This window comes from Lampropedia puyangensis, assembly GCF_004833285.1.
Lineage (GTDB): Bacteria > Pseudomonadota > Gammaproteobacteria > Burkholderiales > Burkholderiaceae_C > Lampropedia > Lampropedia puyangensis.
In genome coordinates, this window is sequence record NZ_STFG01000015.1 from 1 (window position 1) to 57,671 (window position 57,671).

Sequence of the window (57,671 nt, forward strand, 5' to 3'; positions counted from 1 at the left end):
AAAGCCGCCATACAAGGCCACGCCATTGCGCAGTTCGAACGTGGCGTTGCGCTCATCGTCCGTGACGTTGGTTAGATTGCTCGGCACCACAGGTTTGTACACCCCTTGGGCCACCCAAATCTCCACCGTCGGTTGTTCTGCCGTGCTGCGCAATGCTGCGGCTTGTGCCAACGCGTCTTGCAAGTTGCGGTAGGCATTGTCCCAACTGCTGCCATCGTCATTACCGCCTGCATGGGTGTTGGCGTTGACATACAAGCGCTGGGCTTCGGTTTGGGTTTAGGTTTGAGCGTTGCCCAGCACGGCGCACAGGCTGGTAGCCAGCAACACCGCAGACCATGGGCGCCCCAGTGGGGCAAGGAGCAATGAATGGGGTATAGGCATGGTGGTGAGCAGTAAAGCATGCAGAAATGCACGCTGATTAACATTTATACATACTCATTGCGCCGCAGCATTGGGGGTTTGTCTATCCCTGAAATCAGGTAATTTGCGCTGTTTTGGGGTGAAAACCATAAAAAAAAGCCTGCATGGGGTATGCAGGCTGGGCAGGGAAGGCACAAAGCTTCAGAAAACAGGCGGTGTTCATAAGCGCGACGCAAGCGCAAGGGCGCTAAAAGCGCATTGCAGCAAGAGCTGTCTTGGATATGCTCTTTTTGTGCTCCGTGTGACTGTGTGGAGATCGCCAACACGTTTTTGCCATATCAGTATGGGCACTGCCCGGCATTGACGAGTGGGCAATTCAGGCATCATTCCACGGTGACGCTTTTTGCCAAGTTTCGGGGTTTGTCAACGTCGGTGCCTTTTCCCAAGGCGGTGTGGTAGGCCAATAGTTGCAGTGGGATGACGTGCAAGATGGGGCTCAAGGCGCCGTAGTGCTCAGGCATGCGAATGACGTGGATGCCTTCGCTATTTTCAATACTGGTGTGGGCATCAGCCAGCACATACAGCACACCGCCACGGGCACGCACTTCTTGCATATTGCTTTTGAGTTTTTCAAGCAAAGCATCGTTGGGCGCCACCACTACTACCGGCATAGCGCTGGTCACAAGTGCCAGCGGGCCGTGTTTAAGCTCCCCTGCAGGGTAGGCTTCGGCGTGGATATAGCTGATTTCCTTGAGTTTGAGTGCGCCTTCCAAGGCGATCGGATAGTGTGCGCCGCGGCCAAGGAAGAGGGCGTTGTCCATGCGGATGAAAGAGCGTGCCCAACTGATGATCTGCGGTTCGAGTGCCAGTACGGCTTGTACTGCGGCAGGAATATGGCGCAGGCTGTGCAGGTGTTGCGCGATAGATTCGTCGCTTTGAGTGTGTTTGTTTTGTGCCAGGGCCAAGGTAAGCAGGTATAGGCCTGCAAGTTGGGTGGTAAAGGCTTTGGTGGAGGCCACGCCAATTTCAACGCCCGCACGGGTGATGTAGGCCAGTGCGCATTCACGCACCATGGTGCTGGTGGCCACATTGCATACGGTCAAGGTGTGCACGTGGCCTAGCGATTTGGCGTGGCGTAAGGCGGCCAATGTATCGGCAGTTTCGCCCGATTGGCTGATGACGACGACCAGAGCCTTAGTGGTAGGGACAGATTCGCGGTAGCGGTATTCGCTTGCAATCTCCACTTGGGTTGGGATTTTTGCAATCGCTTCGAGCCAGTATTTCGCCACCAGTCCACTGTAATAGCTAGTGCCGCAGGCCAAGATCAGAACGGAGTCGATGTCGTTGAAATGGCGGTGCGCAGCATCGCCAAACAGCTCGGGGCTGATTTCCAGTACATCGGTCAAGGTGTCGGCCAGTGCGCGCGGTTGCTCAAAAATCTCCTTTTGCATGTAGTGCTGGTAAGGTTCGAGCTCGGCGGCGGCAGCAAAGGCTTGCACGGTTTGTACAGGGCGCTGTTCGGTGTTGAGGGGGCGACCTTGTGCGTCGGTGATCCAGTATTTCCCCGCTTGCAGGTCGACAAGATCGCCTTCTTCCAGATAGATGATTTGATCGGTCACACCAGACAGGGCCATTGCGTCGCTGGCCAAGTAATGCGCGGGCGCATCACCAGTCACAACGCCTAAAACCAGGGGCGAGCCTGCGCGAGCACCGACGAGACGGTGTGGTTCATCACGGTGCATAACAGCCAAGGCGTAGGCGCCATGCAGGCGAGTGGTGGCTTCTTTCAAGGCGTCGAACAGGTCACCGTTGTAGACGCTGTCGATCAAGTGTGCGACGACTTCGGTATCGGTGTCGCTGGTGAAGATATAGTTTTTGGCCTCCAGCTCACGGCGCAGAACTTCGTAGTTCTCGATGATGCCGTTGTGCACCAAGGCAATGTGTGCGGCCGATTCAGGCATTTTCTGCTCTTTAGGATGCGGGCCAAAGCTGAAATGCGGATGGGCATTGTCGACCGATGGCGCGCCATGCGTAGCCCAACGTGTGTGGGCAATGCCGGTGGCCGCTTGCAGGTTTTCGGCGTCAATCTGCGTTTGCAGTTGTGCCACACGGGCGGTGCTGCGGGTGCGGTGCAGACCCTGGTCGGAAGTGGGGTTGAGGCTGGCTGTATGCACGGCCAGGCCGCAGGAGTCATAACCACGGTATTCCAAACGCTGCAAGCCTTGCAGTAATACGGGGACAACGTCTTGATGGGCGACACCGCCAACAATTCCACACATGGCAAACCTTTCATCGTGAGGGGGCACGACAGCATGGCCGTGCAGAGGTGTGCGTATCGTATGGGTTTGAATGAAAATGTGCTTTCATATTTTTTATTTATTTGAAATAAAATTTCTTAATATTTGTTTTTTGAAATATTAATCCAAATTTATTGTTTTTATGATTGAAAATTTTGATGAAATAGATCGTAAGTTGCTCAAACTGGTCCAGCACGATGCATCCTTGAGCAACCAAGCTTTGGCAGCCTTGGTGCATGTCTCGCCAGCTACGTGCTTGCGGCGCATGCAGCGCCTGCGTGAGGCGGGGGTGATTGAGCGGCAGGTGGCATTGCTCAACCCGTGGAAGCTGGCGCAGGCGACCGGGCAGCCCGCCGCCTTGGTGTGCATTGTGGAAGTGAGCTTGGACCGGCAGGATGCTGAGTCCCTGCAAGCGTTTGAAGAGGAAGTGGCTCAGCATGAAGAGGTGCAGCAATGCTGGCGCGTGGCTTCTGGGCCGGACTTTGTCTTGGTCGTGCAGACCTTGAATATGGCGCATTACCAGCAATTGACGCAGCGCGTCTTGAATCAGTCACGCCACGTGCGCAACGTGAAGGCGTACTTTGCGACTAAACGGGCGAAATTTGCGACACAAGTGCCTTTGCCTGAAGTGACCAACTTACGCTGAATGGCATGAAAACTGATGACATAAAAAAGCCGTGAGAAATCGGGCAGCATGCCCAATTTCTCACGGCTATCGTGGCCCTTGACCCACTGCTGCATGAATGCGGCAGTGGGCTGGACGTTTACCTATCAGCGGTTTTGTTTTCGACGTTTGATGTCGTCCTCAGTCATTTCATACCACATTGCGTTCAACACCGCAAAGAACGCGGCAACTGGAAGGCCTAGAAGCCAGGCGAAATACCACATAGTTGTAATCCTTTCGTATTGGTTGCAGGCTGCTTAGTAAGCGTGGCCGCGACCTTCTTTGATTTCATCGGTTGTGACTTTGCCGCGCATGACGGAGTACACCCAGCTGGTGTAGGCCAAGATGATGGGCAGGAAGATGATGACGCACACCAGCATGATGAACAAAATCATATGGCTTGATGATGCATCCCATACGGTCAAGCTGGCGTTAGGCAAGATTGACGAAGGCAGGATGAATGGGAACATCGAGACACCGACGCTCAAGATGATGCCTGCAATGGCAACACCGTTGGCCAGCAAGGTCAGGATTTCTTTGCGGTTCGCAAAGCCCCATGCGGCCGCCAGCGAGCCCAGCACACCGATGGCAGGAACCAGCCACAGCACCGGTGCTGCAGCATAGTTGGCAAACCACATTTGTGCGATGCCGCCTTCTGCCGTTTTCATCATGGGGTTGGATGGACCTGTGGTGATGATTTCGCTGGTGAAGCGGTAGCCGTCAACAAACAAATACATCAACACGCCAGCTAGGATGTACAGCACAGGCGTTGCCAGTGCTGCGACCAAGCCAGCTTTGCGGCTGCGGGCTTGTACTGCATCGGTGGTTTTGAGCTGCAACCATGCGGCACCGTGGGTAACGAGCATGGCAACCGACACCAAACCGCACAGCACTGCAAACGGATTGAGCAGGCCGAAGAAGGTGCCGTCGTAGTAGATTTGCATGTCAGGAGCAAGACGGAATGGCACGCCTTGTAATACGTTGCCGATAGCAACACCGAAAATCAGTGATGGCACAAAACCGCCGATGAACAGGCACCAGTCCCAAGTGCTGCGCCATGTGGGGTTTTCAATCTTGCTGCGGTATTTGAAACCCACGGGGCGCAAGATTAAGGCGAACAGAATCGCAAACATGGCCAGGTAAAAACCTGAAAAAGAGACCGCGTACAGTTGAGGCCAGGCAGCGAAAATGGCGCCGCCACCCAGAATCAACCAGACTTGGTTGCCTTCCCAGATTGGGCCAGTGGTGTTAAGAACGACGCGGCGTTCGGCATCGTTTTTGGCTACAAAAGTGCCTAAGGTGCCCACGCCCAAGTCAAAACCGTCGGTGCAGGCAAAGCCGATGAGCAAAATGCCCAGCAGCAGCCACCAGATGACGCGTAGCACGTCGTAGCTTATGAGTTCATGAAGAATCATGGTGTGTTACTCCGTTTCAATAGGGATGTTCAGGCAGTCACTGGTTGTTGGGGCAGGGCGTATGGAGAGGTTTTGTTCTCTTCAATGTCCTGTGCGTCCAGCTGAGGACCCTTGCGGATAGCCTTGAGCATCAGCTTCATTTCAACGATCAGCAGTACGGTGTAGATCACCACAAAGCCCAGCAGTGTGGTCAGCACGGTGGATGCGCTGAGGTTGGAGACGGCAACGGCCACAGGCAGTACGCCTTCAATGGCCCAAGGTTGGCGACCAAACTCGGCCACGAACCAGCCGCATTCAGCTGCAATCCATGGCAGTGGAATGCTCCACACCGCGACTTTGAGTAACCAAGGGTGGGCGTCAAGGCGGTGTTTAGCGGACAGCCAGAAGAAGGTTGCAGTCAGCAAGATGAAGAAGAAGCCCAAGCCAACCATGATGCGGAAAGTCCAGAACAACGGTGCAACTTGTGGCACGGTGTCCCAAGCGGCTTTGCCGATTTGTTCAGCAGTTGCTTGGCGAGGATCGTCTACGTAGCGCTTGAGCAAGAGGGCGTAGCCCAAATCACCGCTATGGGCTTCAAATCGGGCCTTCAATTCTGCGGGAATGGCGTTGTGGCCATAGGTGCGAATTTCTTCCAAGGCATCGTAAGCCAGCATGCCGTTGCGAATGCGGCCTTCAGCTTGTACCACCAGATCATTGATGCCGGGGATTTGAGTATCCAGGCTGCGAGTGCCAATCAAGCCCATTACCCATGGGATATGGACCGCGTAGTGGGTCTCACGTGCTTCTTGGTCTGGGAAACCAATGGCAGTGAATGAGGCGGGAGCCGGTTGTGTTTCCCACATCGCTTCGACGGCTGCGAGCTTCATGCTTTGGTGTTCACCAGAGAGGTAACCAGACTCATCGCCTAGCACCACGACCGACAGCGACGCAGCCAAACCGAAGGAGGCTGCCACTGTCATCGAACGTTTGGCTAAGTCGGTATGGCGCCCTTTGAGCAGGTACCATGCAGAAACACCCAGCACAAAAATGGCTGCCACGGTGTAGCCGGCCGAGACAGTGTGCACAAACTTCGCTTGTGCCACGCTGTTGAACAACACTTCTGCAAAGCTGGTCACTTCCATGCGCATGGTTTGTGGATTCAATGCTGCGCCGGTGGGGTTTTGCATCCAGCCGTTGGCAATCAAAATCCACAAAGCCGAGAAGTTGGTGCCCAGTGCCATGAACCAAGTCACCAACAAGTGCTTGACTTTAGACAGGCGCTCCCAACCAAAGAAAAACAGGCCAACCAAGGTCGCTTCCAGGAAGAAAGCCATCAAGCCCTCAATCGCCAAAGGCGCGCCGAAGATGTCACCGACATAGTGGCTGTAGTAGCTCCAGTTCATGCCGAACTGGAATTCCATCACGATCCCGGTGGAAACGCCCAATGCGAAGTTAATACCGAAAAGCGTTCCCCAGAATTTGGTCATTTGCCGCCAGATGGGGCGCTTTGTCATGACGTAAACCGTCTCCATGATGGCCAGCATGATCGACAAGCCAAGGGTGAGAGGGACGAATAAAAAATGGTAGAGCGCTGTCGCTGCAAACTGCAGCCGCGATAAACCAACAATGTCTAGATCCATGGGGGAGACCTTTCAATACTAAAGAACGAAACGAAAGCAAAAACAAACAATACAAAGTGAGAAACAATGTGAGGCACTAGGTTTACCCATCCCGCAGGCGCGCCAGAATGGCGTTGAATTGCGGCGTGCCACGCACGACTTGTTGAGTAACGCGGCCAGCCTCAACCACCAATAAGCGCGAGGCCAGAGCGGCTTCGCGTTGCATATGGGTAGCAATGACCGCGGTTTTTCCTTGCAGGGTGTAAGCCAGCCGCTCCAGCACATCGCCTGCGGTATCGGCATCCAGCCCATCAGTGGGTTCGTCGAGCAACCAAAAATGGCTCTCGGTTAAGAAAAGACGAGCCAAGGCCAAGCGGCGACCCTGACCTTTGGAGAGTCCAAGGCCTGCTTCACCGAGTGTTTCATCCAAGCCTTGGGCGCGTGCAGCAATGACGTCACGCAGGCCTGCAGCCTCTAGTGCGGACCATATGGCGTCATCGCTGACATCGCGTTGCTGCAAGTTCACGTTAGCCCGCACACTGTCGTTAAACAGTGCTGTTTGCTGTGGCAAGGCTACGCAGGACAGGGCGCGCACTTGACCTTCAGTTGCGGCCAGTTCGCCAGAAATGAGTGCCAGCAGACTGGATTTGCCACTACCACTTGGCCCAACAATGGCGACGATCTCGCCGCGCGCAATGTCTAGTGAACAATCGTGCACGCGCGCTGCACCGCGCTGGCTCGCCACATGCACGTTGCGAAGTTGCGCTGCCAAGCCTGGGGCAGGCTCCGGCAAATGGGCCAAGGCGTAATTGGCTTGCTGCGTTAGTGGCTTGTGCAAGCGTTTGGCTGCCAAAAAAGTGTGTGCCCATTCCATTGCGCCACGCCGTAAGGATGCAAAAGGCTCCATTCCAGCCATGGCCATCAAGATGAAAAAGGCTGCGTTGGCTACGCCCATCATGCCTTGCAGAACCAGCCACGCAGCAACCAGAACAGCTGCGGCCATGGTGAGGGAGTGCAGGCCTTGCCAAGCGGCAGCGGCCATGGCATCAGTGCGTTGCAGTTGGGTGTCCAATTGCGCAACTTGGGCTTGTTTGGTGTTCAAGCGTTGTTGCCATGCATCCAACTGGCCAGCCATGACCAACTCAGCTTGGCCGCCAGCAATATCCAATGCTTGTTGGCGCATGTGTTCAGCTTGGCGAGATTGGGTCAGAGCTGCGGCTGTGGTGTTGCGCACTAGCCACCAAGTGATGCTAATACCAGACACCATGAACCAGGCAAATACCGCGATACCCAACCAGAGGTGATGGAAGGCGAGCCAGATGCTGATCAGCAGGGTGCTGACAAAAGCAGTGCAGCACGGCACTATCAATCGCAAGTACAGCGATTCGGCAGCGTTGAGGTCACGGGTTAAACGAAGCAGCATGCGGGCCGGTTGCAGGCGCCATTGCGAGTTGGGTGCGTCTTGCGGCGCAGCTGCAAAAGCACGGAAAACGCGTTCACGCACATCTACCAATGCGTTTAAAGCTGCTGAATGGGTGGTCACACGCTCTCCGTAGCGTGAGGCAGTCCGGCCCAGAGCCAGTAAGCGAATACTGGCAGAAGGGGTGAATACATCAAAAGCGATAGCACTGGTTGCGGCCAAACCTGCAATGGCAGTTGACGTGATGAACCAGCCAGAGATACCAAGCAGCAGGGCGCCCATCAAAACGGTAGCGCAAGCCAAACCGATACCCAGTAGCATGCTTTGCAGGCGGTTGGCACTGAGGGCCTGAAACAACACGGCCAATGCTTGCCAGTGCGCTTGGTTGGAATTGCTGTGGTGCGTTTGCGTATGGTTCATGCGTGGGCCTCCACCGCGTGGTTTTGCCATGTGGCTCCGCCTTGACCGTCTAGTGTGATGGTGTGCTCAAGGGCTGCAATCAGGGCAGGGTCGTGGGTGACCACCAACAAAGTTTTGCCTTTGGCTAAGTCTTTAATCGTGCGAATGATCTGTTGCGCAGTCTGCGAATCCAGATGTGCCGTGGGTTCATCCAGGAGCAAAAGCCCGGCTCGTTCGGCTACGGCTAATCTAGCTAGGGCGAGGCGGAGCGCTTCTCCGCCGGAAATGCCGCTGCCACCTTCGCCTAAGCGTTGCGCGTGCTGTTGCGAAAACACGTCACTTAGACCCACTTGGCCCAGCAATTGCGCCTCGTCAGTGGGCAAATACGTGCGATGCCTGCCTAAGTAGAGGTTGCGTTGAAGACTGCCCGTGAAAAAGTGGGGGGTCTGTCCCATCCATGCCATACGCTGGCGCAATTGCGCAGCGTTCTCTGGTGTCATCGCCTCTTCGTCAAGCAGAACTTGGCCTGAGCGCAAAGCCACTAAGCCAGCAACCATGGCCAACAACATGCTTTTGCCGCTGCCGCTGGGGCCGGTAATAGCAACATGCGCACCCGCTGGAATCTGGATGTTCAGTGCATGGGCTGCGGGCGTGGAAAGGGTGTTGGGTGCACTCTCAAGTTGTGGGGTCGCGTTGACAATACGGACGCTTGGCGGAGTTGACTCAGCTTCTGAGAGTTCTTGCTGGGCAATGGGATATTCCCCAGTGGCGTGGGCATGTACCATCGGGGCCAAGTCTTCCAACATGTCTGTTAAGCGCTGCATGGCTGCTTGCCCATTGGCGCGATCGTGCCAGACTGCTGACAACTCGCGCAGTGGTTCAAAGAAGCTAGGGGCAAGCATCAAAATAAACAAGCCGCTGTGCAGGCTCAGTTGCGAGCCCCATGCGCCAAAGGGCAGCTCTCCTAATAGATGAAAGCCAATATAGACAGCAACAAGCGCAACCCCCAGCGCGGAAAATAACTCCAGCACGGCAGAAGAGAGCATGGCTACACGCAGCACCTTCATAGTTTTCTGGGCAACGTGCCTTCCTTGGGCGCTTAGGCGTTGTGCGGTGGCATCGACGGCATGCATGGCGCGCAAGGTTGGTAAGCCACGCAGGCGCTCCAGCAAATGCCCGTGCATGCTCCCGAGGGATTGCATCTGCTCTTCGCTGATTGCCTGTGCACGCCAACCGATGATGGCCATGAATAATGGGATTAAAGGGGCAGCCATCAGCAATAACAAAGCAGCTATCCATGAGTGCCACGCCACCACGATGGCAATAATGGGTGCGGCAATCATGACGCGCCATTGCGCTGCTTGGTAGCGAGCCAGCCAAGGGACGACAGCTTCAGCCTGTTCCATCCAAGCGCTGGTGATCTCGCCTGAGGGTGGGCGTCGCGCATCCAGTGGAGACGCCATGCGTAAGCGATCCCCCAATGCTTGGCGCAACGAGGTCAGAACCTGGCGCGCGTACCCGTAAGTGGTTTTGGTGCCCCAATACTCCAACGCGGCGCGAATCAAACCGAGTATTGCAACCATGGCAACAGCCAGGAGGACAGAATGCATCAGTGATTGGGATTGAAGAGCGTTTCTTCCCTCGGTTTGCCAAAGCATCAGCGAGGAAACAACCGAGGCAATGCACCACGCTTGGCCGATCCATACCAATGAGGCTATGCCTTGTAAGGCATAGCTCCAGTGGCGGCCAGCGCGCGGTTTGCGAGGGTTGTGGGATTTCATGTATTTAATGTAATTTCAGTAATTTCTGAAATTGTATCAATCCATGAAGAGATTTCACGCTTTTATTGCTTCGAACGTGTAGTGGTTGACTAAATTAGGATGGCAAGGATTGACCTTTGGTTTTGAGTTTGTGTCAAAAAGTATGTTTTTGTGGTTTGAGTGTGGCTACAAGTCGTAGGGTTTGAGTTGTGTGGCAAACCGTGCGTGTTGTGTTCAAGCAGTTGTGCTGTGTAAGAGCGCTCGTGGCACGTTGATGGTTTTTAAGTGTTTTGTGAAAAGGGGTATTGCGGTGGTGCCGAACGTGCGCAATGACAAAACAGGTCCGCGCGATATTGAGCGATATGGATATGGGCTAGCCAATTTGTTTTTGTATGGCTATAATGCGCGGTTTGCAGCGATTTTGTCCCGCGGCAAATAGTGCATGCAAACAGCTTTCTAGGTGTTTACATGCGCGCAGTACCACCTAAGAGGCTCCCGTACCAAGAAGAGCACCGACCGTGGCAGTAGGGCAAGTATTTTGTATTTAGGAACCCGCATGTCTACATTCAGCGCAAAACCCGCTGAGGTGCAACATGAGTGGTTTGTGATTGACGCCACCGATAAGGTGCTCGGTCGGGTAGCCAGCGAAGTTGCCCTCCGTCTGCGCGGCAAACATAAAGCCATTTATACACCTCACGTCGATACAGGCGATTTCATCGTGATCGTCAATGCATCGAAGCTCCGTGTCACAGGGAATAAAAACCTGGACAAGGTGTACTACCGTCACACTGGTCACCCAGGTGGCATTCGCTCCATCAATTTCCGTGATCTGCAAGCCAAACACCCTGGCCGCGCACTGGAGAAGGCTGTTAAAGGCATGCTGCCTAAAGGCCCACTCGGTTACGCCATGATCAAGAAGCTGAAGGTTTACGGCGGTGCAGAGCATCCGCACACTGCCCAACAGCCTAAAGTGCTGGAAATCTAAGGAGCGACGAGATGGCAATTGGTGATTGGAACAATGGCACAGGCCGCCGCAAATCCAGCGTGGCTCGTGTTTTCCTGAAAAAAGGCTCCGGCAAGATCGTCGTGAATGGCAAGGAAATTGAGGCTTATTTTGGCCGTCAAACCTCCATCATGATCTCTAAGCAACCTCTGGTGTTGACCAACCATGTCGAAACTTTCGACATTCAAGTTAATGTCCATGGTGGCGGTGAGTCTGGCCAAGCTGGTGCAGTGCGTCACGGCATCACACGTGCTCTGATCGACTACGACGAGACACTCAAGCCAGCGCTCAGCGCAGCAGGCTACGTGACTCGCGATGCTCGTGAAGTGGAACGTAAGAAAGTCGGTTTGCACTCTGCTCGCCGTCGCAAGCAGTTCTCCAAGCGTTAATCGCCTGCAGACTGTTTGTCAAAAAGCTCCCCGTACCTTCAAGGTACGGGGAGCTTTTTTTATGTGCCATCAATGGGGTGATTGGACGCTGGTTCGAAGTTTATTTTGGCGCTTTGAGTGGTACGGCTGCTTCCGCGGTGAGCATGCGAAACGTGAGGGTTTCTTTGAGGTAAAGCTGCACCTTGTGTTGGTCGTGGCTGGTGTAGCCAATACTCAAATCACAGCCTAAATGCAAAGCATAGTCACCGCCACGCATGCTGACAATACAGCCTCCTTCAATCGCAGAAGACCAAAATATCTCACCATTGATGAGCTTTTGAAGGTGTGAAATCACGGGGTAGCCTTGGTCGCTACCTTCGCTCAGTGCGGTGTAGGCATCTGAACCAAGTACAACAGCGTAAGGTCCATCAACGCCTTCAAGGCGCAACTGCTTAAGCGCTGCTGCTACAGCATCGGGATACAGACTGATATCTTTGCTCAATTGCAGGCTTTTGTTGGATGAGCCGTTGCGAATGCCGGTGATACCTGCGGCCGCGTAGCCATCAAAAATGGCAGTATCTTCTGCAAATGCCAATTGAGTGGCGGCATCTTTAGCGGGTTGCCAATCGGAATCTTCAGAGCCGCGCTGCACATCGTCAATTTGTTCTCGTGATAGTTCAAAGGGCACGCGCAACTCGACTAACGGCATGACCTCACGTTGCTTTGCAATGACCCCTTTGATGGGGCTTGCTATGGAAATTTGATGACCGGTACCAATGCTGGCGCACTGGCTGCCTTCAGGCCCGCGCACATCGACCACACGCCGTCCTGCCACAGAGCGTTTGAAGGTGCGGGCTACTTCTTCTTCAATATCTTTCCAGGCCGCATCTGAGATGGGTGCAAGTTCTCGGTGCAGGTTATTCATGTTGCGATTCTCCTTTGAGTGATCCGATGCTCAGTGATCCATCGTGACTCACGGTTAGTGCTGGCTTGAAGGCGTTGATATTTTCAGCTTCATCCAGACTGGGGCGTTGTGCCAATGTCTCTAGAAGTGGCAGCGAGGGGATGAAAAACAAGCCACCTGTAACCGCTGTACTGAAGTCCAGCAGACGGTCGTAGTTGCCAGGTGGATTGCCGACAAACATATTCTCCATCATGCGCTCAATTGGCGTGGGGCTGCTGGCATACCCAATGAAATAGGTGCCAAACTCGCCGTGCCCCGGTCTGCCAAAAGGCATGTTTCCGCGCATGATGTCGATTTCTTCGCCAGTATCATCTTCTATGACTGTCAGTGCATTGTGCGCCCAGCTTGGTTTGGTGTCTTCATCGAGTTCAATATCCGAGAGCTTGGTGCGACCAATAATGCGCTCTTGCATCTCGGTGGAGAGGGCATTCCAACCGATCATGTCATGCAGGTATTTTTGAATGATGGCATAGCTGCCGCCGGCAAAAACTGTTTGCGTGTCTGGGATGACCGTGGCCTCCAGCGCATCTTGCCCGCTGGGGTTTTCGGTTCCATCCACAAATCCGATAATCGAACGCATATCGAAATGGCGAAAACCATGCACCTCGTCAGCAATTTCAAAGGCGTTCCCAAATGCCGCAACCAGGTGGGTTGCGAGCTCTATGCAAAGATCCATGCGTTGGGCGCTAATATGGAGCAGTACGTCGCCAGGGGTTGCAATCGCTCTGCGTTCAGCGGGGCCGTATTCGATGAATGGATGGAGCAAGTCTGGCCGTGGATGCCCGAAAATGCGGTCCCAAGCCGAGGAGCCAAAGCCTACGACACAGCGTAATTGGCCTTCTGGAGCCCTATGCCCGACAGCACGAATTAATCCAGAATAAGCCGCGCACCATTGGCGGACATTCGCATGACTTTCTGGGGTGTTCTTGAATGTGCCTACTATGAAAATAGCGGCAGCTTGGGGGGCTTGGTCTACTGGTTGAGGCTTGAGGCCGAGGGAGCAGGTGTTGCGCATAAGACTAGGGTCAATGGGTGTGGCAGCTTCCGCTGGGCTGCTGATGCTTGCCAGATGGGGCAAAGTGTAGTCTCTGATGAATGCCGCATCAAATGCCTGTAATGTGTTTTGCTTTTCTTCAAAAGAAAGAAAAATGTCCAGCACTTCTAATCTGAGAGGATTTTTTTGTAAGAATAGTTCGTTGAAACTCTAAAAGCCTGCGCTTAGGCTGGGGAGTGAGAGACCGTATTGCTTGCAGTGACAGAATCACTGTAGGCAGTCGTTTTGATGGGGGAGCATCAACACCAATAAGTTGGTTTTGATCTGCTCAAGCGTATAACTGACATTGATTGGCGTGTACCAAGAAGGGCTTAAACATATGACTATCCGAACAACTGCAATGTGCAATAAATGGACCATGCTGGCCGCAGCTATCGTCCCTTTTTTAGTGGCGTGTCAGACTGTTGAGCCGCAATCTGGGGTGGCTGAGCAGCAAGTTTCTGTAATTGCAGTCAAAGACATCCCTGTGGACGTGTTGGGCAAAGATGCCAAGGGGCAGGCCATCATTGCTTATTTCGGTGCGCCAGATACGGAGCAGGAGGGCGAATCGTTTGCACAAGCCCAGCAAGATGGGTTTTATCGCATTTATGCAGGAAAAAACAGTGCTGGTCAGCACGTGATTCAAGATTTTTATCAAGCCAATGGTGCGGCACAAACGTCCCCATTCTTTGTTGATCCTGTCGGTAATGTTCTGGATTGGGCAGTGCTTCCGCAAGATGGAAAAATCACCTTCTACCGCCCCAATGGAGCCGTCCGAGGTGTTACCGCATACCGTGATGGCATGCTTGATGGTCAAGACATCTACTACAACGATGATGGTTCAGAGCGCTCGGTTTATACATGGAAGAATGACTTACTGGATGGTCCTTTCTTTGCGAAAGATCCAGATTCCAAGAGTCAAGTCGAGGGGGTGGCTAAAGAGGATGCCGTTGTAAGCATTAAGGCCAATGATGACAGTGGCCAGGTGCTGACCAAAGACGAAGCAGAGCGCTTGCTGGAGGCATCCATGCTCTATTGGTATCAAGACATTTTCAAGTAATTGAACATACTGCACGCTGCGGCAATGCAGTTCGGTATGCAGTTGATGGCTGTGCTTTGCGAGCGAATGCTTGTGAGCACAGCTTTTCTGTTTTAAAGCGCTGCACACCAGGGTCGCCCATGGTTGTGCAGCGGAGGGGTTTTCATTTGTGATCACCGTTGCTCGCAGTCGGTAGGTTATACGGGGTTGCCGTTGTGGTGTTGATCGGCGTGCTACCCTAGCGCCCTTTGCAACGTATCGAGGGTTTGTTATATGCGCCAGATTATTCTGGATACTGAAACGACTGGTTTGTCTGTCACTGAAGGCGACCGCGTGATTGAATTGGGCTGTGTTGAGTTGCTCAATCGCCAGTTGACGGGCAATAACCTGCACTTCTATTTCAAGGTTGATCGCGATAGTCACCCTGATGCGCTGCGTGTGCACGGCATCACCAAAGAGTTTTTGAGCGATAAACCTCGATTTGAGGAATTGGCTCAAACCTTTATCGATTTCGTGCAGGATGCTGAAATCATTATTCACAATGCCGCCTTCGACGTTGGCTTTCTCGACAACGAGTTGGCATTGGTGGGGAAGGGGCGGTTGCAAGACTATGCCTCCACCATTACCGATAGCCTGCTGTTGGCACGGGAAGCATTTCCGGGGAAGCGCAATTCTTTGGACGCGTTGTGTGACCGCTTCGCCATAGACAAAACCAATCGAACACTGCATGGCGCCTTGCTCGACTCGGAGTTACTGGCGCAGGTGTATATCCACCTCACTCGTGGCCAGAACGCGTTGCTCAGCGATGATGAGCAAACCGAGTCAAATGATGAACAGGGCAATGTGCAACGCGCTGATCTCAGTGGCCTGAAGCTGATTGTGTTGCCAGCCAGTGATGCTGAGCTGGAGCAACATGAGGCTATTTTGAGCAGTATCGATAAAGATTCTGGTGGGAAAACCGTGTGGCGGCCATCACCTGAATCGGCTTGATCACAAGCTTTCGTTGTCTTGCAGTTTGGGGCGACGTAGTGATTGAGCCGCAGCGGAAAAACGATTGCAGATATCGTCAGCAGAGGCACTGGGAGGTTGCTAGAATTCTCACAATGAATTGCACCAACGCCTCCAACTCTCCCGCGCAGCCGCCTCATCCCCCTGTTGTGCTTCCCCTTCAAGAGGAGGGGGCTGTTGTGGTCGAGCGCCAAACACAAAAGCCCAAGCCGCCACCGATGTGCCAAGTGTTGATGCTCAACGATGATTTCACCCCCATGGAGTTTGTGGTGGCTGTTTTGCAAGAGTTTTTTGGAAAAACACTAGATATGGCGACTCAAATCATGTTGTCCATTCATAACGAGGGGCGCGGAGTGTGTGGCGTCTATCCCCGTGAAATTGCGGAAACCAAAGTGGCACTGGTGATGGATGCTGCAGCCCAAGCGGGCCATCCACTGCAATGCGTATGTGAGCCGCTGTCCGATTGACGGCAAGGTGTAAATCGTTCAATATGAATTCAATGGTGCTATGCAGCATGGCGGTGTATTTGGAATATTGATGGTTTCCAGAAAAACTATTGATTTTTTCTAAGAGCCCCCCAACTGCAAGGCATTCATTCAATTCGCAAGCACAAGGAGTCCGTATCAATGATTGCTCAAGAACTTGAAGTCAGCTTGCACATGGCTTTCGTCGAGGCGAGACAACAGCGCCATGAATTCATCACAGTGGAGCATTTGTTGTTAGCCCTGTTGGACAACCCCAGTGCTTCAGAGGTGTTGCGTGCATGCAATGCCAATATGGATGAGTTACGTGCTGCGCTGACAGGATTCATCAAAGACAACATGCCCCAAGTGGCAGGCGAAGATGAGGTTGATACCCAGCCCACACTTGGTTTTCAGCGTGTGGTTCAGCGCGCCATCATGCATGTGCAGTCCACAGGCAATGGTAAGAAAGAAGTGGTGGGAGCCAATGTGCTGGTCGCCATCTTCGGTGAGAAAGACTCACACGCCGTTTACTTTTTGCACCAACAGGGTATTACCCGCCTGGATGTGGTCAACTTCATTGCACATGGCATTCGCAAAGGCGACGCAGGGGCAGAGAAGTCTTCTGGGCAGGAGGCTACTGCAGAACAGGAAGAGGGGCAGCAAGCAGGTGAACAACGCAGCGAAAAGGCCACGCCTTTAGAGCAGTTCACCGTCAACTTGAATCAGGCCGCGGCTGAAGGTCGTATCGACCCCTTGATTGGACGCCAGCTTGAAGTGGAACGCACGATTCAAGTGCTGTGCCGCCGTCGCAAAAACAACCCACTGTTGGTGGGGGAGGCTGGCGTGGGTAAGACAGCCATTGCTGAAGGTTTGGCATGGCGCATTACCCAAAATGACGTGCCGGAAGTGTTGGCTAATGCCGTTGTGTACTCACTGGATATGGGCGCTTTGCTTGCGGGCACGAAATACCGCGGTGATTTTGAACAGCGCCTCAAAGGCGTGCTGAAAAATTTGCGGGAAAAGCCTGAAGCGGTTCTTTTTATTGACGAAATTCATACCTTGATTGGCGCAGGTGCTGCATCAGGCGGAACCTTGGATGCGTCCAATCTGCTCAAACCAGCTCTTTCGAGTGGGCAGTTGCGCTGCATTGGCGCGACGACATTCACTGAATACCGAGGCATCTTCGATAAAGACGCCGCGTTGTCTCGTCGATTTCAGAAGATTGATGTGGTCGAGCCCAGCGTTGCGGAAACAGTCGATATTCTGAAAGGCTTGAAGTCACGCTTTGAGGAGCACCACAGCGTGAAATACGCACAAGCAGCTTTACAGGCTGCGGCTGAGTTGTCGGCTCGTTATATCAATGACCGTCAGTTGCCTGATAAGGCGATTGACGTGATTGATGAGGCTGGTGCTGCACAGCGTATTTTGGCGCCATCCAAGCGCAAGAAGACCATCAGCAAAAGCGATATCGAAGATATCGTGGCCAAAATTGCCCGCATTCCGCCTGCCGCTGTTTCTCAAGACGACCGCAGCAAACTCAAAACACTTGAGCGTGATTTGAAAAGCGTGGTGTTCGGTCAGGATGGAGCATTGGAGGCGTTGGCCAGTGCCATCAAAATGGCGCGTTCTGGTTTAGGCAAACCTGATAAGCCGATTGGTTCGTTCCTGTTCTCCGGCCCTACTGGGGTGGGTAAGACAGAGGCTGCACGCCAGTTGGCCTATATCATGGGCATTGATCTGATCCGCTTTGATATGTCTGAGTACATGGAACCACATGCGGTTAGCCGCTTGATTGGCGCGCCTCCTGGCTATGTGGGCTTTGACCAAGGTGGATTGTTGACTGAAGCGATCACCAAGAAGCCACATGCGGTGCTACTGCTCGATGAGATTGAGAAAGCCCATCCGGCGATCTACAACATCTTGCTGCAGGTGATGGACCATGGCACGCTGACAGACAACAATGGCCGCAAAGCTGATTTCCGCAATGTCATCATCGTCATGACCACCAATGCTGGTGCTGACACGATGAATAAAGCCTCGATTGGTTTTACCAATCCGCGTCAGGCTGGGGACGAAATGGGCGACATCAAACGGATGTTTACGCCAGAATTTCGTAACCGTTTGGATGCGATTGTCAGCTTCAGACCGTTGGATGAACAAATCATCTTGCGTGTGGTGGACAAATTCTTGCTGCAGCTTGAAAGCCAGTTGGCTGAGAAGAAAGTGGAGGCAAGCTTCACAGACCAGTTGCGCGCATACCTTGCCAAAAAGGGCTTTGATCCGCTCATGGGTGCCCGCCCGATGCAGCGTTTGATTCAAGACTTGATCCGCAAGGCCTTGGCTGATGAGTTGCTGTTTGGTCGTCTGGTGGATGGTGGCCGTGTTGTGATTGGCTTGAAATCAGTCGATGATGGCAAGGGTGGCCAGAAAGAGGAGATTGATTTGGATATCTCCTCTTTGAAGAAAGAGTCCAAAAGCAGTAAACCTGAAGAAGAGGAAACGGCTGCAGAGTAAGTGCAAAGGCACTGAGCAGCTAAACCTCAATGCGAGGTTCGACTCTAAAACTGCGAAAGTTGAAGTGCCTGCCACAAAGCGGGCACTTTTTTTATGATTGGAGCGCAGCTTTTGGGCGGCGATAGCAATGAATACCAAATACAAAGCCTTTTGTGACGATCCCGACTGCACGCATGCGCACCATTCCTGGTTGGCTGCGGACAATGCGTTGCACGAAGGTGGCCACGAAATCAGGCAGCGACGCGTTTATGTCTACTCACCTTCTGGTGCTGTGCAAGACAAAGTGGCTATTCGGCGTGGTGCACGCTACCTGACTAAAGCCGGTTACGACATGGTGTTGGATGAGGCCGTATTTGCTCGTCAGACCCGCTTTGCGGGCGACCATGCGACGCGTTTGGCGGCGATAAAGCGTGCTGCAGACAGTGGCGCAGATGTGGCACTTATTAGCCGTGGTGGCTATGGGTTGAACCATTTGCTTCCACTGATTGACTATGCCCATGTGGCGCAATCCATTGATGCTGGTGTGCAATGGATGGGGTTCAGTGACTTCACCGCATTGCAACTGGCTGTTTTGGCGAAAACAGGGCGTGTGACTTGGGCGGGGGCCAGCTTAGGGGTTGACCTGGGCCATGCAGATGGACCCGACGAGATCACCTTAGCTTGTTTTGAAGATGTGGCATTTCGTGTAGGTGAGGGTGCTGGGTGGCGTATCGGCAAAGACAACGCCGAGTACGCAGGGCTTGACCTGCAAGGCGCTACGCTTTGGGGAGGCAATTTGGCTGTATTGAGCGCCATGGTCGGAACGCCGTATTTCCCACAGGTTGATGGAGGTGTTCTTTTCTTGGAGGATGTCGCTGAGTCGCCCTATAGGATTGAGCGGATGCTGATTCAACTCGAACAGGCCGGTGTTTTAGGCGCACAGAAGGCGCTTGTATTAGGGCACTTTACCCATGCTAACGTGACCGCACATGACCGTGGTTTTAACCTGAAAACCGTGGTGCAAGCGTTGCGCGATCGACTTCAAATCCCCGTGCTAACCCAGCTGCCATTCGGCCATATTCGTACCAAAGTGTGCCTGCCTGTCGGAGCCAAAGTGGACTTGCAAGTAGGCGCGCGCGAGGCTTTGCTGGTATGGGGGCATGTCTGAGGTTTTCTGCGCGGCCGATCTCCGCCGCTGTACGCAGAATAAGCCCTTTGCTTTTTTAAGTGGGCTGTTTGTTTGATGTTTCGCTTCTGCGCAGCATGTACTGCGCAGAAGTGTTGGGCTCAGAGCGTGTTGACGATCTCTAGGCATACCGCGTTGGAGATCGTCAAAACACGTTCTCAGAATCCACCAAGTAGGCAATGTGCGGTTGCTAATGAATTTTGGTCCTCATTTCTCGATATAAAGAGAATCATGTCGCCATGTTGAGCACGATACGGCCGTCGATTTGACCTTTGTGCATGCGGTCGAAAATATCATTGATATTTTCAATTTTTTCCGCTTTAACGGTAGCCTTGACTTTGCCTTGCTCAGCAAATTCGAGCGACTCTTGCAAATCCAGGCGGGTACCCACAATAGAGCCCTTGATGGTGATGCCTTTGAGCACAGTTGAGAAAATGGGCAGGGGGAAGTCACCAGGGGGTAGACCGTTGAGCGATACGGTGCCACCTCGACGCACGGCTCCTAAGGCCTGTTCAAAGGCTTTTTCCGAAACTGCAGTGACGAGAATGCCATGCACGCCATCGACTTCTTTTTGAAGATATTCGGCAGGGTTGGTATTACGCGCATTGACGACCACGCTGGCACCCAAGCTGCGTGCCAACTCAAGTTTGCGGTCATCCACATCAATGGCAGCCACATTGAACCCCATGGCTTTGGCGTATTGCACGGCTAAATGCCCAAGCCCCCCAATACCTGAAATGGCCACCCAATTGCCAGGCTTGGCATTGAGCACTTTCAAGCCTTTGTAGACTGTGACCCCAGCACACAGAATCGGGGCGACTTCAATAAAGTTGAGGTTCTTGGGCAGGTGGCCTACAAAGTCTGGGTCGGCCAGGGCATAGTCGGCAAAACCGCCGTTGACCGAGTAGCCTGTGTTTTCTTGTTTCTCGCACAAGGTTTCCCAGCCTCCAAGGCAGTGCACGCAGTAACCACAAGCTGTGTGTAGCCAAGGTACGCCCACGCGGTCACCTTCTTTGATGTGTTTGACGTTTTTGCCAACAGCCGCAACAAACCCGACACCTTCATGGCCAGGAATAAACGGAGGATTGGGTTTGACTGGCCAATCTCCCTGCGCAGCGTGCAAGTCGGTATGGCAAACGCCAGATGCGGCAATTTTTACCAGTACTTGGTCATCATTCGGTACAGGAATAGGGACTTCTTCAATTTGTAGTGGTTTGCCAAATTCACGAACTACTGCGGCTTTCATGGTTTTGCTCATGCGTTGACTCCTTGACCGATTGAAAAAAGCACGGAGAGGTGATTGCCGACTCCGCTCCAAAGGAGCGCAACCCAAATGTGCAAATTCACTGCCTGTTTGAGTTGGTGCGTGAGTTGCGAAACCAGTCTTGAGTTGATCCCCAGCAAATACCAGTTTCGTCAGTGTTTGGTGCGGCATAAGGGGCCGCACTGAGGGGGCTTAGCCCCCGCGTGCAGCCGTTGTCCGCTTAGAAGAAGCCCAGCTTGTTGGCGTTATAGCTCACCAGCAAGCACTTGGTTTGCTGGTAGTTCGCCAATGCCATTTTGTGGGTTTCACGTCCAATGCCAGACTTTTTGTAGCCACCAAAAGTGGCGTGTGCTGGGTAAGCGTGGTAGCAGTTGGTCCACACGCGACCTGCTTGCAATGCGCGTCCAACTTGGTAAGCGGTGGTGCCATTGCGGCTCCAGACGCCTGCGCCCAGGCCGTACTCGGTATCGTTGGCAATTGCGACCGCTTCATCCAAATCTTTGAAGGTGGTCAAGGCTGCGACAGGGCCAAAAATTTCTTCTTGGAAAATGCGCATCTTGTTGTTGCCCTGCAAGATGGTGGGCTTGATGTAGAAACCGCCATCGAGCTCTTGGCCCAAGCTATTGCGTTCGCCACCAATCAGGGCTTTGGCGCCTTCTTGTTTGCCAATATCGATGTAGTTGAGGATTTTGTCCATCTGCACTTTGGAGACTTGGGCGCCCACCATGGTGCTGGTGTCCAGTGGGTGGCCAGCTTTAATTTGTGCTACGCGTGCTTTAGCGCGTTCAATGAAAGCCTCTGCAATCGACTCTTGCACCAAGATGCGTGAAGGACAGGTGCAAATTTCACCTTGGTTCAGCGCAAACATAGCCAAACCTTCTAACGCTTTGTCAAAGAAGGCATCGTCTTTGTCCATCACATCGGCAAAGAAAATGTTGGGGCTTTTGCCTCCCAGCTCAACGGTGGATGGGATCAGGTTGTCTGCTGCGGCATGCAAAATGCGCTGGCCCACGGGGGTCGAACCTGTGAAGGCAATTTTGGCAATACGTTTGCTGGTCGCCAGCGCTTCACCTGCTTCTTTGCCGAAACCATTGACGATGTTGACTACGCCAGGTGGAATCAGGTCACCAATGATTTCCATCAACACCAGAATCGACGCAGGCGTTTGCTCTGCAGGTTTCATCACCACGGAGCAGCCTGCAGCTAATGCAGGCGCTAATTTCCAAGTCGCCATCAGCAGCGGGAAGTTCCAGGGGATGATCTGGCCGACCACACCGATTGGCTCTTGAAAATGGTAGGCCACGGTGTATTCGTCGATTTCTGAAATGGCCCCTTCTTCTGCACGCAAGCACCCCGCGAAGTAGCGGAAATGGTCTACGGCCAAAGGCAGGTCAGCGGCCATGGTTTCACGCAGCGGTTTGCCGTTGTCAATGGTTTCAGCAACCGCCAAGGTTTGCAGGTTTTGCTCAATGCGGTCAGCGATTTTGAGCAGCAGGTTGGAGCGCTCAGTGGCCGAGGTTTTCCCCCATTTCACTTGGGCTGTGTGGGCAGCATCCAGGGCACGATTGACGTCTTCCTCATCTGATTGGGCCACTTGTGTGAAGGGCTTGCCCGTGATAGGAGAGAGATTGTCGAAGTAGCGTCCGGCTGAGGGGGCTACCCATTGCCCTCCAATGTAGTTCCCATATTGCTTCTTGAATGGAAAGGCCAAATCAAGGTTGAAGCGTTTGAGTTCAAAAGGGTCTGCCATGTCTGTCTCCTGTCTATGAATCGGGTTTAAGGGACGCCGTTGGTGTCAACCTGTACCAGCGTATGGATGACGTATTCAAATCCCGTGCCAGGTGTTGTGATTTCCCAATGTCTTTGATTTTAAATACTTATTTTTCATTGCGCTGCAACATGCGAACGAGGTTTTCTCAAGCTGGAACAGTTAATGTGTTCCATTAAGTGACACTGTTTGCTATGGTGTTTTTGCCAAGCATGCGATGAGAAATCCCTTCCTATAATGCATTCAATACACAGGAAGTGCGCTTGCACTTTTAAGGTTAGGCAAGGAGACGTGCATGACTCAAGCAACACCAAACCTGCAACAAGCCCGTCGGCAATGGTTGGAAAATGGTCAATCCATTGCTGGCGTGCTTGATGAGCGGCTGGCGCAGTCTTGGCGCCGCAGCGCACAAGCAGGTGTGCAGCCCCATGACACAAGAGATGTGCCCGACCCGATTCAGGGGGCGCATTTGAATGATGTGCTCGACTCCAATGCGCAGTTGCTCGCGCATGCCAAGCCTGTGATGGACTTTATTTACCAGCAAATTCGCGGCAGCCACAGCATGGTGGTGCTGGCAGATGCCCATAGCACTTTGTTGCATACACAAGGTGACCGTGGCTTCCTCAATAAAGCCCAGCGCGTGGCCTTGAGCCAGGGGGCGTGTTGGAAAGAAGATAGCCGCGGCACTAATGCTATTGGCACGGCGCTGTTCGAGCGGATTCCTGTGCGGGTGCGCGGTGGTGAGCATTTTTTGGAGCAAAACGCATTTTTACACTGCGCAGCAGCGCCTGTGTTCACAGCGCAGGGTGATATTGCAGGGGTCATTGATATCTCTGGCGAACCCATGGTGTCGCAAAGTCACACCCTCGGAATGGCCAGCATGGCTGCGCGCATGATTGAAAACAGCTGGCTTAAAGCTGCCTACCCGCAATACCCGCGCGTTCATGTGCACCCGCGTCCTGAAGGGCTGGGCACTGCAGCCGAAGGCATACTCATCATGACCCATGATGGTGTGCTGGTGGGGGCAAACCATGCGGCCATGCAAATGCTGCGTTTGTCATCAACCGATTTCTTCTCAAGCAGCTTGGAGCAACGTTTGCAGCAGCGTATGCAGCAATTTTTGCTGCGTGCTGATTCGGCAGCGGTGGCTGCTTTGCGTTTACCTTCTGGACAGCGCCTTTATGTGCGTGCCCATGCGTCAACACCGACGGTGTTAGCCGCGAGTGTCGGCAGTGCTTCAAGCTCGGTATCGGTTGATGATGGCATGGAGTTGCCTGTGGCTAATTCTCCAGTCACAAGAGCGGATGCAAGCGATGATGCTTTGGCGCGCTTGGATGTGGGCGATGCGCAATGGCATTCGGCTATTGCCAAAGTACGTCGCATTATTAATAGCCCCGTCCCTTTGTTGATTCAAGGAGAGTCCGGTGTGGGCAAGGAGGTGTTTGCACGTGCGGCGCATGACAGCGGCCCGCGCAGCGGCAAGCCCTTTGTGGCCATTAATTGCGCGGCGATTCCCGAGTCATTGATTGAGGCTGAGCTGTTTGGTTATGCGCCTGGTGCCTACACCGGCGCTTTGCGCAGTGGGAGTTTAGGACGCATACGTGAAGCGCATGGCGGCACCTTGTTTCTTGACGAGATTGGAGACATGCCATTAGGGCTGCAAACCCGGCTGTTGCGGGTTTTACAGGAACGCACGGTCACGCCGTTGGGTGGCGATAGTGTAGAGGTTGATTTCGCCTTGATCAGTGCAACGCATTGCCCCTTGCAGGATGCCATAGCACAAGGACGTTTTCGTACAGATTTGTACTACCGTATCAATGGATTCAGCGTCAAGCTGCCCGCCCTGCGTGAGCGCAGCGATATGGCTGCCTTGGTCGTGCAAATGCTGAAGCTTCATGGCGCTGGCCAGCAGGTGGTGATTGCGCCAGCGTTGTGGGAGGCTATGCGCCGCTATGTTTGGCCGGGCAATTTACGGCAATTGGCTAATACGGTGCAAACGGCCTGTTCACTATTGCAGGCGGGGGAGACGGAAGTTTCTTGGCACCATTTAGCGGATGATGTTCAGCAGGCATTGCTGGCCGTGGCAGAGTCGCAGAATCAGGCTGGCCATGGTGCTGCGGCCGGTTTGCAGTCTCAAACCAGTGGCTTAATGGAAGACCGTGGTGCCGTTGAGGAGGTTGCTGCCCGCTCGCTCAAGCAACAAACACTGCAGGCCATTGTCAACGCAATGGCCGATTGTGGCGGTAATGTCTCGCATGTGGCCAAGCATTTGGGGATTAGCCGCCAGACTATTTACCGGTATTTGCGCAAGGCGCAACTGCAGTAAGGAAGCTGGCTCTACGGTGTTTGGCTTGTACCCAGTACAAGCATATTGGGTCAAAGCAAAGCCCTCAACCCTTGATAAGGGAGGAGGGCTTTTTCTTGTGCCAAGCAATGGCTATTGCGAGCAAGCGCTTAGAGCCAGCGGACGTTCTTACATGTGGCTAGGCAACCAAGTCACGATACCCGGTGCAAACCACAGCAACACCAAGGCCAGCACCATCAGGAAGAAATATGGCGCGCACACTTTTGCGATGTAGGTGATTTCTTTGCCAGTCATGCTTTGCAGCACAAAGAGGTTAAAGCCCACCGGGGGGGTGATTTGTGCAGTTTCAACAGTGATGACCAGGAAAATACCGAACCAGAGTGGATCAATGCCCGCTGTTTTTATGATGGGAAGCACTACGGCCATGGTCAGCACAATCGTGGAAATACCATCGAGAAAGCAGCCGATCAGGATGTAGAAAATGCCCAAGACAACAATCAGCATGGCCGGTGAGAGGTTCAGACTGCCCACATAGGTTGCCAATTGGCGTGGCAGGCCGATATAGCCCATCGACAACGTCATGAACGCAGCCCCTGCCAAGATGAGTGCGATCATGCAATACAACCGTGTGGCACCTAGCAAAGAGTCACGGAATGATTTCCATGTCAGGGCTTTCTGAGATGCAGACAGCACCAGCGCACCGGCTACGCCTACCGCAGCAGCTTCCGTTGCTGTAGCAATACCGCTGTAAATACTTGCAACCACACTGGCAATGAGTAATACAACAGGGATTAAGTGCCGAGTTTCATACACTTTTTGCTTGAAGCTGATGTTGGCATCGGCTTTGGGGACTTTGTTGGGGTTCAGCAAGGCCCATGCCATGATCCAGCCTGAGAACAGCACAGCTAGCATCAGCCCTGGCAGTACGCCGGCCATGAACAGTTTGGAGATGGAGACTTCAGCTGCAACGCCATACACTATCAAAATGATAGAGGGCGGGATCAACAGGCCTAAGGTGGCGGGGCCTCCTAAGGAGCCAATGATTTGTGCGTCGGGATAGCCACGCTTGCGCAACTCTGGGATATTCATCTTGCCTACAGTCGCGCAGGTGGCGGCCGATGAGCCGGAGACGGACGCAAAAATCGTGCAACCAATCACGTTGGTGTGCAGTAAACGCCCCGGCAGGGCGTTGACCCATGGCGCCAGGCCTCGAAACATGTTTTCCGAGAGGTTGGTGCGGTAGAGAATTTCACCCATCCATACGAACAGGGGCAGGGCCGTCAAGGTCCAACTACTGGCAGAACCCCAGATGGTCATGGCCATGGCGTCCCCTGCAGGGCGACCAGTAAGCACTTCCATACCAAACCAAGCTACGCCTGCTAACGTCAAGCCGACCCAGACGCCACCGCCTAGCAGGGCAAACAGCACGACCAGCAAGGTGATACTGATGGCAATTTCACTCATGTGGAGGCTCCTTGATGCTGACGGTCTCGGTATCTTGTGCTCGGCGCTTATTCATCAGTTCCAGCACCCATTCATCTATAAACGCGATGAAAAAAATGAATGTGCCAACGGCCATGACGATTTGGGGAATCCACATGGGCGTGGCGTCAATACCGGTGGAAATATCCTTGAATTGGTAGGACTCCCAGACCAGCCGAGCTGAGTAGAAGGCCAGAAATCCAGATAGAAAAACAGCAATGCTCAATGCGGCCATTTCCAGGCTTTTACGCGCACTGCCTTTGAGCATACCGAGCACCAAGGTCACGCGAATGTGCTCTCCTTTTTTCAGTGTGCTGGCGAGCGCTAAAAATCCTGCGCCTGCCATGGCATAGCCCGCATAGGCATCAGTACCAGGGGCTGAAAAGCCAAACATACGGCTGACGATGGTGAGCAAGACCATCGCCAACACTCCCACCATCGCAAGACCAGCTAACCACCCACTAGTGGTGTACAGGCCGTTGAGCAATTTCCGCACGATGCAGTTCTCCTTTGCATGCATTCATATCGAGGCAAAGCCTGCTATGGGCGAGATACAGGTAGCGCAGAAGCGTTGGCCAGTTGTTGTCATGAGCCGCTTACTGTTCTGCGCTACCGTGCTGTGCCCACAGTAGCGACCATCGCCCCTGGTTATTTGCTGGCCTTGTACGCATCCAGCATTTGTTGGCCTTCTGCGCCTGCGGCTTTGGTCCACTCTTCGAGCACGGTCTCGCCGATCTTGGCCAGATCTGCTTTGAGCTGGGCACTTGGTGCCTCAACCTTGAGGCCGTTTTCTTTCAAAATGGCAATCGATTGGGCATCCACTTCTTGCGACCGTTTCCAGCCACGCTCTTCGGCTGTGGCAGCTGCTTTCATGACGGCTTCTTGTGTGGCGGCATCCAAGCGGCTGAAGGCGCGTTTGTTGGCGACCACGGCATTTTTAGGAATCCAGGCTTGTACGTTGTAGTAGTAGCTCAGGTTCTCATACAGTTTGTTGTCTGCACCAGTTGAGCTGGAGGTGATCAAACCCTCTACCACGCCAGTGGCTAGGGCTTGTGAGAGTTCGGCTTCTTGAATGGTGACGGGTTGTGCGCCAACCAGCTCGCCGATACGCGCAGTAGTGGGGCTATAGACACGCCATTTCAAACCTTTGAGATCAGCCGCAGATTCGATGGGTTTTTTGGTGTAAATGCCTTGTGGAGGCCATGCCACCGCGTAGAGCAGCACCATGCCTTGTTCATCCAGCTTTTTTTGCAGCAGCGGCTTTTGCGCTTGGTAAAGCTTGAATGCGTCGTCATAGCTCCCTACGAGGAATGGAAGTCCATCGGCGCCGAACAATGGCCACTCGTTTTGGAAGCTGACCATGAAAAATTCACCAGCTTGGGCTTGCCCGCCTTGAACAGCACGTTTGATTTCAGGTGCTTTGAACAAGGATGCGCCAGGATGGGCTGTGATTTGCAGCTGGTTGTTGGTTGCTGCAGCCACCTCTTTGGTGAATTGAACCAAGTTTTCCGTGTGGAAATTGAACGTGGCATAGGCCGATGCCAAATCCCACTTGGTTTGTGCTTGTGCAGTGAGGCTGGCGCCCATAGCTGCAACCAAGGTGGCTGTAGCAAGGAGGGTACGTCGTTTCATGGTGATTCCTTCTCAGTTTCAATAGCAAAAAGAATGGCAACGAGACAAATACTGGACTTGGCGGGGTTTGGTGCCTACGCATTAAGTCCTCTTTGCGTTCAACAGCACTGCGTTCGCGCTTGGCTTGATATCACTACAAGATTCATGGGGCTATTGCAGGCTTGCACTTCACTGTAGCAATTTGAATGCCATGCAAAATTAACACTTTGTTGTGGCAATGTCGATTGGGGTAATCAACAATGCAATAAATATCGTAGAGAGTATATTTTCACTATGTTCATTGATTGAATGAAGATTGTTCAACCAAATAAGGTGCATGGGTGATTCAATTTAGCGCAGCGAGGATTCAGTTTGGTGCATTTCGGCAAAACGATGCTGAGCGCGAAGGCGCGCCCAGCGCGTGTTTGTTGCGCAGAGGTTGGCACGGTGCCATTAGTTAAGCTGGCGCCAACGGCGTGTCTGGTCATGCGTTTGCGCTATGGCCCTGACACAGGCACAACTGCGCGCGTGTCCAAGGGTAAAACCGTCTGGCGAGCAGGAGTGTGGTTAACCCGTATTACAAAGTGGGCCGATGGCTATAAGGGTGTAGCCAGGCGCGGCAGGAACTGTTTATTCAACCCTGCGCGCATAAACGGCCAGCACCATCCGCTCGGATTGGATCAGGTATTCTTCCAGCGCTTTGGCCGCAATGGCTGGGGAGTCGGTTTCAAACAGCGCAAGGAGTTTGCTGTTTTGTTCAACATAGGGGGCGTGCAGGTATTCTGCATCGTTGAGCAAGCCGAACGCCAACCGCAGTTCTGCAGCAATATCAGAGAACATGGCCGAGAGACGCTCACTATCAGCCAAAGCCACAATGCCCGCATGAAAAGCCATGTTGGCCGAGCCCACCGCGATCCAGTCTCCTGTTTGTCTGGCTGCGAGGGCTTGCGCAATGGCTTCTTTCATCAGCCGATGCGCGGGGTGGCGCGGCCAGGCTTGCGCCAATGCCTGGCATTCAATCAGTCGCCGGACGCGATAGATATCAATGATGTCGGCCATGCTGGGCACCACCACGGAAACCCCCCGGTTAGGCTCGTGGTGCAGCAGGCCCTCTTTAATCAAAACGCGGAATACCTCGCGCAAGGTGTTGCGGGAGATATTCAGTTGCTCGCTCAAGGCTGCTTCCGAGAGGTGCTGCCCCGCGCGCAACTTGCCCAAAATCAATTGCTGGCGAATTTGCTCCGCGACCGTTTCGGTGAGGCTGGTAACGGGCGTGGGAGCGGTGAAGTGGCGAGGGCTCATACGGTAAAACGTGAAATGGGTGAGCAAAATTTCTTGTGGTGCTCAAACTGGGCACGGAGATTGCTCAACAATCGTAGTTGTGTTTGTTTGAAAAAACGTCATCTTAGGGAATCGGTATGGATTTGAACAGTGATTTAGGTGAGAGTTTTGGGGCTTGGCGTATGGGCGATGACGCCACCATGCTCGATGTGGTCACCAGTGCCAACGTGGCTTGTGGGTTTCATGCCGGGGATCCTGCTGGAATTTTGACGACTTTGCGCGCCGCAGCGGCGCGTGGTGTTGTGGTGGGCGCGCATGTGGGCTACCCAGATCTGGTGGGATTTGGCCGCCGCAACATGGATCCTAGCAGCGCAGAACTGGTGGCTGATGTCGTCTATCAGATTGGCGCTTTGCAAGGTTTGGCCGCAGCCGCGGGAACGCGTGTGCGTTACGTAAAGCCGCACGGCGCCTTGTACAACACCATTGCACATGACAAACGCCAAGCGGATGACGTGATATCTGCAATGCTGTCCATTGACTCTTCATTGGTGTTGATGGGGTTGGCAGGTACTCCGGTTTTGCAGTGGGCGCAGGATCGAGGCCTGGCGACAGTGGCTGAAGCCTTTGCCGACCGGGCGTACACCCCGCAAGGAACACTGGTGTCGCGCCGCGAAAAGGGCGCTGTGCTGCATGATCCTCAGTTGGTGGCGCAACGCATGCTGCGCTTGGTGGAGAGTGGCCAGATCGAGGCAATCGATGGTTCTTTGGTCGCGTTGAAGGCCGACTCTATCTGTGTGCATGGCGATAGTCCAGGCGCAGTCGCCATGGCCCAGCAAGTGCGCGTAACGCTGGAGGTCGCAGGCGTGGCACTGCAATCCTTTGTGCCTGGTGGACAGCGATGAATGTCCGTTGCTTTCCCGCCAGTGATCGGGCTATTTTGGTCGAGCTTGATGATTTGAGTCAGACCTTGGCGCTGTTTGATGCCTTGCAGGCAGAGCGCCCGGTTGGTGTACAGGATATGGTGCCTGCTGCGCGTACCATTCTGTTGGAATTTGCAGCTTACCAAACCACTGCAGAGCGGGTATGGCAGCAGGTTAAGCAACAGGTATTGCGACTGCAAGCCAATGTCGCAGGCCAGAATAGTCCAACGGTGTCTGAACGTTTGGTGGAGATTCCTGTCGTGTACGACGGGGCAGACTTGCATGCCTTGGCGGAATTGTTGCAACTCACACCTGCTGAATTGATCGCTCGCCATACGGGGTGCGACTATCAAGCTGCGTTTGCTGGTTTCGCTCCAGGTTTTGTCTATTTGGCAGGAGGGCACCCAAGTTTTGACCATATTCCACGCCTGCCGTCGCCACGCACCAAAGTGCCTGCGGGTTCGGTCGCGTTAGCGGGGCATTTCAGTGCGGTCTACCCGAAAGACAGCCCAGGCGGATGGCAATTGATTGGTACCACAACGCAGGCAATGTGGGACTTGAGCAGACCCGAGCCAGCGCTGGTGCAACCGGGCTTTCGCGTACGGTTTGTGGATGCTACTGCCACGGCGAACGTGGTGGTTTCTTTCCCCGCAGTGGTGCCTGAAAAAAAATCGAGTCACGGCGCCAAGGCATGCGACGGTGGCACGTCCGCATCGCCTTTGTCGGGCGGCAGTACATGGCAGATGCAGTCTGTTGGCTTGCAAACACTCTTTCAGGATCTGGGCCGAACTGGCAAGACTGGCATGGGTGTTTCTGCTTCTGGCGCGTTGGACCGTTTGGCCATGCGCGAAGCCAACCGTTTGGTTGGCAATCCGGTTGATACGCCCGTACTTGAAAACGTGATGGGCGGTGTGCAATGGCGCTGCCATGGTCCGGCCTTGGTGGCCATCACAGGGGCACGTGCAAGCGTACAAGTGACTACAGCCAATGGTGCTGTGCTGGAGATGGCGCAAGACCAAGCGTTGGCGCTTGACGCAGGCGATTGCTTCAGGCTGGGTCCAACGACGGCAGGCTTGCGCTGCTATATCGCTGTGCGTGGTGGGTTTGATGTAGCCCCAGTGCTTGACAGTTGCGCAACAGATACGTTGGCCGGGGTAGGGCCTGCGCCCTTGCTGGCGGGGGATCTGCTTTCAGTGGGGCAGAGCGTTGCTGTTTCGGCGTTGCAGGCAGTGCAACTGCCCTGTGGCACAGAGCGGCCAGCCCTTCACAACACAGCTGAGCCACTTAGCCAGTGGCCCAAAGTGGGCGATGAAGTGGCACTCGATATTGTGCTGGGCCCTCGCACCAATTGGTTTACTGCGGCATCACTGGCATTGCTGACAGAGCAGGTGTGGGAGGTGACGGCGCAGTCCAATCGCGTGGGCATTCGTTTGGCTGGGGAGATTCCCCTGACACGCCAAGCAGATTTTCTTGGCGCGGAATTGCCCAGTGAAGGAACGGTGGTTGGGGCCTTGCAAGTGCCTGCCAATGGCCAGCCAGTGCTGTTTTTGGCCGATCACCCTTTAACAGGGGGCTACCCCGTTGTGGGGGCGGTGGCTTCGCACCATTTGGATTTGGCGGCACAGATACCACCTGGTGCAAGAGTACGTTTCAGGCTGATGCAGCCATTTGTCGTGCGCGGTATGGATGGTTTTGAAGGAGTTTGACGATGATTCGTAAAGTATTGATTGCCAATCGAGGCGAGATTGCCGTGCGTATTGCGCGTGCCTGTGCAGATTACGGCGTGCAGTCGGTGGCTGTCTATGCCGATGCTGATGCCGACGCGCTGCATGTGCGAAATGCTGACGAGGCCTATGCCCTGCAAGGCCAGCGCCCGGCAGAGACATATTTGAGCATTGAGAAGCTGCTCGAGATTGCCAAGCGCAGTGGAGCCGATGCGGTGCACCCTGGTTATGGCTTCTTGTCTGAGCGGGCAGAGTTTGCGCGCGCTGTGCTGCAAGCCGGGCTGGTTTGGATTGGCCCTAACCCAGAAACCATTGAAGCATTGGGCGACAAGGTGGCCGCGCGCAAAATTGCGCAACAGGTTGGCGCGCCGCTGGTAGCGGGTACGCCTGAGCCTGTGCAAGATGCCCGCGAAGTTGTTGCCTTTGCGGCAGAGCATGGGCTTCCTATTGCCATCAAAGCTGCTTTTGGAGGAGGTGGTCGTGGTTTGAAAGTCGCTTGGCGCATGGATGAAGTCGCGGAGCTGTATGAGTCTGCTGTGCGTGAAGCCGTGACCGCGTTTGGGCGCGGGGAGTGCTTTATCGAGCAGTTTCTTGACCAGCCTCGCCATATTGAGGCACAGGTGCTGGCTGATACGCACGGGCATGTGGTAGTGGTGGGGACACGCGATTGCTCTTTGCAACGGCGCAACCAAAAGCTGGTGGAAGAAGCTCCCGCCCCCTTTTTGAGCGATGCGCAACGCCACCGCATTCACGAGGCGGCACAAGCGATTTGCGCGCAGGCGGGTTATGTCAGTGCGGGGACAGTGGAATTTTTGCTCAGCAAAGAGGGGCAAATCTCGTTTCTTGAAGTCAATACGCGTTTGCAGGTTGAGCACCCTGTAACGGAAGAAACGGCAGGAATTGATCTGGTGGTAGAGCAACTGCGCATTGCAGATGGCTTGCCTTTGTCATTTACCTGTGCCCCCATGCCGCGCGGGCACAGCATTGAATTCCGTATCAATGCTGAAGATGCTGGACGCGGCTATTTGCCAACGCCTGGCACGATCACTGTATTCAAAGCACCTTCAGGTCCGGGTATTCGGTTGGATACAGGCGTAGAGCAGGGCAGCACGATTCCCGGCACATTCGATTCGATGATGGCCAAATTGATTGTCACGGGCGCCACGCGTGAGCAGGCCATTTGCCGAGCCCGCAGGGCGCTGCGTGAATTCCAGATTGAAGGGGTTGCCAGTGTGCTGCCCTTCCACCGTGCAGTCTTGGAAGAGCCAGACTTTACTGCGCAAGAAGGATTCAAGGTGCACACGCGCTGGATTGAAACTGTGTTTGCGCAGCGCGTGGCGATTGCGCCAAGGGCAGACAGCCCAAGTGAGCAAAGCCTGCAGCGCACCTTTATTGAAATTGACGGCAAACGGGTCACGCTTGGATTGCCATCTCAATTGCTGGCGGGTCTGGCTGCTGCTAATACAGCAGGCGCTGGTGCAGGCTTGGTGGCCAGTGCGCCGCAGGCTAGTGCAGCGGCATTGCCTGAGGGCAGTGTGGTCGCACCAGTTAGTGGCACCTTACTGGCATGGAACTGCGATGATGGGCAGAGCGTGGAAGCTGGTGATGTGATTGCTGTGATGGAGGCCATGAAAATGGAAACCGCCATTACCGCGCACCATGCAGGAACGCTGCACCACAAACAAGAGCAAGGGCAATTGCTCACTGCCGGCACGGTAGTGGCAGAAATTCGTTGAGAAATATCCAATAGGGCTTAGCTCTCTTCTTTGGGTTTTTCCTGTTTATAAGAAGCAACGCATCGCTAACAAGTGGTGCGTTTTTTTGTCTGTTTTAAGCATCATTGCCTTTTTATTGAATGGTAATGATTCTTGTATTTACTATGTTTTGACATAATTCGCGCTTTATTTTTATCCATAAGGATGCGCGTATGAGCGTCAATTGCAAAGATGTCAAACCATTCGCAACAGCATTAACTTTGATTGCGATGGCATGTGCAAGCTATGCACAGACTCAGACGCCTGCTGCGCAAGAAGAGGGCGGGCAGGCATTGAATGAGGTCACCGTGACCGCCGATGCGCTGGATCTTGATGACAGCAGGCCCAAAACCGTATCGACAGCCACTAAGACCCAGTTGGACACCAAGGATGTTCCTCAAACAGTGACAACGCTGGAGGTCAGCAAGTACAAGGTCTATGGCATCAATGACTTGAGCGTCTTACTCGATGGTGTACCTGGAGTAGATACCACTTACGACATGCGTGGCGAAGGCGTATTGATTCGTGGCTTCAGTGCCGATTCAGGCGACATGTACCGTGATGGCATTCGCACCAGTGGCCAGATTCGCCGCAGCACTGCCAATATCGAACGTATTGAAATTCTCAAGGGGCCTGCCGCCGTGTTGTATGGGCGCGGCGCTGGTGGTGGTGTGGTCAATATGATCAGCAAGCAGGCCAACTTCGATGCGGTCAGCAGCCTGGGATTGCGTCTGGGGTCTTACGGCAACCGGGGGGGGACTTTGGATGTGAATCGGGTCGTGAGCGACAACGTGGCTGTGCGTTTGACGGCTGACTATGAACAGGCAGATAGTTTTCGTCGCGGCATCAAGAGCCGCAACAAAATGGTCTCGCCCAGTATCGCGTATGACAACCATCAAGGCTTGACATGGTTGGGGCAATACACTTGGGATAGCGTTTGGCGTCGGCCTGATCGTGCGCCCTCATACAACAACTTGCCGCCAGATGTGTCGTACCGCACGGCGTATGCCCATCCCGATGATTACGTTGAAGATCAAATGGAGATGTTCCGTTCTGTCTTGGGGTACGACTTTGGCAATGGCTGGTCGGCCAAATGGACGCTGGGTTTACATGAGGCCAACCAGGATTTTGACCATCTATACGGAGGCAATTATTGCAAACCCGATGGCACTCGCTACAGCAATGGCGCACGTTGCAATACCCCTGGCTTGATGACTTTTACGCGCGCTTGGCAAGTGACCAGCAACCGCACGTTGAGTAACGCCATTGATGTGACGGGCAAGGCTCAAACGTTTGGGATTGAGCACGAGCTGCTGGTGGGGGTAGAGTCGACACAGGAAAAACGCAATCCTGATTTGTCCACGTCGGCCACCAATTCAGATCCTGCCATGGCCTACACCGCAGGGGTTGACCCTTATAACCCGGTGTGGACGGACAGTAAACTCCCTTATGGTCCAGCCAAGACCTCTAACCGCCATCGTGCCAAAGCCCATGCACTTTATGTGCAAGACTTGATGAGTCTGACTACACAGTGGAAGGTGATGGCAGGTTTGCGCTGGGACAGCTACAGCTTTAGATCCCACAACCTCATCACCAATGGCATGCGCTCCTATAGTGGGAGCACCGTCAGTCCTCGCGTGGGCTTGATTTGGCAGCCCGTCGAGCAGCACAGTCTTTATGCCTCCTACAGCAAAAATTTCTCGCCTTACGGAGGCCGTGGCACATTGGGCGTTTCAGTGAACGAAGACGCGGTTTTTGATACAGAACCACAGTACTCTCGCCAATATGAAGTGGGGGTTAAAAGCGATTGGCTTGGCAACCGTTTCTCGACCCAAGTGGCGGTTTACAACCTAGAGAAGTACAACGTTCGCTACCAGCCGGATGCAGAAAATGACCCCTACACTTGGGCAGTTCGAGGCAATGAGCGCTCACGCGGTATTGAAGCCAGCTTGACCGGACAAGTGGCGCCCCATTGGTACGTACGCAGTGGTGTGGGGGTACAAAAAGCCATTGTGGTGAGCGATGCCGCAACGCCTGCCAACGAAGGTAAGCAGCTGGCCAATACGGCGCGCAAGACCGGTAATGCCTTTGTGCGTTTCGTTCCGCGCAACGATTGGTATGGTGAATTGGGGGTCACGTATCGTGGCGAGTCCTACACGAGTTTGGCCAACACCAGCCAGCGCGCAGGGTATGCCCGCTGGGATGCGTCGATCGGCTGGAGGCCATTGCCTTGGACGGTGACTCTGGCAGTAACCAACCTGGCCGACAAACGCTATTGGCGTGACAGTTCCATGCCAGGAGCTCCGCGTACATTCCTGCTAAGTGCAAATTACCTGTTTTAACCGCTTGGGCAGGCATTTACGCATGTAAATGCAGATCGAGGATGTAGAAGGCGCTTGGGCCAGTCAACTGGCGCGAGTGCCTTTTACTATTTGGGGCGTTACAAGAATGTTTTTGCACCCCAAGAGCTGACAGCATGACCGGTGTGCTTAATATTTGAGCAAGGCATCTGGCTACATAGGGCCATCCCAAAGGGGGGAACACGTTATCCACAACGTTTTCCACTGCGCGTGTGGAGAACGGCCGTTGCTCTACCACGGATATGGCAGGTAACGTAGGGCGGGTCAAGACCCGCCTTCTGATTTTCGCTGCAGCATAGTTGATCAACCAACGGTGGGTTATGTTTTGCTCCAACCCGCTCTACAGCCCTTAAGGCTGAGCTTGCTCAGTGTTAGGCGGCTGCTGTTGGGGCCTGCAAAATCCACTGGATCAATGCACTTAATGTGGCTATTGAGAGGAGCGTTGAATACAAAACAGTGCGCGCCGTTATTGCACCAGCGCGTTGGTACATGTCCGCGAGCATGTAGGGGCCTGTACCGGTGGGCAAAGCAGACAGCAGAACGGCTATGTGGACTTGTGTGGCAGAAAGCTGAAACACCCATGTGGACACCGCCCATGTGATGGCAGGCAAAGCCAGTAGTTTGAGTGCAGTCAGCATCCATGCCGTGGATGTCTCTTGAGTGGCTTCTGGAGGGGGGGCATGTGAAGGGGCTTGGGCCGTGTGTTTGACATGGTAGCTGGCCAAAAACAACCCCAGACTGACCAAGGCACAAGGGCTTGCAGCGGCCGCCAACATAGACAAAAAGGTATCGATGCTTGCAGGCAGTGGCCCGTCCAGTGTGCCTACTGCAATGCCTAGCAGTGGTGATGCAATGAGCGGGTTTTTCAAAAGTGACCACAGGATGTGAAGCAGTCGCAGGTGTAGCTTTGTACCGGGGTGTTGGGCTGCCTGCGCTGACTCCATCAATGCTATAGCCAGGCCGAACATGACGCACACCACCAGCATGGTGGCAATGGTGGTAGGGACCATGGAATCTGCACCAAAGAGCATCAAGGTCAATGGAAAACCCATATAGCCGGTGTTGGGGTACGCAGCAGACAACGCGTCCACGCTGGCGTCTGTCAGTGGCTTGCCACGCCAGCATTGCACGCAGGCCACTAAGGCGAAAAGCCCCAAGCCTGCACAGGCGAAAGCGGCAGTGAATGCGGGTTGATACAGCGCGCTCCACTGGGCTTTGACCATGATCTGGAAGAGCATGGCAGGCAATGCCAACCACACAACGAAGCGGTTCAGTTCAGCCGCAGCTGCAGGGCCGAGCAAGCCGATTCGCCGACAGGCATAGCCTGCAAAAATCAATCCAAATACCGGAAAGATGATGGAAAAAACCAATGACACAGGGTTCCTTTTGCAAAATACAGTGCCTGTATAAAACGGCATGCGTGGAGTGCATAAAGGCATGCCGGGTCTGCAGTCAGTGCTGGTGTGTGATGACGGCCCGATAATATCGGGCTTTGGTCTCTTTGCATTCAACGGGTGGATGCATTTGTCTCATACGTCACAACCGTGATGGGGCTGCGTGTTGGATATGCATGCATGAAGGGGTGTGTATGGGTGTGTATTTCTCGATTGAGGTATAGGTTTTCGTGTCTTTCTCTCAACAAGCGCTGCAGATTTTGCAGCAGGTATTTGGCTATCCACGTTTTCGCGGCTTACAGGCAGATATCGTGGCAGGAGCCATCGCCGGGGACGACGCGCTGGTGCTGATGCCCACGGGTGGTGGCAAATCCTTGTGCTACCAGATTCCGGCGATTGCACGGCGCAGCAATGGGCAGGGATTGACGATTGTGGTTTCTCCCTTGATCGCGTTGATGCACGACCAAGTACGAGCCTTGCAGGAGGTGGGGGTTGCGGCCGATTGTCTGCATTCAGCGCTGGACTATGCTCAGGTTCAGGCCGTGCAGTCACGCGCATGGCGTGGCGAGACTACCTTGCTGTACGCTGCGCCCGAACGGATCACTACTGCTCACTTTCTGGATTTTCTGGACCATTTGGCACAAAAAGGGCAACTGGCTTTGTTTGCCATTGATGAAGCCCATTGTGTTAGCCAGTGGGGGCATGACTTCAGGCCAGAGTACCGCCAACTGGCTTTGCTGCACCAGCGTTATCCGCAGGTGCCCAGAATGGCGTTGACCGCGACGGCAGATGCCATCACGCGCGAAGACATCATTGAGCGCCTGCAACTGCAGCAGGCGCAGGTGTATGTTAGTAGTTTTGACCGCCCCAATATTTGCTACCAAGTGGTGGAGAAGGCGGATCCGCGCAAACAACTGCTGCGGTTTATTGAGGACGAGCACCCTGACGAGGCTGGCATTGTGTACTGCCAAAGCCGTAAAAAAGTTGAAGAAACGGCTGAATGGTTGTTGCAACAGGGCATTAACGCGTTGCCATACCACGCTGGCCTGCCGGCTGATGTGCGCCAGCGCCACCAAGACCGTTTTTTGCGTGAAGAAGGTTTGGTGATGACCGCCACCATTGCTTTTGGCATGGGGATCGACAAGCCGGACGTGCGATTTGTGGCCCATCTGGATATGCCAAAAAACATCGAAGGCTATTACCAGGAAACAGGCCGTGCCGGGCGCGACGGACAAGCCGCAGATGCTTGGATGACCTATGGTTTGGCCGATGTGGTGAACCAGCGCCGCATGATTGATGATCCCCAAAGCCAAGCCAGCGAAGCTTACCGGCAGGTGATGCGGGCCAAACTTGATGCATTGTTGGCCATGGCCGAGACCACTGACTGCAGGCGTGTGCGCTTGCTGGCGTATTTTGGAGAAGACTCATCGCCATGCGGCAATTGTGATAATTGCTTGAACCCCCCTCAGACATGGGACGCCACGCAAGCATCGTTGATGTTTCTCAGTTGCATCTATCGTGTGCAGCAAAAAAGTGACATGCATTTCGGTGCAGGCCATTTGATTGATATTTTGCGCGGCAAACCCACTGACAAAGTGCTGCAGTATGACCACCAGAACCTCAGTACGTTTGGGATTGGGGAGAAGTGGACGCAACAGGAATGGGGGGCTGTGGTGCGGCAGTTGGTTGCCCGTGACGCCATTGTTGCGGATGCCCAGGCTTTTAATACCTTGCGGCTAGGACCCGCAGCCAAAAACTTGTTGGCAGGGCAGGAGCATATTCATCTGCGCCTATCCGAGCGCGCTGAACGTAAAGGGTCTGGCCGCATGCGTCGGATAGCCAAAACTACACCTGCAAACCGCATGCACGTTGATGCACTGGATATGTCGGCGCGCAACCGTTTGGATGCACTCAAGGCCTGGCGGCGAGAGGTTGCCCAGCAAAATCAGTTGCCTGCATATGTCGTCTTTAACGATGCCACGCTGATTGCCATTGCTGCCCAAAACCCGTCTGGACTGGGCGCTTTAAGCCAAATCTCTGGCGTTGGGCAAAAAAAACTGGATGCTTATGGCTCGGAATTGCTCAAAGTCTGTGGCAGTGTCTCGTGATCTGGAGCAAGCCTGATGGTGTCGGTGCTATGCTTGCGACCCATTTCATGGTGAACTGCGCACCGGCTCCCTTGGCTCCCATGCATTTAGCGCATGCAGGCTTTTGTGGCATCGACCGTTTCGGGTATCTCAGAATGCTTTGTCCGTGCAGGCTTTGCCGAGCGAATGTCCCCCGTCTTGCCCAGACGATGTGTTGAACCCCTGTGGGTATTCATGGCTGTTTTCTTGAACAAAAAAAACTCCTGTTTGAGCCTCGCTGCAGGTGGGCGCTCTGAGTTCCCATCGTTTTCCTCTACTGTTGCTTTTTATGTCCCAACACAAAGTTCTTTTTGGTTTCCATGCGGTGTCCGTGCGACTCAAGACAGCTCCTGATTCTGTTATTGAGGTGCTGTTTGATGCTAGCCGCCGCGATGCGCGTATGAAGCAGTTTCTGGCACGAGCCCAAGAGGCACAAGTGCGATTGATTGAAGCCGATGGCATGCGCATTGCCAAGCTGGCTGGTAGCCATGGGCACCAGGGCGTGGCTGCGCGCGTGAAGGAAGTTGCACTGGCCCGCAGTCTCGATGACTTGTTGGATACCTTGAGTGTGCCGCCGTTGTTGTTGGTGTTGGATGGGGTGACCGATCCACATAATTTGGGGGCGTGTTTGCGGGTCGCAGATGGTGCGGGCGCGCATGCGGTGATCGCCCCGAAAGACCATGCAGCAGGGATCAACGCGACCGTTGCGAAGGTGGCCAGCGGTGCTGCAGAAACAGTACCTTATTTCATGGTGACCAATCTGGCCCGCACGCTTGGCGAATTGAAAGAGCGCAATATTTGGGTTATTGGCACTAGCGAAGATGCGCCTAAAACCGTCTACCAAGTTGATATGACGACCCCAACGGCTCTGGTGCTGGGTGCCGAAGGACCAGGCATGCGCCAATTGACCAAAAAAACTTGTGATGAGCTGGTCAACATTCCGATGCAAGGCGCAGTGGAAAGTCTGAACGTATCGGTCGCCAGCGGCGTCTGTTTGTATGAAGCCTTGCGTCAGCGTATTGGCTCTGTCCGGTGAGATAGAGGACATTGATTTCGATACATGAACACAAGTGATATAACAAATATTTGCATTTGTTCTGTGCTTGCACTATGCTTCGCCACTTTCGCGATTTAGCTTAAAAAACAAGCACAACGCCTATCCAAATGGATGCAGCGGCCTTTTTGGGTAATGGGACTTTTCAATTGTCTTTTTATCCAGGTATCTTGCCCCGTGGTTTGTTTTGTGGCGGTTTGGCCGTTCAGCCCGCTTGCAGCTAGGCGCTATTTTTAAACCTACATCGTGCATCCGATCTGCATTATTTCTGCTGACCTGGCCCTGGCTTGGTTGAAAAGTCAGGTGTAAAAAGACTTGGGCGCAGATTTCTGATGATCGACTTTCCTCCTGGTGTTGCGATGGATACAGGTGCTTCGCTTCCTTTGAAGTTCTTGCTGCCCCATTTGGAGCAGGTGATGCAGGCCATGCCCATCGGGGTGTTGTGGACGCAGTTGCCGCAAGGCCAAGTGCTGTTTGCCAACGCAGCATTTGATCAATTGTTCGGATACCCAAAAGGCTATTTTTCCAGCATGGATCAATTGCTGGAGGACACAGTTCGATACGAAAAGCAGCGTGATTTGCTCCGAGACCTTTTGGTGCAAGCGATGGCCGCCAAAGGGGTTAAAGCCACGACCTTGCTTTCCAAGGAAATGGATATCTGGGCGGGCAATGATGAGTTCAAGACTATTTTGCAAAACGGGCAAATTCTGCACGATGAACAGTTGCTCGTGACAACCTATATGGACATCACGTCCATTCGGCAAAATCATCTTCAATTGCGCGAGTATGCTTACAAAGATCCGCTGACGGGGTTGGCCAATCGCCGGGCCTTGAAGGAGTGGTGGGACCGGGAGATTTGGCCTGAGAAACATTCAGTGGCGCTGGTGCTGATTGATTTGGACGGTTTTAAACCTATCAACGATCGTTTGGGGCATACCGCAGGAGATGCGCTGTTGCGCAGGCTTGGCGACCGGTTGCACAAGTCTGTGCGTGAACGTGATCTGGTTTGCCGTTTGGGCGGGGATGAGTTTGTTGTCATGCTGCGCCGACCTGGCAACGCTGACACGGTCGCGGCAGTGTGTGCCCGTATCGCGCAGAACCTGCACAGGGCCATTTTGATTGAGCAAGAAGAACTGCACATTAAAGCCTGCATGGGGGTTTGCCAATTTCCTGAGCAGGCCTTGGATTGGGACTCACTCTTTCAGCGTGCCGATCAGGCCTTGTATGCCGCCAAGGCCAGTGGCAGCGGGACTTTATTGTGGGCGCCAGATCGGCTCGCTCCTGCAATGCCATCTGAGACTGTGGTGGTAAATGCCACGAGTGATGTGGTTGCCGCTAAGGCGCTTTAGAACATGTTAGCCGCGCAGTGCAGCAACGCTCGGGCATCTATGTTGTAAATATTTGGTAAACGACCTGTGTTTTGGTTGCTGCCTGGGTGATTGCCACTATGGTGTTGGCTGTACCTGCTATTGCCGTACTAGAAATCTGCCTTTCGGTACCATTTTTGCATCGTATGCGGTATCGATTCGGTGCACTGACCAGGTCATAGGCGCCGTGGCGCGCATACATGCACTGTACTCAAGGCCTGTTTCAACCCTCGTTTTTCCTCATTTTTGTTGAATGGATAAAGGTCTTCGCCATGCGATCAGTGACCAAGGTGTTTTTGCTGGGGGCCATCGCGCTTGCCGTGTTTGCCGCTTGGTGGCTTCAGCAGCCGCATGGCCAGTTGGCGCTTGCAAAAGCTACAGGTGTCAAAAATTCTGCTGCTCCAGCATCTGTAGCTCCGGTTGCTGCAGCGCCTGCACCTGCCTTAGTGGAGGTGACTCGCGCACGCACGCATGCTGTTCGCGACAGTGTCCAAGCGGTCGGAAACTTGCTTTCTCGACAAAGCACGACTTTACGCCCAGAGGCCAGTGGTCGTGTGGCAGCGTTGCATTTCAAAGATGGGCAACGGGTGCGTAAAGGCCAATTGCTCTTGCAGCTCGATGACCAGCTGGAGCGTGCGCAATTACAGCAGGTTGATGCGGAGCTGGCGCTGGCCAAGGCGCAATTTGAGCGCAACAAAGAGTTGGTTGGCAAAGGGTTCATCAGCCAAGCCGCATTGGATGAGAGTGCCGCGAACCTGAAGGTGACACAAGCACGTCGGGCACTGGCACAGACGCAAGTCAATCGCTTACGCATTACTGCACCTTTTGATGCGGTCGCAGGCATTGGCAATGTCCATGTTGGCGACTACTTGCGTGAGGGCGATACCTTGGTGCAGTTGCAGGACATGGATGTGCTGTATGTAGATTTTCGCTTGCCTGAGCGTCTGAGTGCCTCGTTGCGTTCAGGGCAAACGGTGGCGTTGGAATTTGATGCTTGGCCTACCGAGCGATTCGCGGCTACGGTGATTGCCATTGACCCCTTGATCGACGCCCAAGGTCGCTCCGTGGCATTACGTGCCAGTTTGCCTAATCAGGAGCTGCGCTTGCGTCCGGGCATGTTTGCCCGTGTCAGCCTAACGTTGCAAGAGCGCAACCAAGCTGTGCTGGTGCCTGAACAGGCGATCTTGCCCGATGCGCAAGGCGCGGCCGTTATTCGCCTCAGCCCTTGGGAGGAGGGTGATCAAGCCGGCGGCGATCTGCAACAATTGCCTTCTGACACCGTTTTTCGCAGTGAGCGTGTTGCGGTGGAACTGGGCTTGCGTTTGCCCGGTTGGGTGGAAGTGCTTTCGGGTATTCACGATGGGGATGTGGTAATGGTTGCGGGGCAGCATCGTATCAATCGGTCAGGTCAGCGTGCCAGACTTGCATGGGTGCAAGACAGTGACTTGGTTCCCTTGGCGCCGCCAGGCGCCACGCAGCCTGTCGCACAGGCGTCTGCCGAAGGCCGTCAGGCTGAGGTCGTGCAAGCCTCCGTTACGCAATAACCAGGGGCGTTTGCGATGCAAATCACAGAAGTCTCCATTCGCCGCCCAGTTTTTGCGACTGTCTTATCTCTATTGATTGTGCTGATCGGTTTGGTCAGTTTTTTCAGTTTGACGGTTCGCGAGTATCCGCAAATTGATGAGCCAGTTGTGACGGTGCGTGTGAATTACGCAGGAGCCTCGGCAGAGGTGATTGAAACCCAGGTAGCCAAGCCTTTGGAAGATTCGATCGCAGGCATTGACAGTGTGGATGTGTTGACTTCAATCAGTCGTGCCGAGCAAGCCCAGATATCGGTGCGTTTTCTCATTGAGAAAGACCCAGATACCGCTGCAGCGGAAGTGCGCGACCGCGTTTCACGCGTGCGCAATCGCCTGCCTGATGAAATTGATGAACCTGTGATTGCCAAAGTCGAGGCCGATGCATTCCCAGTTTTGTGGCTGGCTTTCAGCTCCAACCAGCGCAGCCAACTTGAGATCAATGACCTGATGACGCGTATTGCCAAGCCACGCTTGCAAACCGTACCCGGCGTGGCCGATACGCCCATTTATGGTGAACGTCGCTATGCCATGCGTGTATGGCTGGAGCCTCAGCGCCTGGCCGCTTACGGCTTGACGGTCGATGAGGTTGAAAGTGCCATTCGCGCAAACAATTTGGAGTTGCCAGCCGGGCGCATTGAATCTGCCCAGCGCGAGTTCAATGTCGTTTCGCAGACCGATTTGGCCACGGTGGAGCAGTTCTCGAACATCATCGTCAAAACGGTGCAGGGCTATGCTGTACGTCTGCGCGATATTGCGCGTGTGGAGGAAGGGCCAGCCAATCTGCGCAGTCGCGTGCGTTTCAATGGGCAGGACGCGGTGTCTATGGGCATCGTGCGGCAGGCTACAGCCAACCCGCTTGAGGTGGCAGATGGAATCCGTAAACAGTTGGATGTGCTACGCCAAGAGCTGCCAGATGATGTCAGTGTGGATATTGCTAACGACAATTCGGTATTCATTGAGCGCTCTATTGCCAGTGTCTACACAACCATCATGGAAGCCGTGGTGTTGGTGGTATTGGTGATTTTTGTGTTTTTACGCACAGTGCGTGCCTCCATCATTCCAATCATCACCATTCCGGTCAGTTTGATTGGGGCGTTTGCTTTGATGGCCTTGGCTGGTTTTTCAATCAACACCTTGACGCTGCTGGCGATGGTGTTGGCCATCGGCTTGGTGGTGGATGATGCCATTGTGATGTTGGAGAATATTTACAGGCATATCGAAGAAGGCATGGATCCATTTGCCGCAGCCATCACGGGGGCTAAAGAAATTGGCTTTGCCATTGTGGCTATGACCTTGACCTTGGTGGCCGTCTATGCACCATTGGCATTCACACCTGGCCGCACCGGGCGCTTGTTTGCTGAGTTCGCACTGGCTTTGGCTGGCGCTGTTCTGGTGTCAGGCTTTGTCGCTTTGACTTTGTCGCCCATGTTGTGTTCCGTCTTGCTCAAACACAATCCCAAACCAAATCGGTTTGATCGGATGATGGAGCGCGCCCTGACGGGGCTATCTACAGGATATGGACGGCTACTTGAATGGGTGTTGACTGCCAAAGCACCTGGCGCACTGGGGCGCGTGGTGCAAGCGCGGGCCTTGGTGGTGGCTGTGATGTTAGTTTGCGGGGCAATGTTGCTGTGGTTGTATCCGCGCTTGCCTTCTGAATTGGCACCAATGGAAGACCGAGGGACGTTGCAAATCCGCATGACATCGCCCGATGGCGCATCACTGGATTACACCGACCATTACGCCCAGGAGGCGGAGACTTTGGCGAAAAAGTACCCCGAGTTTGATCGCGTGTTTGCCAATATCGGTAACCCATCGGTAGTCAGTGGCAATGTGATTTTGCGTACTGTTGATTGGAGTGAGCGCAGCCGCAGCATTGATGATTTGGCAGGAGAGATTGGCCGCGAGGTTCGCAATATTCCCGGTGTATTCACGATTCTCAACACGCCACCACCGCTTGGCATGAGTTTTAGCTCTAGGCCTTTGCAATACGTCATTCAAACCACGGACAGCTACGAAAACCTCTATGCGGTGGTACAAGAATTCATGCAGGAGATGGATAAACACCCCGCTATAGATAGCGCTGATGTGGATTTGCGCATGAACACACCCGAGTTGCGGATTGAGGTTGACCGCGATCGTGCTGCCGACTTGGGGGTAAGTGCTGCAACGGTGGCGCGGACTTTGGAAACTATGCTTGGCAGCCGTGTGGTGACACGCTACAAAAAAGGTTCTGAGCAATACGATGTGCTGGTGCAACTTGCATCAGGCGATCGCATGACACCTCAGAGTGTGGAGCAGATTTACCTGCGCTCCACTTCAGGAGCCATGGTGCCGTTGTCTGCCGTTGTGACGATGACTGAGACGGCAAGCCCGCGTGAGCTCAACCACTTTGGGCAGCGCCGCTCAGCTACGTTAACCGCACGCATTAACCCTGGCTATTCGTTAGGCGAGGGCTTGGACTATATGGACGAGGTGGCCGCCCGCATTTTGCCTGCAGGCTATTCGACAGATCTGAACGGTACATCGCGTGAATACCGCAGCTCGCAAGGCGCGCTCACCATGGTGTTTGCTTTGGCGCTGGTATTTATCTATCTGGTGCTGGCCGCGCAGTTTGAAAGTTTTGTCGACCCGTTGATCATTATGGTGTCCGTTCCTTTGTCGATGGTTGGGGCCTTATTGGCATTGCGGTTGACGGGCGGTACTTTGAACGTGTATTCACAGATTGGCTTGATCACGTTAGTGGGCTTGATTACCAAGCATGGCATTTTGATTGTTGAGTTTGCCAACCACATGCGCCAGCAAGGTACAGCGAGAGTGCTGGCTGTCATCCAGGCGGCAGAGCAACGCCTGCGCCCTATCTTGATGACAACCGGCGCCATGGTGTTGGGGGCGGTGCCCTTAGCGCTGGCCGAAGGCGCAGGTGCAGAAAGCCGTATTCAAATTGGTTGGGTGATTGTCGGAGGCATGACGGTGGGAACACTGTTGACACTGTTTGTTGTGCCCACGGTTTATCTGTTTTTTGCACGTGAACGTGTTCCAGGGCCGCGCACCGAAAGTGTGCAAGATGTATCGGAACTGTAAATTTTTTCTGTATATTGCTTTACAATTGCAAATAATCGAATGCACGGGTAATCCCCGAAAAAGCCATCCAATAACAAGTGCCACTTTCAGTCCACTTGTTTCGAGCTGCTAGCACAACGTTTGATACGTCGCTGTGAAACCTTATCGTGCTACCCACACGGCCTGCAGTTTTGCACTTTGTGTCAGCCCAAATTTTTGATTTGTTTGGTTGTGTCTAAGCCGCTCTTAATAGCCAAGCATCATTGGCGTATATACGTCTTCCCCACGATGAACCTGGCCTGCTATCTCTACAAGCGGGCTTTCCATTCATTCGAATATAGGGGAAATACGTGCAAAAACACTCTCAATACCGACAGCCATTCATCAACAGCAATAGGGCTGCGCTTGCAAAACTGTCTACGTTGACTTTATTGCTATGCAGTTGTGCTGGGTTGACTGTTGTGGCGCAAACGGTTTCCGAAGAGCCCAAAGCAAGCCAGCCAATGCAGCGTGTGCTGCAGATTCAAAGCGGACCGTTGGAGCCGGCTTTAATCGAGTTTCAGCGATGGAGCGGGCAGCCGATTCAGGCTCCTGCTGAATTACTGCGAGGTCGTCAAACACAAGGTGTCAGTAATGGGCACTCGTTTGAGGCTGCATTGAAGGCGTTGCTGACAGGGACAGGATTGCATGCTCAGCGTGATGAAAAAGGTCAATTGGTTTTACAGCCTGCTGCTTCGCTGGATGTCGCCGCTGATACGGCATTGCCAGAAGTCACGGTGATGGGGTCTAGCCTAGAGACAGACTTGCAAAAATACCCGGGCTCAGTCACGGTGTTGAGCCAAGACGACTTGAGCCGCACCAGCAGTGTGATTGAAGCCATGGCCGCAGTGCCAGGCGTGACAACAGGCGGTGATAGTGGCCGCAGCACAGGTCAGCAGTTCAATATTCGTGGTTTTGGCTACCAATCGGAAGATCGGGTCATCGTTTTGCAAGATGGCGTGCGGCGCTCCACCGCCTTATTTTCCAACCATATATCGACCTTCCGATCAGACAATGATTTGCTCAAACGCGTAGAAATCGTTAAAGGTGCCTCGTCGGTGCAGCACGGCGGTGGTGCCATTGGTGGAGTCGTGGCCATGACCAATAAAGAGGCTAGCGATTTCCTACCCCAAGGCAAAGAGGCGGGCGTGGCAACAAAGCTGCGCTACGAGCACAATAATTATCGCGAGGCATATGCAGCGGCAGCTTATGCGCCAGCAGACAAACCTGTGGAGTTGTTGGCCTATGTCAAGCGTGGTACGACAGGAGATTTGACTATGTCCAGGAACTACGGTCGCAGCGCTTCAGGCGAGGATATTGACAAGGTGGATAACGATGAGGATTTACAGGTCTTGTTTTTGCAAGGGGCGGTTAAGCCTACGCCAGATCAGCGTATCGCACTGTCGTATTACGACTACCAATTGGACAATGAGACCACTTGGCAGACCTTGTACCACTCCAACTACAGCAGCGTAACAGGGCCAGTCAAAGGCAAATTGCGCCAGCGTGATGTGGTAGCTAAATACCACTACAGCGCACCTGATGTGACTTGGTTGAATGTGAATGCTTCAGCCTACCACTCCAAAGCCAATTACGACCGTGGCTATGCATATACCAATACCAATAATGGTGTGTTGACAGACTTGTCTTACGACAACATTGATAAGCGCACTGGACTGCGATTGTCGAATGAGGCATTTTTTCAGAGCGGCGCGCTCAAACACCGCTTGATTGCTGGCATGGATTATGAAAAACGTCGTGAAGATGCGGTGTACCTCCTTAATGGGGAGCTCTCTGATTTTGGATCTATGCCAAATACTTACAAGGATTTAGGGGTGTATGGACACTTGGAATCAACCTTGCTGAATGATCGTCTGGTTGTGCAATTGGGCGGGCGCTATGACCGTTTTGATCGCAGCGTTGACCGCCATGAGGGCGGTTACCGTGGTTCGCATTTTTCTCCGCGCATTGGAGCGAGTCTGGAAGTGGCCTCTGGCTTAAATCTATTGGCCAATTGGTCAGAAGCTTTCCGCGCACCAACTCCGCATGAGACCTCTTCTGAGGGGCCGCTCAATCCGCACTACTGGTATGTCCCCAATCCCGACTTAGACCCAGAGACGATTCGTGAAACCGAGTTCGGTGTCTCTTATACCAAGTACGCATTGCTGACTCCGGGAGATGTGCTTCGCACCAAGCTGATGCTGTTCAATGGCCGCATTCGTGACATGATTGCTTTGAAGGAAACGCGCACTGAAGAGTTGTCCCCTCAAGACTCTCCTTATGCCAGTTATGTAAATATTGATCGGGTCAAACGCCGAGGATTCGAATGGCAAGGCGCTTACGAGCGCAGTCTTTTTGGTTTTGGCGCAAGCTATGCACATTTGAAACAAACCAATCAGGCCACTGGTTTGAATACGCCGCAATCATTTGCTGATAAGTTGGCGCTCAACGGATATGTGCGTCCTGCACACGGATTAAAGTTGGGCGCAGAGGTTACCCATTGGCGCAAACCCAAACAAAATCCGCAAACTATTCGCAGTGGGGGGACGACCTATTGGTATGTCCGTGATGATTTCACTATCACCAATGTATTTGCAGACTGGACTCCCAATCCTGCGGGGCAGGGGGCATTTGGACGTGATTTCAGTATTCGCTTTGGGGTGAATAATCTGTTTGACGCCACTTATATCAATGCCCGTGATGTCGAGACGACTGGACGCATTGGTAAAGGCCGAAATGTGTATTTGAGTATGCAAACCCGCTTCTGATAGCGCAATAACTGTTTTTCTTGAGCAGGCGGCTTGCTCAGGAGTGCATGAAAAATCCCCGGTCAGAGTGATCTATGCCGGGGATGCTGCGTTTGGTTAATCGCTTTTACGATTCAAGGCGTAACCGTTTATGGTGCCTTTGGTGGCAGAGGCTTGAGTACGATGGTTTGCGGGAATTCCAAACCGCGTTCGGTGGCCAGCCACTGCATGTCGGTGTAGGCGATTTCTTTGTACAGTTCCACAGAGCCTGCACTCAGTGGCCATGTTACGTAGTTGTACCATTGCTCCCATTCGCTTGATGCGGAGTCCATGATGTCTTCTTCTGTGATTTGATCCATGAATTGCACGAGTGCTTCGCCAGCAAATCCAAAATACATCAATGGTGCAACCGCAGGGGCAGTGGCTTTGATGATGTGCTCCAACTCGGTTTTGGATTCTTCGCCAACACCAATGGCCACGGCCTTGTCGCCCATGATGGCCCAAATCGATTTGTCATCACCTGTCATGGATGCGGTGGTTTCACCTTCGAGTTGTTTAGCTGGGCCACCTGGGACGAGCCCGAGCTTGGCCAACTCAGGGACAAAGCCTTGCACCATGCCAATTAAGCCCGACGGGTTGGGGGATGCGACCAGCAAGGTTCCTGCAAAGTCCTGACCATTGATGTCGAGTTTGGAGAAGTTCAGACGAATGCCTTGAACCCAGTTGGCTACGCTGTAGAGGCCTGCAACCCCTTTGTGGGCTTCTGCTGCCAGATCATTCAGCGGGGTTAGTCCTTCGCATTGGTAGGGCTGGGTTACGATCGAAGCGGCTTGCTTTTGCAAAAAGGCTGCCGCGGCATTGAGATTCAAACTGGCACCCATTACCATTTGGCCGCGTTGCGAGGCATCAAGCCCTTGAACAGGCGCTGGCAAGGCGGTCAACTCTTTGGCTAGAGTGGGCTCGAGTTCCCAGATGGCATTGAATTTCAGGTCTGGTTTGACCAGTTCGGTACCCCCCGCAACGATGCGGGGCGCCTTTGCCACGATGCTTTGCAGCTCCGCAGTGCAAGTTGCATCCAGTGTGATGTCATTTTCTTCGAGCGCATTGGTAATCCAGGGCAGCGTGTGTTCTTTATCTGTGATGCGCTGGAGTACGCGCTGCAAATCGATATAGCCAGAGGCCATACCCGATTGGAAGCCATATTGTTTGTTGATGGTGTCAAGCGCGCCAGAATCCAAGGCCGATTGCTTTGGCTTGTCTACGCCCAATTGCGCAATCAGCGGGGTGTCCGCACGTTGTGCATCAGCAGTCAAAACCAAGTGGTTGCCGACCACTGCGGCTACAAAGCGAGGTGAGAGGATTTGCTCTGCGTTTACTGGCGTGATCGCGTGCCAGAACGCTTGACCGTTGATTTCGGATTTACCAAACGGTACACCGGCTTTTTGCTCAGCTTCCGCCATGAAAGCTTCAAAGCGTTGTTTATCACCAAGTTCCAGCCGCAAAACGGGCAATGCATTGACTTCATACAACGCCATGCGTGCATTGATGTTGATGCCGATAGCGGACCAACCTTCTGGTTGGCTGAGCTTTTCTTCCAACACGCTGAGCAAGGCATCTGTACGCTTTTGTGTATCGCTATCTTCTATCGCCTCGTCGCTGATTTCTTGTGCACGTTTGAGGCTTTGCACGAAGCCGTCGCGCAGTTGGTTGAACCAGCGTGTATTGAGTTCAGCGTATTCTTTTGGAGGCGCACTCAAGTTGCCAAAAACAAACGCACTGTCGGCTGGTGCATAAGCCAGTGGTGATTGGGTCTTTCCACCTTGCCCGTTCAAATTGGCGCAGCCAGCAAGGGCCAGTGCCAGGACGAGAGCCGTCGGTTTTGCAATGTGTCGCATAGGTGTTCCTCCAAGATTTAATGTCTATCTATTGATGTGAAATGAGTCAACGCAAGTGTTGCTTAACCTGCCAATATAACAAAAGGCTTGGCAGCGGGCTGCTTTTGCGCCGCAGTCGTAAATCCTTGCGCGACAAAGAAAAAAACCATTTGAACGTCGCAGTAGCAGGGCTGCCGCTTCAACGTTCAAATGGTCTGGTACTGATGATTATTTCAGCGTCATCACTTGGTTCATTTCCAAACCACGATCAGTCAATGTGTAGTTCATGCTGACAAAGTCCACGGACTTGTAAAAGTCCAGCGCACTCTTGATGAGCGGCCAAACCACATAATTGGCACGGGCTTCTTCATCACTGTTGGCGGCATTGCTGAGCGTTTCTTCATCCACGTTGCCAGCCAGTTTGAGATAGCTTTCTCCGCTGAAGCCGTAGTAGAGCAAGGGTTCAGGAGTAGCTGGGCTGGCTTTGATGGCGGACTCTACTGCTGCAGGGGTGTCAGAACCAATGCCAAGTCCAATGGTTTTGTCGTTCATGGCGACCCACAACTTGTTCTCAGCACCGACAACGCTGCTGGCCATGGCAGATTGCAATTCTTTGGCTTTGCCATCAGGTGTTAGGCCCAGTTGCGCCAATTCAGGCAGGAAGCCTTGTGCCATGCCAATCAAGCCCATCGGATTAGGTGAGGCCAAGACGATAGTGCCTTTGAATTTCTGGTTTTCGATATCGAGTTCGCTCAGGCTGGCACGCAAGCCGGTCAACCAACCCGACGCAGCATACAGACCGGCCAGGTTTTGGGTGACTTCGGCCATTTGCTCGTTGAGTGGTTGGAGCAATTCGCATTGGAAAGGGGCCGCTTGCACTGCTGTGGCTTGGGCTTGCACAAAGCCTGCAAGCTGGTCAATTTTCAAGCTCATGCCAAACTCAATGCCGCTCTTGTCACTGCCCAGACCGGGTACAGGCGCAGTGATTTTTTGCAACTCACCAGCAAGCTTGCTTTCTACTTCTAAAACACCGCCCATGGCCACTTTTTTGCCAGTCATTTCTTTGGCGCCTAGAACGAAGCGTGGTGTTTTGGCAGCCAAGCTGTCGAACTCCGAGCGGCAAACTTCGCTGAGCGTTTGGTTGTCTGCTTGCAGTTGTTTGCTCAACCAGGTTGATTTACCCGCCGCAGGTGCCAGCAAAGCCAGAGTACGGCGCAGATCCAGAACACCTGTGCCTGCATAGTTTTGATAGCCGTATTGCTTGTTAATGGCTTGCAACTCACCAGAGGAAACAATGGATTGCGCAGGACGCTCAATACCAAGCAGTTGTGCCAGAGGCAGTTCAGCCACTTGGGGGTCAAAGGCAAGCACCAAGTGTTTGCCAGCGATGGCAGCCACTAGTCGTGGATTCAGTGGTGTGGCACTGTCAACTTCTTTGGCTTGCTTGTCCAATGGCAAGAACCAGTAGGCTTGGCCATTGAGATCGCCCACAGGCAGTTTTTCGCCGGCACGTGTTTCAACTTCGCTGACAAAGGTTTTAAAGAGCTCAGGATCTGCCAGTTCGAGGCGGATGACCGGTGCGCCAGCCACTTCGTATGCTGCTTGCAGGCCATTCAAGTTAATGCCCATGCTGGCTAAGGTATCAGGCTTTTGCAGGCGCTCTTTGAAGAGGTCAATGAGTGCATTGACTTTGGCTTGTTCTTCTGGGCCGATTTCGTTGGCTGCGACTTCTTTGGCGCGATCCAGAGACTGGATGAAGCCCAGTTTCATATTGTCCAGAGCAGGAGCTAGCGCGTCGATATAGGCTTTGGGCGCTGGTTCAAAATTGCCCAGAGCAAAAGCAGTTTCGGCTGGTGCAAATGCAAGCGGCAAGTCGGCTTTGGGGGCTGCTTCTTTCGTGGATGGTGCCGGTTCATCTTTGTTGGAGCAGGCTCCTAAGGCAAGCGCGACGGCCAAGAAGAGAGCGGTTTTTTTCATGGTTTCTCCAGATTAAATAGCAAGAATCAAATGGTGAGATTTGGCAAGGGGCCCTTTGTTGGGAGGGCTCGATATTCATGGTCAATCCAATTACAACGGCACTGACGATAGGGCAGTTGACATGCCCTTAACTAAACCCGGCAGTGCACCGCGCAGAACAGGCCTGGAAGAATTCTCATCTAGGGCTCGATCAGTCAGTGGAGTGGCTTGGTGCATTTGAATGGAAAATTTATGTTGTCAACCTGAGTTGGTGTATCCATACAGCACTTGCTATTGCCAGTGTTCAGTAGCTATGACGGGGCACTATTGCTCGTGCCTTTGAGACGAAGAGATAAGGCAAAGTGTTTGTTCCGTTAATCGGAGGCTGGTGGTTAAACACAAAGCCGCAATTTCCTCCTCAAATGCACTCTTATTGCCGCGCTTTAATTGTCCATGCCATTGGGACTGACCCAAAGCGGTGCATATCATACTGGAGCAATGCGCGATGCCCTTGTGTTTATGCATGCGGATGTCTCCAATGGTCTGCTACTTTAGTAGGGGGGCGGTTGACTGTGGTGTGAGCGTGATGACCAGAGGGTTTGCCATGAATTTGCGTTCATGATGACACCAGAGCCAACATCCCCCCCTTACAATAAGCGGCATTGGCATCTAGTCTGTTGTGCCTACAACGAAATTTGGAATGACTTCTTCAGCCTTAGTCCCCACGCAGGGAACCGATAAAGCCGACCGCATTGCCGAGGTGAACCGACATACCGCAGAGACGCGTATCCATGTCCGGGTGAACCTTGATGGCAGTGGTGTAGCCAATTTACATACAGGTATCGGTTTTTTTGACCATATGCTGGATCAGATAGCCCGCCATGGCCTGATTGATCTGGATGTGCATTGTGAGGGCGACTTGCATATTGACGGCCACCATACCGTCGAGGATGTTGGCATCACCATCGGACAAGCCATTGCACAAGCCGTTGGGGATAAGAAGGGCCTTCGCCGCTACGGCCATGCTTATGTGCCATTGGATGAAGCGCTCAGTCGTGCGGTGATTGACTTGTCTGGCCGCCCAGGACTGTCTTTCGATATTGCCTTCACCAGTGGCATGGTGGGGCAGTTCGATACGCAATTGACCTACGAGTTTTTCCAAGGTTTTGCCAACCATGCATTGGCTACGGTCCACATTGATAACCTCAAAGGCATCAATGCACACCACCAGGCCGAAACCGCTTTTAAGGCCTTCGGCAGGGCGCTGCGCATGGCTATTGAGCGTGATCCGCGGATGGTGGGAATTATCCCCTCCACCAAAGGTGTGCTTTGATCCCCAACGCAATGCGTGATGATGCCGGATTGTTTGGCACGATGCATGCGTTGTGATGCCTAGCTCTCACGGTTTTTTGATGCTGTCGTAGGCGGTGTCTCTTACTGCTTTTTTTCATTTTTGAATGTGCCCATGACTGCTCGCCATACCCTTGCTGTTGTTGACTATGGCTCAGGCAACTTGCGCTCTGTCTGGCAGGCTGCGTGTCATGCTGCTTTGGACTCCGATTGGAACGTGGTGTTGACCCACGATGCGCAGGTGATCGAGCAAGCCAGTCGCGTGATATTGCCGGGGCAAGGGGCCATGGCCGATTGCATGCGCGAGTTACGCGAATCGGGCATGTTGGAGCCAGTGCTTCGTGCGGCTGCTTCCAAGCCTTTATTTGGCGTGTGCGTGGGCATGCAAATGCTGTTAGAGCACAGCGAAGAAGGGGATACCCCATCGCTTGGGCTCATTGGAGGGCAGGTTAAACGCTTTCAACTTGAAGGTCGCTTGCAGGCCGATGGCAGCCGCTACAAAATCCCGCAAATGGGCTGGAACCGTGTCACACGTCCTGATAGCCGCCCAGAGCATGCTATGTGGCGCGGCATTCCTGATGGCAGTTGGTATTACTTTGTGCACAGCTACTATGCCGAACTGACCGATCAGAGTCACTGTGTTGGCGAGACTGAGTATGGCGCGCCGTTTGCTTGCGCAATTGCGCGAGATAATCTTTTTGCGACGCAATTTCACCCTGAGAAAAGTGCAGATCAGGGCATTGCGCTCTACCGTAATTTTTTGAGCTGGAATCCGTAGCACACGCCTGTGTGTTAATGGATATTTTCTTTAACCCCCATGCGTACCTGTTGTACGCTGCAAATATTTTTGACCGACCATGCTGTTGATCCCTGCCATTGACCTTAAAGACGGGCATTGCGTGCGCCTTGTGCAAGGCGATATGGACCAATCCACGACCTTTGGTGAAGAGCCCGCGCTGGTGGCCCAACGTTGGCTTGACGAGGGCGCACGGCGTCTGCATTTGGTTGATCTCAATGGCGCCTTTGCGGGAAAGCCCAAGAATCTGACTGCCATTAAGTCGATTTTGAAAGAAGTCGATGGTGAAATTCCTGTGCAGTTGGGGGGCGGGATTCGTGATCTGGATACCATTGAACAATACATTGATGCCGGTATCCGCTATGTGATTATTGGTACAGCCGCAGTCAAGAACCCTGGTTTCCTGCGTGATGCATGCAGTGCATTTGGCGGTCACATCATTGTGGGGATTGATGCCAAGGATGGCAAAGTAGCCACCGATGGTTGGGCTAAGGTCTCCAATGTCGAGGCGATTGATTTGGCTAAGAAATTTGAGGACTACGGTGTGGAGTCGATCATTTATACCGATATTGGGCGTGATGGCATGCTCAGCGGTATCAATGTCGATGCAACAGTGCGCTTGGCGCAAGCCGTTGAGATCCCGATCATTGCCAGCGGCGGCCTCAAAGATATTCACGACATTGAGCAACTGGTTGCCGTTGCCGATGAAGGCATTGAAGGCGTGATTTGCGGTAAAGCCATTTACACGGGCGGTTTGGATTTTGCCAGTGCGCAAGACCGCGCAGATGAATTGACCGACGCAGCCTGATGGCATTGAAGCCCACCTCCTCAGCGAGCACTGTGGTCCCTTGGTGTGATTTTCATGGCCAGCCAGCGGTACGTTTGGTTGCGTCTTGGGGTGATTGTGTCACTGTCTTGCAGCAAGGCGGGCAGGTGGTGTCTTGGATGACTGCAGACGGGCGAGAGCAGTTGTATTTGAGCCCGCAGGCGCGCTGGAATGGGCAAGATGCCATTCGTGGCGGGGTGCCGATTTGCTTTCCGCAATTCAACCAGCGTGGCCCGTTGATAAAGCATGGTTTTGCGCGCCATCTGCCTTGGCAATGTGTCTCTGTCAATGAAAGCCAGATCAGCTTTGTGCTCGCTGATGGTGCATTGACACGGCGTTTATGGCCGCATGCTTTTCGTGTGGAACTGGCCGTCGAACTCAGCCCTGGTGCATTGCGTTTGCAGTTGCAGGTGCAGAACACCGATACACAGCCATGGGCTTTTACCGCAGCGTTGCATACCTATGTGCAGGTGCCGGACGTCGTGCAAGTGCATCTGATGGGCTTGCATGGGGCGCAGCGTTGGGATGCCGTACGCGATGTGCATGGCATTCAAGAGGGGGCTGCGCGATTCGGGCAAGAGTTCGACTGCGTGTTTCAATCCCAACCTGAGCAGGTGCTGCGGTTGCTTATGGATGGCGCGCCGTCTGATGCTCCTCGTTCGTTATTGGACATCACCCAAAGCGTCAGTTGTCCACAAACCGTTGTGTGGAATCCTGGTCCGCGTTTGGGGGCGCGCTTGAATGATATGCCCGATGATGGTTGGCGCCATATGCTGTGTATTGAGGCTGCTTGCATTGATGCACCCGTGACGCTAGCCCCCACGCAGCGCTGGCAGGCATGGCAAACTTTGCGCTGTCGTGCATGACATGTGTCACATGCCCGTGTTTGCCCTTTTTAGCGGGCAGAGCAATACGGGCTGGCGCTTCTCCTTTATTTGAATTGAACAGGAAATACTATGCTGGCAAAACGCATCATTCCATGCCTTGATGTGACGGGCGGGCGGGTGGTCAAAGGTGTCAATTTTGTGGAGCTGCGCGATGCCGGCGATCCGGTGGAAATTGCAGCCCGTTACAACGAGCAAGGCGCTGATGAGTTGACTTTTTTGGACATCACGGCCACCAGTGATGGTCGTGATTTGATCTTGCCGATCATTGAGTCGGTAGCATCCCAGGTCTTCATCCCCCTGACCGTGGGGGGCGGGGTACGTACAGTAGCCGATGTGCGGCGCTTGCTCAATGCGGGGGCGGACAAGACCAGTTTCAACTCCGCTGCCATTGCCAATCCTGACGTCATCAGCGAAGCCTCTGGCAAGTATGGTTCGCAATGTATTGTCGTGGCGATTGATGCCAAGCGTCGCAGTGTCGAGGCAGAGCAGGTGTTGGATGCGCAAGGCCAGCCCGTTGGGCCAGGCTGGAATGTATTTAGCCATGGCGGGCGTAAAGATACTGGTTTGGATGTATTGCAATGGGCCAAGGATATGGCGCAGCGTGGGGCTGGTGAGTTGTTACTCACGAGCATGGATAAAGATGGCACGAAGAGCGGTTTTGATTTGGAACTC

At 53.6% G+C, this 57,671-nt stretch carries 42 protein-coding genes (1 of these 42 running past the window's edge); 24 read left to right on the forward strand and 18 right to left on the reverse strand.

Annotated elements, in window-relative coordinates:
* Positions 1–255, reverse strand: a 255-nt coding sequence (locus tag E9531_RS12575) for a hypothetical protein (protein ID WP_211343433.1), incomplete at its 3' end; no start/stop codon positions are given.
* 488 nt (positions 256–743) lie between these two features.
* Positions 744–2,639 (reverse strand): glutamine--fructose-6-phosphate transaminase (isomerizing), encoded by a 1,896-nt coding sequence (gene glmS / locus E9531_RS12580; protein ID WP_136574123.1) that lies wholly within the window; start codon positions 2,637–2,639, stop codon positions 744–746.
* Between the two features lie 160 nt (positions 2,640–2,799).
* On the opposite strand from glmS, the gene E9531_RS12585 reads away from it, so the two are divergent.
* Positions 2,800–3,303 carry an Lrp/AsnC family transcriptional regulator gene (locus E9531_RS12585; RefSeq protein WP_136574124.1) on the forward strand — a complete coding sequence of 168 codons (504 nt, stop codon included), beginning with the start codon at positions 2,800–2,802 and terminating at the stop codon, positions 3,301–3,303.
* 125 nt (positions 3,304–3,428) lie between these two features.
* On the opposite strand, the gene cydX is transcribed toward E9531_RS12585, so the two are convergent.
* The 5 genes from cydX to cydD all read right to left on the reverse strand — a co-directional run bounded on the left by cydX (position 3,429) and on the right by cydD (position 9,934).
* The gene (gene cydX, locus E9531_RS12590) at positions 3,429–3,545 is read right to left on the reverse strand and encodes a cytochrome bd-I oxidase subunit CydX (protein WP_136574125.1); all 117 of its coding nucleotides are present in this window, start codon (positions 3,543–3,545) and stop codon (positions 3,429–3,431) included.
* A gap of 33 nt (positions 3,546–3,578) precedes the next feature.
* Entirely contained in the window at positions 3,579–4,736 is a 1,158-nt protein-coding gene (gene cydB, locus E9531_RS12595) for a cytochrome d ubiquinol oxidase subunit II (protein WP_136574126.1), read from the reverse strand.
* A 29-nt stretch (positions 4,737–4,765) separates the two neighbouring features.
* A complete protein-coding gene (locus E9531_RS12600; RefSeq protein WP_136574127.1) occupies positions 4,766–6,355 on the reverse strand; it encodes a cytochrome ubiquinol oxidase subunit I in 1,590 nt (529 codons plus the stop codon).
* An 82-nt stretch (positions 6,356–6,437) separates the two neighbouring features.
* Positions 6,438–8,204, reverse strand: a complete 1,767-nt coding sequence (locus tag E9531_RS12605; protein ID WP_136574128.1) for an amino acid ABC transporter ATP-binding/permease protein — start codon at positions 8,202–8,204, stop codon at positions 6,438–6,440.
* Positions 8,171–9,934 (reverse strand): thiol reductant ABC exporter subunit CydD, encoded by a 1,764-nt coding sequence (gene cydD / locus E9531_RS12610; RefSeq protein ID WP_136574129.1) that lies wholly within the window; start codon positions 9,932–9,934, stop codon positions 8,171–8,173. Before cydD ends, E9531_RS12605 begins: the two co-directional genes overlap by 34 nt.
* Positions 9,935–10,469: 535 nt before the next feature.
* Between cydD and rplM the strand changes: the two genes are divergently transcribed.
* Together rplM and rpsI are read left to right on the forward strand one after the other, a co-directional pair.
* A complete protein-coding gene (gene rplM, locus E9531_RS12615; protein WP_136574130.1) occupies positions 10,470–10,898 on the forward strand; it encodes a 50S ribosomal protein L13 in 429 nt (142 codons plus the stop codon).
* Between the two features lie 11 nt (positions 10,899–10,909).
* Positions 10,910–11,305 carry a 30S ribosomal protein S9 gene (rpsI, locus tag E9531_RS12620; protein ID WP_136574131.1) on the forward strand — a complete coding sequence of 132 codons (396 nt, stop codon included), beginning with the start codon at positions 10,910–10,912 and terminating at the stop codon, positions 11,303–11,305.
* A gap of 100 nt (positions 11,306–11,405) precedes the next feature.
* Here the strand turns inward: rpsI and E9531_RS12625 are convergent, their stop codons facing one another.
* Both E9531_RS12625 and E9531_RS12630 read right to left on the reverse strand, forming a co-directional pair.
* Complete coding sequence (locus E9531_RS12625) at positions 11,406–12,209, reverse strand: family 1 encapsulin nanocompartment shell protein (RefSeq protein WP_136574132.1); 804 nt, start codon at positions 12,207–12,209, stop codon at positions 11,406–11,408.
* Positions 12,202–13,263, reverse strand: a complete 1,062-nt coding sequence (locus tag E9531_RS12630; RefSeq protein WP_136574188.1) for a Dyp-type peroxidase — start codon at positions 13,261–13,263, stop codon at positions 12,202–12,204. The genes E9531_RS12625 and E9531_RS12630 overlap by 8 nt, the downstream gene beginning before the upstream one ends.
* A gap of 358 nt (positions 13,264–13,621) precedes the next feature.
* On the opposite strand from E9531_RS12630, the gene E9531_RS12635 reads away from it, so the two are divergent.
* The 5 genes from E9531_RS12635 (at position 13,622) to E9531_RS12655 (ending at position 19,453) form a co-directional block, all read left to right on the forward strand.
* Positions 13,622–14,341 carry a toxin-antitoxin system YwqK family antitoxin gene (locus E9531_RS12635; protein WP_136574133.1) on the forward strand — a complete coding sequence of 240 codons (720 nt, stop codon included), beginning with the start codon at positions 13,622–13,624 and terminating at the stop codon, positions 14,339–14,341.
* A 252-nt stretch (positions 14,342–14,593) separates the two neighbouring features.
* Complete coding sequence (dnaQ, locus tag E9531_RS12640) at positions 14,594–15,310, forward strand: DNA polymerase III subunit epsilon (RefSeq protein ID WP_136574134.1); 717 nt, start codon at positions 14,594–14,596, stop codon at positions 15,308–15,310.
* 113 nt (positions 15,311–15,423) lie between these two features.
* The gene (gene clpS / locus E9531_RS12645) at positions 15,424–15,795 is read left to right on the forward strand and encodes an ATP-dependent Clp protease adapter ClpS (protein WP_136574135.1); all 372 of its coding nucleotides are present in this window, start codon (positions 15,424–15,426) and stop codon (positions 15,793–15,795) included.
* Positions 15,796–15,954: 159 nt separating this feature from the next.
* Positions 15,955–18,306: an ATP-dependent Clp protease ATP-binding subunit ClpA gene (clpA, locus tag E9531_RS12650; RefSeq protein WP_136574136.1), complete on the forward strand. Its 2,352-nt coding sequence runs from the start codon at positions 15,955–15,957 to the stop codon at positions 18,304–18,306.
* Between the two features lie 127 nt (positions 18,307–18,433).
* Positions 18,434–19,453, forward strand: coding sequence for an LD-carboxypeptidase (locus E9531_RS12655; protein ID WP_136574137.1), 1,020 nt, complete (start codon positions 18,434–18,436; stop codon positions 19,451–19,453).
* 247 nt (positions 19,454–19,700) lie between these two features.
* Here the strand turns inward: E9531_RS12655 and adhP are convergent, their stop codons facing one another.
* Together adhP and exaC are read right to left on the reverse strand one after the other, a co-directional pair.
* Positions 19,701–20,729, reverse strand: coding sequence for an alcohol dehydrogenase AdhP (adhP, locus tag E9531_RS12660; protein WP_136574138.1), 1,029 nt, complete (start codon positions 20,727–20,729; stop codon positions 19,701–19,703).
* A 226-nt stretch (positions 20,730–20,955) separates the two neighbouring features.
* Positions 20,956–22,485 carry an acetaldehyde dehydrogenase ExaC gene (exaC, locus tag E9531_RS12665; protein WP_136574139.1) on the reverse strand — a complete coding sequence of 510 codons (1,530 nt, stop codon included), beginning with the start codon at positions 22,483–22,485 and terminating at the stop codon, positions 20,956–20,958.
* A 313-nt stretch (positions 22,486–22,798) separates the two neighbouring features.
* Here exaC and E9531_RS12670 point away from each other — a divergent pair, with 313 nt between their 5' ends.
* Complete coding sequence (locus tag E9531_RS12670) at positions 22,799–24,829, forward strand: sigma-54-dependent Fis family transcriptional regulator (protein ID WP_136574140.1); 2,031 nt, start codon at positions 22,799–22,801, stop codon at positions 24,827–24,829.
* Positions 24,830–24,976: 147 nt separating this feature from the next.
* Here E9531_RS12670 and E9531_RS12675 read toward each other — a convergent pair whose 3' ends face one another.
* The 4 genes from E9531_RS12675 to E9531_RS12690 form a co-directional block, all read right to left on the reverse strand.
* Positions 24,977–26,272, reverse strand: a complete 1,296-nt coding sequence (locus tag E9531_RS12675; protein ID WP_136574141.1) for a TRAP transporter large permease — start codon at positions 26,270–26,272, stop codon at positions 24,977–24,979.
* Complete coding sequence (locus E9531_RS12680; protein ID WP_136574142.1) at positions 26,265–26,786, reverse strand: TRAP transporter small permease; 522 nt, start codon at positions 26,784–26,786, stop codon at positions 26,265–26,267. Before E9531_RS12680 ends, E9531_RS12675 begins: the two co-directional genes overlap by 8 nt.
* Positions 26,787–26,938: 152 nt before the next feature.
* On the reverse strand, positions 26,939–27,922 hold the full coding sequence (locus E9531_RS12685) for a TRAP transporter substrate-binding protein (RefSeq protein ID WP_136574143.1): 984 nt from the start codon (positions 27,920–27,922) through the stop codon (positions 26,939–26,941).
* Positions 27,923–28,531: 609 nt separating this feature from the next.
* Complete coding sequence (locus tag E9531_RS12690; RefSeq protein WP_136574144.1) at positions 28,532–29,203, reverse strand: GntR family transcriptional regulator; 672 nt, start codon at positions 29,201–29,203, stop codon at positions 28,532–28,534.
* A 116-nt stretch (positions 29,204–29,319) separates the two neighbouring features.
* On the opposite strand from E9531_RS12690, the gene E9531_RS12695 reads away from it, so the two are divergent.
* The 4 genes from E9531_RS12695 to E9531_RS12710 all read left to right on the forward strand — a co-directional run bounded on the left by E9531_RS12695 (position 29,320) and on the right by E9531_RS12710 (position 35,922).
* On the forward strand, positions 29,320–30,084 hold the full coding sequence (locus E9531_RS12695) for a LamB/YcsF family protein (RefSeq protein ID WP_136574145.1): 765 nt from the start codon (positions 29,320–29,322) through the stop codon (positions 30,082–30,084).
* Positions 30,081–31,808 carry a 5-oxoprolinase subunit B/C family protein gene (locus E9531_RS12700; protein WP_136574146.1) on the forward strand — a complete coding sequence of 576 codons (1,728 nt, stop codon included), beginning with the start codon at positions 30,081–30,083 and terminating at the stop codon, positions 31,806–31,808. Before E9531_RS12695 ends, E9531_RS12700 begins: the two co-directional genes overlap by 4 nt.
* 5 nt (positions 31,809–31,813) lie before the next feature.
* A complete protein-coding gene (locus E9531_RS12705; protein ID WP_136574189.1) occupies positions 31,814–33,562 on the forward strand; it encodes an acetyl/propionyl/methylcrotonyl-CoA carboxylase subunit alpha in 1,749 nt (582 codons plus the stop codon).
* 191 nt (positions 33,563–33,753) lie between these two features.
* Positions 33,754–35,922, forward strand: coding sequence for a TonB-dependent receptor (locus E9531_RS12710; protein ID WP_136574147.1), 2,169 nt, complete (start codon positions 33,754–33,756; stop codon positions 35,920–35,922).
* A gap of 389 nt (positions 35,923–36,311) precedes the next feature.
* Here the strand turns inward: E9531_RS12710 and E9531_RS12715 are convergent, their stop codons facing one another.
* Positions 36,312–37,316: an AEC family transporter gene (locus E9531_RS12715; RefSeq protein ID WP_425293593.1), complete on the reverse strand. Its 1,005-nt coding sequence runs from the start codon at positions 37,314–37,316 to the stop codon at positions 36,312–36,314.
* Between the two features lie 248 nt (positions 37,317–37,564).
* Between E9531_RS12715 and recQ the strand changes: the two genes are divergently transcribed.
* The 6 genes from recQ to E9531_RS12745 all read left to right on the forward strand — a co-directional run bounded on the left by recQ (position 37,565) and on the right by E9531_RS12745 (position 49,331).
* Positions 37,565–39,442: a DNA helicase RecQ gene (recQ, locus tag E9531_RS12720; protein ID WP_211343434.1), complete on the forward strand. Its 1,878-nt coding sequence runs from the start codon at positions 37,565–37,567 to the stop codon at positions 39,440–39,442.
* Between the two features lie 307 nt (positions 39,443–39,749).
* Positions 39,750–40,496, forward strand: coding sequence for a 23S rRNA (guanosine(2251)-2'-O)-methyltransferase RlmB (rlmB, locus tag E9531_RS12725; RefSeq protein WP_136574148.1), 747 nt, complete (start codon positions 39,750–39,752; stop codon positions 40,494–40,496).
* Between the two features lie 350 nt (positions 40,497–40,846).
* Positions 40,847–41,863, forward strand: a complete 1,017-nt coding sequence (locus E9531_RS12730) for a GGDEF domain-containing protein (protein ID WP_136574149.1) — start codon at positions 40,847–40,849, stop codon at positions 41,861–41,863.
* Positions 41,864–42,153: 290 nt separating this feature from the next.
* Complete coding sequence (locus E9531_RS12735) at positions 42,154–43,425, forward strand: efflux RND transporter periplasmic adaptor subunit (RefSeq protein WP_158291781.1); 1,272 nt, start codon at positions 42,154–42,156, stop codon at positions 43,423–43,425.
* Between the two features lie 15 nt (positions 43,426–43,440).
* Positions 43,441–46,545: an efflux RND transporter permease subunit gene (locus E9531_RS12740; protein ID WP_136574151.1), complete on the forward strand. Its 3,105-nt coding sequence runs from the start codon at positions 43,441–43,443 to the stop codon at positions 46,543–46,545.
* 329 nt (positions 46,546–46,874) lie between these two features.
* Positions 46,875–49,331, forward strand: a complete 2,457-nt coding sequence (locus E9531_RS12745; protein WP_136574152.1) for a TonB-dependent receptor — start codon at positions 46,875–46,877, stop codon at positions 49,329–49,331.
* A 128-nt stretch (positions 49,332–49,459) separates the two neighbouring features.
* Here the strand turns inward: E9531_RS12745 and E9531_RS12750 are convergent, their stop codons facing one another.
* Complete coding sequence (locus tag E9531_RS12750; RefSeq protein ID WP_136574153.1) at positions 49,460–51,205, reverse strand: hypothetical protein; 1,746 nt, start codon at positions 51,203–51,205, stop codon at positions 49,460–49,462.
* 207 nt (positions 51,206–51,412) lie between these two features.
* Positions 51,413–53,161, reverse strand: coding sequence for a hypothetical protein (locus tag E9531_RS12755; protein ID WP_136574154.1), 1,749 nt, complete (start codon positions 53,159–53,161; stop codon positions 51,413–51,415).
* A 679-nt stretch (positions 53,162–53,840) separates the two neighbouring features.
* Between E9531_RS12755 and hisB the strand changes: the two genes are divergently transcribed.
* From hisB to hisF, 5 genes are all read left to right on the forward strand, one after another.
* Positions 53,841–54,473 carry an imidazoleglycerol-phosphate dehydratase HisB gene (gene hisB, locus E9531_RS12760; protein WP_136574155.1) on the forward strand — a complete coding sequence of 211 codons (633 nt, stop codon included), beginning with the start codon at positions 53,841–53,843 and terminating at the stop codon, positions 54,471–54,473.
* 132 nt (positions 54,474–54,605) lie between these two features.
* Positions 54,606–55,268 (forward strand): imidazole glycerol phosphate synthase subunit HisH, encoded by a 663-nt coding sequence (gene hisH, locus E9531_RS12765; protein ID WP_136574156.1) that lies wholly within the window; start codon positions 54,606–54,608, stop codon positions 55,266–55,268.
* A gap of 79 nt (positions 55,269–55,347) precedes the next feature.
* Positions 55,348–56,094: a 1-(5-phosphoribosyl)-5-[(5-phosphoribosylamino)methylideneamino]imidazole-4-carboxamide isomerase gene (hisA, locus tag E9531_RS12770; protein ID WP_136574157.1), complete on the forward strand. Its 747-nt coding sequence runs from the start codon at positions 55,348–55,350 to the stop codon at positions 56,092–56,094.
* Positions 56,094–56,978, forward strand: a complete 885-nt coding sequence (locus tag E9531_RS12775; RefSeq protein WP_136574158.1) for a D-hexose-6-phosphate mutarotase — start codon at positions 56,094–56,096, stop codon at positions 56,976–56,978. Before hisA ends, E9531_RS12775 begins: the two co-directional genes overlap by 1 nt.
* 90 nt (positions 56,979–57,068) lie before the next feature.
* Positions 57,069–57,671 carry the 5' portion of an imidazole glycerol phosphate synthase subunit HisF gene (gene hisF, locus E9531_RS12780; protein ID WP_136574159.1) on the forward strand. It continues 198 nt past the right edge of the window, so the window shows 603 of its 801 coding nt (coding positions 1–603); the start codon lies at positions 57,069–57,071; its stop codon lies beyond the right edge, outside the window.

Excerpts from the sequence above, each read along its gene's own strand:
- E9531_RS12775 (WP_136574158.1), top strand. The coding sequence starts at position 56,094 with ATGGCATTGAAGCCCACCTCCTCAGCGAGCACTGTGGTCCCTTGGTGT.
- E9531_RS12625 (WP_136574132.1), bottom strand. The coding sequence starts at position 12,209 with ATGAATAACCTGCACCGAGAACTTGCACCCATCTCAGATGCGGCCTGG.
- E9531_RS12685 (WP_136574143.1), bottom strand. The coding sequence starts at position 27,922 with ATGAAACGACGTACCCTCCTTGCTACAGCCACCTTGGTTGCAGCTATG.
- E9531_RS12750 (WP_136574153.1), bottom strand. The coding sequence starts at position 51,205 with ATGCGACACATTGCAAAACCGACGGCTCTCGTCCTGGCACTGGCCCTT.
- E9531_RS12700 (WP_136574146.1), top strand. The coding sequence starts at position 30,081 with ATGAATGTCCGTTGCTTTCCCGCCAGTGATCGGGCTATTTTGGTCGAG.
- E9531_RS12670 (WP_136574140.1), top strand. The coding sequence starts at position 22,799 with ATGACTCAAGCAACACCAAACCTGCAACAAGCCCGTCGGCAATGGTTG.
- E9531_RS12675 (WP_136574141.1), bottom strand. The coding sequence starts at position 26,272 with ATGAGTGAAATTGCCATCAGTATCACCTTGCTGGTCGTGCTGTTTGCC.
- rplM (WP_136574130.1), top strand. The coding sequence starts at position 10,470 with ATGTCTACATTCAGCGCAAAACCCGCTGAGGTGCAACATGAGTGGTTT.
- cydD (WP_136574129.1), bottom strand. The coding sequence starts at position 9,934 with ATGAAATCCCACAACCCTCGCAAACCGCGCGCTGGCCGCCACTGGAGC.
- E9531_RS12740 (WP_136574151.1), top strand. The coding sequence starts at position 43,441 with ATGCAAATCACAGAAGTCTCCATTCGCCGCCCAGTTTTTGCGACTGTC.
- E9531_RS12655 (WP_136574137.1), top strand. The coding sequence starts at position 18,434 with ATGAATACCAAATACAAAGCCTTTTGTGACGATCCCGACTGCACGCAT.
- exaC (WP_136574139.1), bottom strand. The coding sequence starts at position 22,485 with ATGGCAGACCCTTTTGAACTCAAACGCTTCAACCTTGATTTGGCCTTT.
- cydB (WP_136574126.1), bottom strand. The coding sequence starts at position 4,736 with ATGATTCTTCATGAACTCATAAGCTACGACGTGCTACGCGTCATCTGG.
- rlmB (WP_136574148.1), top strand. The coding sequence starts at position 39,750 with ATGTCCCAACACAAAGTTCTTTTTGGTTTCCATGCGGTGTCCGTGCGA.
- E9531_RS12600 (WP_136574127.1), bottom strand. The coding sequence starts at position 6,355 with ATGGATCTAGACATTGTTGGTTTATCGCGGCTGCAGTTTGCAGCGACA.
- E9531_RS12695 (WP_136574145.1), top strand. The coding sequence starts at position 29,320 with ATGGATTTGAACAGTGATTTAGGTGAGAGTTTTGGGGCTTGGCGTATG.
- hisH (WP_136574156.1), top strand. The coding sequence starts at position 54,606 with ATGACTGCTCGCCATACCCTTGCTGTTGTTGACTATGGCTCAGGCAAC.
- E9531_RS12585 (WP_136574124.1), top strand. The coding sequence starts at position 2,800 with ATGATTGAAAATTTTGATGAAATAGATCGTAAGTTGCTCAAACTGGTC.
- hisA (WP_136574157.1), top strand. The coding sequence starts at position 55,348 with ATGCTGTTGATCCCTGCCATTGACCTTAAAGACGGGCATTGCGTGCGC.
- E9531_RS12690 (WP_136574144.1), bottom strand. The coding sequence starts at position 29,203 with ATGAGCCCTCGCCACTTCACCGCTCCCACGCCCGTTACCAGCCTCACC.
- cydX (WP_136574125.1), bottom strand. The coding sequence starts at position 3,545 with ATGTGGTATTTCGCCTGGCTTCTAGGCCTTCCAGTTGCCGCGTTCTTT.
- E9531_RS12730 (WP_136574149.1), top strand. The coding sequence starts at position 40,847 with ATGATCGACTTTCCTCCTGGTGTTGCGATGGATACAGGTGCTTCGCTT.
- E9531_RS12605 (WP_136574128.1), bottom strand. The coding sequence starts at position 8,204 with ATGGCAAAACCACGCGGTGGAGGCCCACGCATGAACCATACGCAAACG.
- adhP (WP_136574138.1), bottom strand. The coding sequence starts at position 20,729 with ATGAGCAAAACCATGAAAGCCGCAGTAGTTCGTGAATTTGGCAAACCA.
- E9531_RS12630 (WP_136574188.1), bottom strand. The coding sequence starts at position 13,263 with ATGCGCAACACCTGCTCCCTCGGCCTCAAGCCTCAACCAGTAGACCAA.
- E9531_RS12635 (WP_136574133.1), top strand. The coding sequence starts at position 13,622 with ATGACTATCCGAACAACTGCAATGTGCAATAAATGGACCATGCTGGCC.
- dnaQ (WP_136574134.1), top strand. The coding sequence starts at position 14,594 with ATGCGCCAGATTATTCTGGATACTGAAACGACTGGTTTGTCTGTCACT.
- E9531_RS12755 (WP_136574154.1), bottom strand. The coding sequence starts at position 53,161 with ATGAAAAAAACCGCTCTCTTCTTGGCCGTCGCGCTTGCCTTAGGAGCC.
- E9531_RS12735 (WP_158291781.1), top strand. The coding sequence starts at position 42,154 with ATGCGATCAGTGACCAAGGTGTTTTTGCTGGGGGCCATCGCGCTTGCC.
- rpsI (WP_136574131.1), top strand. The coding sequence starts at position 10,910 with ATGGCAATTGGTGATTGGAACAATGGCACAGGCCGCCGCAAATCCAGC.
- glmS (WP_136574123.1), bottom strand. The coding sequence starts at position 2,639 with ATGTGTGGAATTGTTGGCGGTGTCGCCCATCAAGACGTTGTCCCCGTA.
- E9531_RS12710 (WP_136574147.1), top strand. The coding sequence starts at position 33,754 with ATGAGCGTCAATTGCAAAGATGTCAAACCATTCGCAACAGCATTAACT.
- hisB (WP_136574155.1), top strand. The coding sequence starts at position 53,841 with ATGACTTCTTCAGCCTTAGTCCCCACGCAGGGAACCGATAAAGCCGAC.
- clpS (WP_136574135.1), top strand. The coding sequence starts at position 15,424 with ATGAATTGCACCAACGCCTCCAACTCTCCCGCGCAGCCGCCTCATCCC.
- clpA (WP_136574136.1), top strand. The coding sequence starts at position 15,955 with ATGATTGCTCAAGAACTTGAAGTCAGCTTGCACATGGCTTTCGTCGAG.